The sequence below is a fragment of the Gordonia sihwensis NBRC 108236 genome, from assembly GCF_000333035.1.
Lineage (GTDB): Bacteria > Actinomycetota > Actinomycetes > Mycobacteriales > Mycobacteriaceae > Gordonia > Gordonia sihwensis.
In genome coordinates, this window is the sequence record NZ_BANU01000035.1 from 1 (window position 1) to 55,490 (window position 55,490).

Consider the following 55,490-nt stretch of genomic DNA (forward strand, 5'->3'; position numbering starts at 1 on the left):
CTCGGGGCTGCCGGGGACCGGGGCGCGGACCCGGACGGGGACCCGGCGTCGCCGGTGCCTGACCTGACTGCGCCGCCGGTGCCGAGGGCTTGCCGGCCGGCTCGGCGGACTCGGCCGCCGGTGCGGCCGGAGCCTGCGGTGCCGGAGCCGCCTTCGGTGCGGGCTTGGGGCCCGGCTTGGGGCCGCTCGCCACCGGCTGAGCCGGGGCGGATGCTCGTGCCGCCGGGGCCGCCTCGGCGGCCGGAGCGGAGTTCGCCGCTGCCGGCTTGGGTGCCGGACCGGGCTTGGGACCCGGCTTGGCGCCGGATGCCTTGGCCGCCGGCTTCGCCGAAGCGGAACCGGAGCCGGATTCGAAAGACTCACGCAGTCGACGGGCCACCGGGGCCTCGACAGTCGACGATGCGGATTTGACGAACTCGCCCTGCTCCTTGAGCCGCTCCAGCACTGCTTTGCTGGGTACGCCCAATTCCTTGGCCAGTTCGTGAACGCGGGCCTTGCCTGCCACTGCTCTCCTCACTTGGAGGTCGAGCGGGCTGCCCGCATCGACCTCGGTTTATTCAGTAAACGTGCTCATCGTGGAGACTTCACGGTGTGCTCATGTCTTCTGCTACCTGTCCTGACTCCCTGCGGAGCCCTCACTGTTGATGATCCCGCCGATGTGCTCGGCCAGATCCTCTGGTCTCACGGCGACGCCGCGATCCCGTAGCGCCGTGCCGAAGGCGTTGCGCCGCACCGCAAGCGAGAGACATCTCTCATCGCGGTGCAGCCAGGCGCCTCGTCCCGGCAGTCTCCCCCGTTCGTCGATCGCCACCTGCGATGCGCTGTCCGCGCCTCGCACAGCCACCAGCCTGACCAGGTGTGAAGCTTGATCACGCCGGCGACAGCCGATACAGGTACGCACCGGAGATGTCGACGTTCGAAGGGCCACAGGTCAGTCTAGCGTATCGGAGGACTCGACGGCGCCACCGTCGGCGTCGCGGGGACCGCCGTCGCCCGCATCCGACCGGATGTCGATCCGCCACCCGGTGAGCCGGGCCGCCAGCCGGGCGTTCTGCCCCTCCTTGCCGATCGCCAGCGACAACTGGTAGTCGGGCACGATGACGCGCGCGGCCTTGGTCTCCTTGTCGATCACGGTGACCGAGACCACCTTGGCCGGCGACAGCGCGTTGCCGACGAAGACCGCCGGATCCGCGGCGTAATCGATGATGTCGATCTTCTCGCCGGACAGTTCGCTCATCACGTTGCGCACCCGCTGTCCCATCGGACCGATGCACGCGCCCTTGGCGTTCAGTCCGGCCACGCCGGTGTGGACCGCGATCTTGGAACGGTGACCGGCCTCGCGGGCCACGGCGACGATCTCGACCGACCCGTCCGCGATCTCGGGTACCTCGAGCGAGAAGAGCTTACGGACCAGGTTGGGATGCGTGCGCGAGAGCGTGATCTGAGGTCCGCGGGCCCCGCGCGCCACCCCGACGACGTAGCACTTGATCCGCTCGCCGTGCTTGTAGCTCTCACCGGGCACCTGCTCCGCGGGCGGGATCACGCCCTCGGTGGCGTTGGAGTCGGTGCCGATCTGCACGATCACCATGCCTCGCGCATTCGCCTTGGCGTCGGCCTGCACGATGCCGCCGACCACTTCGCCCTCGTGGGCGACCAGTTCGCCGTACGTCTTCTCGTTCTCGGCGTCGCGCAGACGCTGCAGGATCACCTGGCGCGCGGTGGTCGCGGCGATGCGGCCGAATCCCTCCGGCGTGTCGTCCCACTCGTGGACCACGGTGCGGTTCTCGTCGAGTTCCTGAGCCATCACGCGGACCTGACCCGATTTGCGGTCGATGTCGATGCGGGCGTTCGGTGCGAACCCGTCGGTGTGCCGGTAGGCGGTGAGCAGAGCTGTCTCGATCGCCGAGAGCACGGTCTCGGTCGGCACGCCCTTGTCGGCCTCGATCAAACGCAGCGCGCTGATGTCTATGTGCATGGTGGCGACTCCTATTCGCTTTTCGGATTGAGTTGTCGGCGGGTGAAGTGAATGTCGTTGGCGGGCGTCACGATTCGCGACGACGCGCGATCTCGTCGTCGTCCAGGCCGCAGGCACGCAGGGCCGCTTCGCCGGGCCTGCCGAAGTCGACCTCGACCACCGCGCGCGCGATATCGGCCAGCTCGACCTCGAAGGAGCGGATCCGGCTCTTGTCGACTGTCACCAGGGTGACGCGGCCCTCGTCGCTGGGGCCCACCCGGGCTTCGACGGTGCGGTCCACACCCTCGTCGGTGTACTCGACGCGGACCTTGCGTCCCTGATTGCGGCGCCAGTGGCGCGGCAGCGTCAGCGGCCGGCCGATCCCCGGCGTCGTGACTTCGAGGTCGTACGGGGACTCGCCGAGCAGGTCGGACTCGTCGAACACCGCCTCCAGGCTCCGGCTGAGCTCGGCGACCGCGTCGAGCGACACTCCGCCGTCACGATCGACGACGATCCGGATCTCGCGGCGTCCCGGCGGGGTCAGCACCGCGACCTCCTCCAGATCGAATCCGAGCCGATCGAGGGTCGAAGCCACCAGGTCGCTGATGCCGCCGGTCAGAGCCTCCGCAGTCATCGTGCGCGTCCTCCTGGGTTTCGGTATCGGGAACCGCTGCCGCGGTTCCCGTCGGCCGCCGGGCCGGGCTTCGAGTGTAGTCGACTCGTCCGACTGGCAGAATCGTCCACCGTGACACGAGTGCCGATCCAGGATCCCCCCGCCCCCGAGCCTCCGAAAGCCGGTCGCCCCGCCACGGGGGTGCCGCGCCGCAGTGTGCTCCGCGGCGGCGTCCTCGCCGGTGCCGCCGCAGTCGCGGGATGGTCGCTGACCGCATGCGATACCGGGCCGACGCAGCGACAGCTCGACGCCGAGACGCTGCTCCCGCACGCCCAGGCGGCGCTGCGGCAGCAGCGGGCGGCCACCGCGCTCGCGCCGCGGAACACCGCGTACACCGAGGCCCTGCGGACCGTCGCCGATCAGCGCGGCGCGCACCTGAAGGCGCTGCGCGACGAGATCAGCCGGCTGCACTCCTCGACTGCCGACCGGATCGACTCGCCACCGGCCGCGCCCACGGCGTCAGTGGCGGCCCTCGGCGTCTCGATCGAACGGTCGGCCACCAGCGCAGCGGATGCGTGCGTGGGTCTGTCCGGCTTCAGCGCCGGGCTCCTCGGCTCGATCAGCGCCTCCTGCCAGACCCTCGCGAAAGTGCAACTCGCATGAGCCAGAACGCCGCTCTCGACACCGCCGCGGACGCGGAGAACACCGCCGTCTTCACCTACGGCGTGCTCACCGCCTTCACCACCGGAGAGGTGCGCGACACCGTCGCGGAGTACATCGCCGCGCACCGGGTGCGACGCGACCAGCTGAACGAGGCACTGCTCGCCGCCGGCCAGCCCGAGCGCACCCCGGCGGCCGGATACCTGCTGCCCGTCGACGTGACGGACCAGGCCACCGCCGCGAAGGCCGCGCTGGCCGCCGAGAACGACTGCGCGAAGGCCTACCGGGCGCTGTTGGAGCAGGCCGATTCGCAGGCGGTGCGCCGGACCGCCGTCGACGGGCTCACCGACTGCGCCCTGCGATCCTCGTACTGGCGCTCGATCGCGGGCGAGAAACCGCTGACGGTGGCCTTCCCCGGTCAGTAGGACCGGAGAGGGCGCCTGGCCCGCGTCACCCGCCTAGGGTCGTCACCATGGCGACAGCGCGCATCGGTTCGATCACCCTCGACTGCGACGATCCCGTCGAGCTCGCCCGCTTCTGGTCGGCGATGCTCGACGGGACCGTGACGCACACGTCCACGAGATATGCCTGTGTGCGGGCCGGCTCCATCGTGATCACCGCGCTTCGGGTGCCCGACCACCGGCCTCCGGAATGGCCCGGCGGTGCGGTGCCGAAGCAGATCCATCTCGACCTGGTGGTCGCCGATCTCGACGAGGGTGCGGCCGAGGCGGTCCGCCTCGGCGCACGGCTGTCGCCACAGCAGGCCGCGCCGGACCTGTGCCGAGTTCTCTTCGACCCCGCCGGGCATCCGTTCTGCGTCTGCCTCGACCGCGCGCCGTTCTAGCCGGCGGTCAGCCGCGCGCGGCCGTGACCACCGCGTCGACGGCTCCGTCGACCGGCGCCGCGGAGGTCTCTCCGGTGAGCCGGTCGCGGATCTCGACGGTGCCGTCGGCCCAGCCGCGGCCGACGACCACCACGACCGGCATACCGAGCAGCTCGGCGTCCTTGAACTTGACGCCGGGCGAAGCCTTGCGGTCGTCGAAGAGCACGGACAGTCCGGCGGCGTCGAGATCGGCGGCCAACTGTTGCGCACCGGCCACCGCGGCCTCGTCCTTGTTCGCGATCACCAGGTGGACGTCGAACGGCGCCACCTCGCGCGGCCAGCGCAGGCCCTTCTCGTCGTGCCACTGCTCGGCGAGCACCGCGACCATCCGCGAGACGCCGAGACCGTACGAGCCCATCGTGGGGCGCACCGGCTTGCCGTTCTCGCCGAGCACGTCGAACTCGAAGGCGTCGGTGTACTTGCGGCCGAGCTGGAAGATGTGACCGATCTCGATGCCCTTGGCGGCCTCGAGCACACCTCTGCCGTCCGGGGACGGATCACCGGCGCGCACCTCGGCGGCCTCGATGACGCCGTCGGGAGTGAAGTCGCGGCCGCACACCAGATCGACGTAGTGCTTACCGGGCGCGTCGGCCCCGGTGATCCACGCGGTGCCGCTGACCACACGCGGGTCGACCAGGTACGCCAAGCCCGCCGCCTGGACGGCCTTCGGTCCGATGTACCCCTTGACGAGCTGCGGATTGGCCGCGAAGTCCGCGTCGGTGAGCAGTTCCACCTCCGCCGGCTCCACCGAGGCCTCCAGCCTCTTGAAGTCGACCTCCCGATCACCCGGCACCGCCACCGCGGTGATCTCCCACTCACCTCCCGGCCTGCGGATCTTGACCATCACGTTCTTGAGGGTGTCGGCGGCGGTGTAGTCACCGTCGAGCTCGCGATTGGCCCAGTCGACCAGGGTCTCGATGGTCGGGGTGTCGCCGGTGTCGTGGACCACCGCCTCGGGGAGCCCGTCGAGCGGGATCGCCTCGGGAACCGGGGTCACCACGGCCTCGACGTTGGCCGCGTAGCCCGACTCGGTGCTGCGGACGAAGGTGTCCTCGCCGACCTCGCATTCGGCCAGGAACTCCTCCGAGGCGCTGCCGCCCATGGCGCCGGAGGTCGCCGCGACGATGACGTACTTGATGCCGAGACGGTCGAAGATGCGCTGGTACGCGGCACGATGAGCGTCGTACGAGGCCTGCAGACCCCGCTCGTCGAGGTCGAACGAGTACGAGTCCTTCATCACGAACTCGCGCCCACGCAACAGCCCGGCCCGCGGGCGCTCCTCATCGCGGTACTTGGTCTGGATCTGGTACAGGGTGACCGGCAGATCCTTGTACGAGCTGTACTCGCCCTTGACCAGCTGCGTGAAGATCTCCTCGTGCGTGGGCCCGAGCATCATGTCCGCGCCCTTGCGGTCCTTGACGCGGAACAACGCCGGCCCGTACTCGGTCCAGCGCCCGGTGGTCTCGTACGGGTCGCGCGGCAGCAGCGCGGGCAACAGGATCTCCTGCGCGCCCATCGCGTCCATCTCCTCGCGAACGAGGTTCTCGACCGCGCGGAACACCTTGAGCCCCAAGGGCAGCCACTCGTAGACGCCGGGGGCGGCACGCCGGATGTAGCCCGCGCGCACGAGCAGCTTGTGGCTCGGCACCTCGGCATCGGCCGGGTCGTCGCGGAGGGTGCGCAGGAACAGGTTCGACATCCGTGTGATCACGATGTACCAGCTTAATGGGATCACCGGCGGGTTCGTTAGGGTGGTCGCGTGCTCGTCATCCTGCCTCCCTCGGAGACCAAGTCGGACGGCGGCGAGGCCGCTCCGCTCGATCTCGACTCGCTGGTTCTGCCGGAGCTCAATCCGGTCCGGCGCAAGCTCGCCGAGGCGATCGTCGACCTCTCCGCCGATCTCGACGCATCCCGCACGGCGCTGGGTCTGGGCGCGACGGCCGTCGCCGAGATCGAGCGCAACGCCGATCTCTGGGAGTCGCCGACGCGCACCGCGATCACCCGGTACACCGGCGTCCTGTACGACGCCCTCGACTATCCGGGCATGACCCGCGCGGCCAAGACCAAGGCCGGCGACCGACTGATGATCGGCTCGGCGCTGTTCGGCGTGGTCCGGGCCGACGACCGCATCCCGGCCTACCGGCTCTCCGGCGGGTCCCGGCTGCCCGGTTTCGGCACCCTCGGCGCACTGTGGAAGCCGGTGCTGTCCCCCGCTCTCGACCGCATCGACGACTTCGTCGTCGATCTGCGCTCGGGCGTCTACCAGAAACTCGGTCCCGTCGACGGTGCGGTGACCGCGACCGTGGTGACCGAGGCCGCGGACGGCTCGCGGAAGGTCGTGAGCCATTTCAACAAGCACTTCAAGGGACTGGTGGCGCGCGAACTGGTCCGGACCCGGCGGAACGTCCGGGATGTGAACGCGCTCGCCGCCGTCCTGTCCGACGCCGGCCAGCGCGTCGAGATCACCTCTGAGTCGCAGATCACGGTCGTCACCGGCTGATCCGACCCCCGATCGGCGGTCCGCACCGCGACTCGCACGGCGCGAGAGCCGGTCACTTGGCCTGAGGGAAGAACCACTGGTCGTCGTCGGTCTCCGGAGTGTCGTCGGCCGGATTCACTTCGACCACCTCGTCGAGCTGTGCCTTCTGTGCCCGGAGGCGGCCGTATCCGTACGCGGCGGCCATGCCGATGACGCCGGTGACCAGGCCGATCGTCTGCAGCTCGCCGGAATCGCCTGCCTCCGCCGAGATCCGGTAGATCCAGCCGTTGAGCGCGACGACCGCCAGCGCTCCGAACGTGAGCGGGATGACGAAGGTGGTCATGGTGCTCGGCGGTGTGGGCGCGATGCCCGCGCGGCGGCGATGGATCTGCCAGGCCGACATGACGACGACGGCCAGCGCGACGAGAATCGCCGTGACCGACGGGGGCACGAACCAGGAGGCGACGGCCGCGACGAGCAGGATCAGACCGGAGAGTCCTGCGGCTGTGCGTGCGTTCATCTCGACCACCCGCTCAGAACCGCAGAGCCCGGTCGGCGTCGGTGAAACCGGCGACCGGACCGATCACCGCGATCGCCGGGGCGATCAGCTTCTCGTCGACAGCGGTCTGCGCGGCGTGCGCGAGGTCGGTGCGCAGGAGACGCTGATCCGGCCGCGAGGCGTTCTCGATGAACGCCACCGGGGTGTCGGCCGGTCGCCCGCCCTCGAGCAGGGCCGTCGCGAACTCGTCGATGCGCTTGACCGCCATCATCAGCACGATGGTGCCCCGCAGCCGCGCGAGCGCCGCCCAATCGGTGAGCGAGTCGGGGTGCCCCGGAGCCACGTGGCCCGACACGATGACCACCTCGTGCGTCACGCCGCGGTGAGTCACCGGGATTCCGGCCAGGCCGGGAGCCGCGATCGGGCTGCTGATGCCGGGGACCACGGTGACCGGCACACCCGCCGCCACGCAGGCCTGGAGTTCTTCGAATCCGCGGCCGTACACGTATGGGTCGCCGCCTTTGAGGCGGACCACGAACTTGCCCGCCCGCGCGCGGTCGACGAGGAGATCGTTGATCTGTTCCTGACGCATCGCGCGGCCGTAGGGCACCTTGGCCGCGTCGATGATCTCCACCTGCGGACCGAGCTCGTCGAGGAGTGCGATGGGCGCGAGCCGGTCGGCCACCACCACGTCCGCCTCGGCGAGCAGTTTGCGGCCGCGCACCGTGATGAGATCGGCGTCGCCGGGACCTCCGCCCACCAGGGCCACGCCCGCGGCGTGCCTGCGGTCGTCGTCGATGCGCAGCGAGGTGCCGTCCGCGAGAGCCTCGGTGATCGCGGCGCGCACGGCCGCGGAGCGACGATGGTCGCCGGCCGCCAGCACCCCGAACTGCAGATCGCGGTGGACTCCGGACGCCGGGGTGACGGCGGTTCCGCGGCGGGCGTCGTCGGCGCGCACGCAGAACACTCGCCTGCGCTCGGCCTCCGCCACCACCGCCGCGTTGACGTCGGGATCGTCGGTGCAGGCCATCGCATACCAGGCTCCCTCGAGGTCGCCGTCGGCGTACGCACGCCGATGCACGGTGATCGCGACCTCCGACTCGACGGCCGGCGTGGGGTCGAGCGCGACGACGTGGACGTCGGCGCCGGCGGCGATCAGGTTCGGCAGGCGCCGTTGCGCGACGCTCCCGCCGCCGATGACGACGACCTTGCGTCCGTGCAGATCCAGCCCCGCGAGGTAATGCGCTTGCATGAGCGATCAGCCTACCGGGACCGCACCGGCGGCTAGACGTGCAGTCCGCGCCTGCGCTCCCGCTCGATCGCGCGCTCGCGGGCGTCCTCGAACTTGGCGACCTTGATGTCCATCTCGGCGAGGAAGGCGGCGAGCTTGTCGCGGTACATCTGGCCGACCGGGCCGAAGTCGTCGCGATCGAAGATCCGCCACTTGCGCAGCACGGGCATCACGACATCGGCCATGTGCTGCGGCAGGTCGTAGATGCCGCCCTTGGCGATCAGGACCGCGTTCCTGCGGAAGTTCGGCATCGTCGCACCGGGCATCTGGAAGTTCGAGACGATCGTGTAGATCGCCACCATCGCCTCGTCGGGCACCAGATCGAGCGCCCCGGCGACGACGTTCCGGTAGAACAGCATGTGCAGGTTCTCGTCGGCAGCGACTCGCTGGAGCATCCGGTCGGCGATCGGGTCGCCGCAGGCCTTGCCGGTGTTGCGGTGGCTGACGCGCGTCGCGAGCTCCTGGAACGAGACGTAGGCCACCGCGAAGAGCATGTCGTAGCTGTGGTCGCGCTGTCCGTCGTCGTCCGGCAGCGGGTTGAACCCGCCGATCATGTGCGTCATCCGGGTCTGCTCGAGTTCCACCGGATCGACGCCCCGCGTCACGACGAGGTAGTCGCGCATCACGATCGAGTGCCGCATCTCCTCGGCCGTCCAGCGCCCCACCCAGAAGCCCCAGGCGTCGTCGAGGCTGAAGTTCTCGGCGATCACCCGGTGGTACGACGGCAGATTGTCCTCGGTCAGCAGGTTCGTGATCATCGCCGCCTTGGCGGTCTCCGACAGCTGCGACTGCTCCGGATCCCAGTCGACGCCGCCGAGCGCCGCGAAGTTCCGGCCGTCGTCCCACGGCACGTAGTCGTGCGGGTTCCAGTCCCTCGTCATCTTCATGTGGCGCTCCACCTCCGTCTCGCAGACGGGCAGGAGTTCGCGAAGCAGGTCCGAGCCGCTCATGGGCTTGCCGATCAAACTGGTCATATTCCTACGATCTCGCTCACGACCAGCGATTTCAGGGGGCGAAGGTCCCGTGGCGATTAGGCCCCGAGTCGCGCGCCGCCCTGTTGTAGCGTTGAGGCATGGTCGAGTCGCCTCGTAAGTACCGCGTGTTCCTCGTCGACGACCACGAGCTCGTCCGCCGTGGCCTTCGCGATCTGCTCAGCACCGCCGACGATCTCGAGGTCGTCGGCGAGGCGGCCACCGTCGCCGAAGCCGGAGTCGGTATCGCTGCGACGAAACCCGACGTCGCGGTGCTCGACGTGCGGCTGCCCGACGGCAACGGCGTGGAACTGTGCCGAAGCGTGCGGAGCGCGCAGCCGTCGGTGCACTGCCTGATGCTGACGAGCTACGCCGACGACGACGCCCTGCTCGCCGCCGTCCTGGCCGGGGCCTCCGGCTTCGTACTCAAGCAGATCCTCGGCCACAATCTGATCGCCGCTGTGCGGACGGTCGGCGCCGGCGGATCGCTGCTCGACGACCGCAGCACCGCCGCGCTGCTGGCTCGCCTGCGCGACGGTGAACCGTCCGATCCCCTGGCCCGGCTCACCGGCCAGGAGCGCGAGGTCTTCACCCTGATCGGCCAGGGCATGACCAACCGGCAGATCGCCGACCGGATGTTCTTGGCGGAGAAGACGATCAAGAACTACGTCTCGCGCATCCTCTCGAAGCTCGACATGCAGCGCCGCACTCAGGTGGCGGTGCTGGCCACCGAACTGCGCGAACGCGAACGGTAGTCGTCGGCGTCAGCGCAACGGCGCGGTCCACGTCAACGTGGTGCCCGACGCCGCGCTCGAGGTGATCGTGAAGCTGCCGTCGCAGTCGTCGGCGCGGCGGGTCAGGTTCGCCAGTCCCGACTGCCGGGCGGTCGGCGGAATACCGCATCCGTCGTCGGAGATCTCGACGGTCACGACGTCGTCGGCCGCGATGCGCACCCGGATGTGCTCGGCGCCCGAATGCCGGAGCGCGTTGGAGATGCCCTCCCGCAGCACTGCCTCGATGTGCGGCGCCAGGGCGTCGGGGACGAGCGTGTCGACCGGCCCCATGAACGCGACGCTCGGCACGATCGGCGCATGGGTCGCCAACTCGGCGACCACGTCGAGCGCGCGCCTGCGCAGCGTCGCCGCCTCGCCATGACCGGGAAGGCCCTGCAGATCGAAGATCGAGGTGCGGATCTGCGCGATGGTGGCGTCGAGGTCGGTGATGACCTGCTCCATCCGGGCGTCGTCGGCCGAGGCGGACCCGGCCTGCATGGTCTGCAGCGACATCCCGATCGCGAAGAGCCGCTGAATCACCAGATCGTGCAGGTCGCGGGCGATCCGGTGGCGGTCTTCGAGCAACTGCAGATCGCGCGCCAGTTCCTGCTGGTCGGCGTAGGCCAGGGCCAGCGAGGCCACGCGCGCGACACCCTGCAGGCCCGCGACCTCCTCCCCGGTCCAGACCCGTCGCTCGGGGTGGGTGAGGACGATCGCGCTCCGGCCGTTGGTCGGCTGCAGGGGCTGCATCGAGACCCACCGCGCTCCGTGCCGCAGCCACGGCACCGTGTGTGTTCGCACCTCGCGGACCAGGAGCTTGCCGTCGGCGCGCTCGTTGTCCGGGTCGACGACCTCGAACAGGTCCTCGGTGCAGGGCGCGGTACCGGTGTGTCCGGTGAGGACGCTGCCGGTCACGATGAACACGTCCACCGCCCCGGTGAGCGCGGAGACGTCGCGGCACAGTCCGTCGAGGGTGTCTTCGAGCGCCGTGCCCGCCAGCGGTTCGGATCCGCGGTCGGCGATCACCTGCATCCAGCGCAGCCGGGCCTGGGCCCGCTCGAAGGCGCGCGCGTTGTCGACTGCGATGCCCGCGGCCACCGCGAGGACCGCGACGATCTTCTCATCGAGCGGCGTGAACTCGGGGGCACCCTGCTTCTCAGTCAGGTAGATGCTGCCGAACAACTCGTCGCGGACGATGATCGGCGCGCCCAGGAAGGTGTCCATCGGCGGATGGTTGGGCGGGAACCCCACCGAGGCCGGATGATCGGACAGCTTCGGTATGCGCAGCACCTCGGGACGGTGCAGCAGTTCGCCGAGGACGCCGCGGCCCACCGGCAGCGGCCCCATCCGAGCGCGGACCTCCGGTTCGATGCCCGTGTACACGAACGCCTGGAGACCGAGCTCGGGCCCGCGGACCCCGAGCGCACAGTATCGGGCGTCGAGGACGTCGGCCGCCACCTCGACGATCCGCTGCAGCGCCTGGTCGAGTTCGAGACCGCGACCCACCAGCAGGACCGCTTCGAGCAGGTCGCGGAGCGCGGTCGGGTCCTCGACGCTGGCGTGGGCGAGCGCGTCGAGTGCCGCGTGGACCTCCGCCAGATCGCGCCTGCGAGTCATCGGACCGCCTCCTCCGGCGAAGGGCTCGGGATGTCGGCGGCCGCGGCCGCCGACACGAATCGTGCCACGGCGGCCGGCTGTCCCACCGGGTGAACGTGCAGATACGACGCGTGCACCCCGCGGTGGATCACGCCGTCGGTCGCTGGTCCGTCGCCACCGGGCCACCCCCAGGCGGGCACCACGTCAGTGGCGAGATCGACGCTGCTGCGGTGGAATTCGTGGCCGGTCACCCGTTCACCGGTGCGATAGAGAACCGAATCGGCCACGGCGACGGCGTCGCGGTAGCCGAGCGTGAGCCGCGGCCCGAAGGCCCCGGTGCCCGGCAGTGCGCCGACCATCGGGACGCCGTCGAGCGCGGACAGCAGGTACAGCAGGCCCGCGCACTCGGCCTGCACCGGCCGGCCCGCGGCCACGTGATCGCGCAGTCCGGCACGGAGGGAGTGGTTGGCGGCGAGCTCGTCCGCGTGGGCCTCGGGGAAGCCGCCGCCGATCACCACCGCCGCGGCGTGCTCCGGAAGCGGGTCGTGCAGCGGGTCGAAGCCGGCCACCTCGGCTCCCGCCGCGCGCAGGAGTTCGGCGTGCTCGGCGTACCCGAAGGTGAAGGCGGCGCCCTCCGCGACGGCCACCACCGGCCGCCGGTGTGGGCCCGTCACCGCGCTCGGGTCCGCGGCGGCGATCGCGTCGGCCGCCGACCAGGCGATCGCCGCGGGCGGTCGGGCCCGGCGTGCGATCTGGACGATCGCCGGAAGGTCGAGCGCCGCCCCCACCTTGGCGACTATCGCGGCCACCGAGTCCAGCGCGTCCCGCCGGCGCTCGGCGGCCGGGATGAGTCCTAGGTGCCGCGACGGCACGGTCAGGTCGGCGTCGCGCCGCACCGCGCCTAGCACCGGCAGTCCGACGCGGTCGCAGGCCTGTCGGAGGACCTGTTCGTGCCGCTGTGAGCCGACGCGGTTGAGGATCACGCCCGCCACGCGGACCCGGGCGTCGTACCCGAGGAAGCCGTGGAGCAGTGCGGCGAGCGACTGGCTGTGCCCGCCGGCGTCGACCACCAGGATCACCGGTGCGCCGATGAGGGTGGCGACGTGCGCGGTGGAGCCGACGCCGAGCGGGTCGGGATCGTCGGTGATGCGGCCGTCGAACAGGCCCATCACGCCCTCCACCACGGCGATGTCGGCGTCGGCGGAGCCCGCGGCCAGCAGTGGTGCGATGACGTCGGCGCCGACCAGGTTGGGGTCGAGGTTCCGGCCGACCCGGCCCGCCGCGACGGCGTGGTATCCGGGATCGATGTAGTCCGGGCCCACCTTGAAGGGCGCGACCCGGTGCCTGGCGGCGACGAGCGCGCCGATCAGGCCGGTGGTGATCGTCGTCTTTCCGCTGCCGGACGCCGGCGCGGCGATCACGACCGCCGGGACTACCACTCGATGCCCTTCTGGCCTTTGCGGCCCGCATCCATCGGATGCTTGATCTTCGTCATCTCGGTGACCAGATCGGCGGCCTCGATCAGCGCCTGGGGCGCATACCGTCCGGTGATGACGACGTGCTGCGTCCCGGGGCGGTTGCGGAGGGTCTCGACCACTTCGTCGGTGTCGATCCAGCCCCAGTGCAGCGGGTAGGTGAACTCGTCGAGGACGTAGAAGTCGTGCTCCTGCGCGGCGAGGCGCCGCGTGATCTCCGCCCATCCGGCCCGCGCCGATTCGGCGTGGTCCTCGACGGCGTCGTCACCGCGCTGAATCCACGACCATCCCTGCCCCATCTTGTGCCACTGCACAGGGCCGCCGGCGCCGGTGTCCCGATTCAGGCCGCCGAGGGCGAGCATGGAGTTCTCCTCACCGACCTTCCACTTCGCGCTCTTGACGAACTGGAAGACGGCGACGTCCAGACCGGCGTTCCAGGCGCGCATCGCCATGCCGAACGCGGCTGTCGACTTCCCCTTGCCTGCCCCGGTGTGTACGGCGAGCACCGGCAGCCGGCGTCGCTTCCGGGTGGTCAGTCCGTCGTCGGGAACGGTCTCGGGTACGCCCTTGGGCACAGTGCATCCTCCAGTTCAGCCACCGGCGTCACGCGACGCCGCGGACGTGCTCGGCCAGTCCGGACGAGGTCAGCGAATCCATCGTCGCGTACTGCGCGCCCAGCCGGCGCGCCAGGTCGGCGGCCAGACCGAGACGGACCAGGCCCTGCTCACAGTCCACCACAACGGCGCAGACTCCCCTGCGCGCGACCTCGTCCGCGGCGGCGTCGGCGCGGCGCGGCGCGTCGGCCCCGGCCGTGGCTCGGCCGTCGGTGAGCGCCACCAGCAGGGGCCTGCGCTCCGGGTCGGTGCGGCGGGCCCGCTCGATCACCTCGAGCGCCCGGTGCAGTCCCTCGGCCAGCGGCGTGCGTCCGCCGGTGCGCACCTGTGCCAGGCGCGCCACCGCCAGGTCCACCGACCGGGTCGGCGGAACCGCGACGTAGGCATCCCTTCCGCAGGCCACGACCACCGCCACCCGGTCACGCCGGGTGTACGAGTCGCGCAGGAGGTCGACGCAGGCGTTGCGCACCGCGGTGAGCCGGGCGCGGGCGGTCATCGATCCGGAGAGGTCGACGACGAAGACCACGAGATTGGCTTCGGTGCCGATGCGCTCGGCTCCGCGGAGATCGTCGGCGATGAGCGCGGGGAGCCCGTCGCCGCTGCTGCGGTGGGCGGCGGCGAGCACGGTGCCGAACAGGTGCACCCCGGTCCGCGGACCGAAGTCGACGGCCCGGGTGGTGATGCCGCGGCTGGTCCGGGCCCGCGAACGGCGGCCCACATCACCGTCACCGACGCCCTCGGCGCGGAAGGTGCGGATGCGGGCACCACCGGGTGCCGAACCGAAGTCCGGGCCGGTCGGCGCTCCTGAACCGCCGGGCGGATCGGTGTCGGGAGGATCCGTGTCGGGTCCGTCCGGATCGTCGTCCGGTTCCGGGCCACCCGAGTCTGGGCCGCCTGAGTCTGGGCCGTCTGAGTTCGGGCCGCTGTCGTCGGGTCCGTCCGGCTGCTGCGGCCCGGACTCGGACTCGTCCCGCGGGCCCGCGGCCTGCTCACCGGCGTCCAGGGCGTCGTCGAGCTGCTGGTCGGTCATGCTCGACTCGTCGAAGGGATTGCGGCGCCGTCGATGCGGCAGTGCCAGTTCCACGGCCACCCGCACGTCGTCGGCGTCGATCTCGTCGGCGCCGCGCCATGCGGCGTGTGCGGCGGCGGTCCGGGCCACGACGATGTCGCCGCGCAGACCGTCGACGTCGAGGTGAGAGCAGACGCCGGCGATCCGGCGGAGCTCCCGCTGCGGGATCCGGACGGTCGCGACGCGGTCGCGGGCCGCGACGATCCGTTGCGCGAGATCGGCCTCGGCGTCGGCGAACCGCTCCGCATAGCCCTGCGGATCGGCGTCGAAGGCCAGCCGTGAGGTGACGATCTCGACGCGCTCGTCGACGTCACGGGCACCGGCGACGTCTACCACCAGCCCGAACCGGTCGAGCAACTGCGGACGCAGTTCGCCCTCTTCCGGGTTCATCGTCCCGACCAGCACGAATGCCGCCGCCTGGGTGTGCGAGACGCCGTCACGCTCAACGGTGACTCGGCCGCTCGCGGCCGCATCGAGCAGGACGTCGACGAGATGGTCCGACAGGAGGTTGACCTCGTCGATGTACAGGACGCCGCCGTCGGCCTGCGCCAGCAGACCCGGCGTGAACCGGGCTTCACCGTCGCGCAGCACCCGAGTCAGGTCGAGCGACCCGATCACCCGGTCCTCGGTGGCGCCGATCGGCAGGTCGACCACGCGCGAATCCTCGCCGAGCAGCGGGGCGAGCCCGCGGACGATGGTCGACTTCGCGGTCCCTTTCTCACCGCGGATCAGGACACCGCCGATCCCCGGCGAGACGGCGGACAGGATCAGTGCGAGCTTGAGGCGATCCTGTCCGACCACCGCGCTGAACGGGAAGCGAACGCCGGCGTCACTCATCGAATCAGGCGTCGGGCCGCGCGGTGAGCCGGAGGCTGCGGTTGGTCCAGTCCCACAACTCGCGGTACAGGGCGGGGTTCTCGTCGAGCTTCTGGCCGAACGACGGGATCATCTCGGTCAGGGTGCTCTTCCAGCCCTCGAAACGACCGCTGAAGCACTGCTGAAGCACCGAGATCATCGCGGGAACCGCGGTCGAGGCGCCCGGCGACGCTCCGAGGAGACCGGCGAGCGTGCCGTCGCCCTCCGCGACCACCGCGGTGCCGAACTCGAGGCTGCCGCCGACACCGGTCTTGCGGATCACCTGGACGCGCTGACCGGCGGTGATCAGCTCCCAGTCCTCGCCGACGGCGCGCGGCGCGAAGTCCTGCAGCGTCTTGACGCGGTCGGCGGGGCTCGCGGCGAGCTCGGAGATCAGGTACTTGAGCAGACCGAACTCCTGCGGGGCGATCGACATCATCGGCAGCAGGTTGCCCGGCTTCACCGACTTCGGCAGGTCCATGACGCCGCCGGTCTTGAGGAACTTCGGCGACCAGCCCGCGTACGGGCCGAAGAGCAGGCCCTTGTCGTGATTGATGACGCGCGTGTCCAGGTGCGGCACCGACATCGGCGGGGCGCCCACCGCGGCCTGGCCGTACACCTTCGCCGAATGCTGTGCGATCACGTCGGGGTTGGTGCAGCGGAAGAACTCGCCGCTGACCGGGAAGCCGCCGAAGCCCTTGGCCTCGGAGATGCCCGACTTCTGCAGCAGGTGCAGTGCGCCGCCGCCTGCGCCGACGAAGACGAACTTCGCTTCGACGCGAACCTTCTCGCCGGTGCGGTTGTTGCGGATCTTCATCACCCAGCTGCCGTCCGACTGCTTGGTGAGGTTGCGGACCTCGTGCCCGAAGTAGAGGTCGGCGTCACGGCCGACGAAGTTCAGCAGCTGCTGGGTGAGCGCGCCGAAATCGACGTCGGTTCCCTGGGTGTACCAGTTCAGGGCCACCGGATCGGAGTAGTCCCGGCCGGCGCCCATCAGCGGCAGCCGCGCCGCGAACTCGGCGTCGTCGTCGATGAACTCCATGCCCTCGAAGAGGGTGTGGCTCGAGAGCGCCGCATGGCGCTTGCGCAGGTACTCGACGCCGTCGGCGCCGTGGCAGAAGCTCACGTGCGGGATCGGGTTGATGAACTCGTCGGGCGCACCGAGCAGGCCGTTGTCAACACCGTAGGCCCAGAACTGCCGCGAGACCTGGAACTGCTCGTTGATGTTCAGCGCCTTGGTGATGTCGATGTCGCCGTTGGCGTCGGCCGGCGTGTAGTTGAGCTCGCAGAGCGCCGAGTGGCCGGTGCCGGCGTTGTTCCACGGGTCGCTGCTCTCGGCGGCGGCCGCCTCCAGGCGCTCGAACAGGCTGATCGACCAGCTGGGCTCCAGTCGGCGCAGCAGCGCGCCGAGCGTGGCGCTCATGATTCCGGCACCGACGAGCGCCACGTCTGTCTTAATCACCTTGGCCACGCTGCTGAACTCCTCCACCCATAGGGCATTCACGACCTGTATCGCGGATCATTGTTCACCATCGCGTTGTCTGAGGCAGCATCGGTGCGCGCAAGTGTGGGGTGTGCGACAACGGGTGCCACGCCGACGCCCGATCCGCGCACCGACGGGTGCGGCCTAAGCTGGTCGGCGTGAGCAGCGTGAAAAGCCGGCAATGGCGTCCCGACGAACTCCTCGACCGATACGAAGTGCTGACCATCCCCCTCGGCGACGACCCGGACGGCGAGGGCGCCGTGGAGGCCACCCTGATCCGCCAGGCCGGAGCGGAACCGGCCACCGCCGGGACGGTCCTGTACGTCCACGGCTTCACCGACTACTTCTTCCAGGAGGAGCTGGCCGAGTTCTTCCACGATCGGGGCTACGGTTTCTACGCGCTCGATCTGCGCAAGTGCGGGCGGTCGCTCCTGGACGGGCAGCAACCGCACTTCACCACCGACCTCGAGTTCTACGACCAGGAGCTGAACGCGGCACTCGATGTCGTGACCGAGGAATCCGGGTCCGGCGACGAGCCGGCTCGGGTGATCGTGGTCGCCCACTCCACCGGAGGACTGATCACGCCGCTCTGGCTCGACCGACTCCGGCGCACCGATCCGGACCGGCACCGCCGCATCAAGGGGCTGGTCCTCAACAGCCCCTGGCTGGACTTGCAGGGCGATCCCCTGCTGCGCACCGACGCCGTCAATCTGCTGATCCGCGGAGTCGGCCGAGTTCGGGCCAAAGCCGTGCTGCCGCAGAAACTCTCGGCAGCGTACGGCGAGAGCCTGTCCGCCGACGCCCACGGCGAGTGGACCTACGATCTGCGGCGCAAGCCGCTCGGCGGTTTCCCGGTGACCTTCGGCTGGCTGGCCGCCGTCCGCGCGGGACAGCATCGCCTGCACCGGGGGCTCGACATCGGCGTGCCCGCCCTGGTCCTGCGATCGGACAAGACCCGCTTCACCGGGGCCTACGAGCCTGCGGTCGACACCGCTGACTGCGTGCTCGACGTGAAGCAGATCGCGCAGTGGTCCGGCGTGATCGGCCGTCGCGTGTGGGCGGTGGCCGTCCCCGACGCCCGCCACGACGTCTTCCTTTCTCTGGAGACGCCCCGGCGCATCGCCTACGACGAAGTGCAGAACTGGCTGCACACGATCTTCGGCGAGGGGGCGCGGCGATGAGCGCTCAGCAGGTCGATCTGGCGATCATCGGTTCGGGAAGCGGCAACTCCATCCCGGACGAACGCTTCGACGCGATGAGCATCGCGATCTTCGAGGAGGGCGTCTACGGCGGCACCTGCCTCAACGTCGGGTGCATTCCGACGAAGATGTTCGTCTACGCCGCGGACGTGGCCGACACCGTCCGGTCGGCGGCCCGGTACGGCGTCGAGGCGAGCGTCGAATCGGTCGACTGGCCCGCCATCGTCGACCGGGTCTTCGGCCGCATCGACCCGATCTCGGCCGGCGGCAAGGAGTACCGGGTGGAGCGTTGCGACAACGTCACCGTCTACTCCAGCCACGTCCGCTTCGACGGCCGCGACGACGAGTCGGCCCGATACCGCCTGGTGACCGACGACGGCGACCTGGTGCTGGCCCGCAAGGTCGTCGTCGCCGCGGGCTCGCGGTCGGAGATTCCTGAGGTGATCGCCGATTCGGGCGTTCATCACTACACCAACAGCGACGTGATGCGCCTGCCCGCCCTGCCGAAGCGGATGGCGATCCTCGGCAGCGGATACATCGCCGCCGAGTTCGCCCACGTCTTCTCCGCTCTCGGCGTGGACGTCACCGTCGTCGCCCGCAGCGGACGGCTGCTGCGCCGGCTCGACGACGACGTCAGCGAGCGATTCACCGCGGTGGCCCGCCGGCAGTGGGACGTCCGGCTCGACAGCACGCTCGCGGGTGCGATCGACCTCGGCGACGACGGCGTCCGGCTCTCGTTCACCGACGGCCGGCACGTCGATGCCGACGCCCTGCTCGTCGCGACCGGCCGGACACCCAACGGCGACCGCCTCGGCCTCGACACGATCGGTGTGGAGCTGCTCGCCGACGGCCGCGTGCCGGTGGACGCACACGGCCGCACACCGGCTCCCGAGGTGTGGGCGCTCGGCGATGTCAGTTCACCGTTCCAGCTCAAGCACGTCGCCAACCACGAACAGCGTGTGGTCCAGGAGAATCTGCTGCTCGGCTGGCACGCCGACGAGCTGGCCTCGTTCGACCACCGGTACGTGCCGGCCGCGGTCTTCACCCATCCGCAGATCGCCACCGTCGGACTCACCGAGGCGCAGGCCCGCGAGACCGGGCGCGACATCGCCGTCAAGGTGCAGGAGTACGGCGACGTCGCCTACGGCTGGGCGATGGAGGACACGACCGGATTCTGCAAGCTCATCGCCGATCGTCGCAGCGGTGAACTGCTCGGCGCGCATCTGATGGGTCCGCAGGCGTCCACCGTGATCCAGCCCGTCATCCAGGCGATGAGCTTCGGTCTCCGGGTGCCGGACATGGCCCGCGGCCAGTACTGGATCCATCCCGCCATGCCGGAGGTGCTCGAGAACGCACTCCTCGGCCTGGACCTGGAGTGAGGGCGGCGGCGGCCCGAGCGGGTTCTCAGAAGCGCGAGGACCGCAGGGAGATCTCGCTCGCCAGAGCGGCCGCCGCATTCTCGGGAATCCAGTGGTCGACGCCGTGGAGTTCAGAGAAGCGGAAGTCGGAGTAGACGTATCGGCCGCTGAACTCGGCCTGTTCGCGTCCCAGAGCCGCGTCGCCGTCGCTCCACACCATGGTGGTCGGGATCTCGACCGGCGGGCAGGCCAGGGTGGCCGCGACGTCGCCGGTGAAATTGGCGCGATACCAGTTCAGCGGACCGGTCAGCGCACCCGGCTCGAGGATCGGCGCGAGTTCCTCGCCGGTCACGCCGGCACGCCGGAGCAGGACGCCGTCTCGGGCGCTCAGCCTCTCCTCCGCGCCGTCGGCGATGAAATCCTTGATGTAGGCCGACCGCTCACGCTGATCGCCGCCCGCCGCGAGTGCATCGCGCATCGCGGACGGGTGTCCGGTGCTGACGGCCACCAGGCCGGTGAAGCGGTCGGGATGCTTGGCCGCCAGATGCCAGGCGACGATCCCGCCCCAATCGTGGCCGACGACCATCGAGTACGAGATGTTGAGGTGGTTGAGGATCCCGATGACGTCGCCGACGAGCGTGTCGAGACGGTAGGCGTCGACCTCCTCGGGCCGGGCACCGGGACTGTAGCCCCGCTGATCGATGCGCAGGGTGCGGAGCCCGGCCTCGTGCACGCGCGGAACCACGTCGTCGTAGCACCGCGAGTTCACCGGGAACCCGTGCAGGAGCACCACCCACGGTCCCCGAGCGGGCCCGCTCTCCTCGACGTCGAAGGTCAGTCCGTCATGCTCTACGGTCAGGTGCGCGGTGTTCACCAAGCCAGGATAGGACGGTGGGCACCGCGGGCGGGCCGCCCTCGATCAACCCGTGGATACTCGGCATGTCGAGGTGCTCGCACACCAGATCGGCCATCAGATCCAGTTGCGACCGGCGCACCTGCGCGACGCACAGCCGCGGATCGGCGGTGAAGGCAGTCCGGCCCGCCCGCCGCGCGATCTCGGCCAGGAAGACGCGGCGGAAGCCGTCGCTCTCCAGCGCGCCGTGGCAGTGGGTGCCGTAGACCGCTCCCCTGCGGGCGCCCTCGGGGCCGGTCGCCGCGGAGTCGAGCCAGGGCTGCTCCTCGCTGCGCACCACGACCCCGTGATGGATCTCGTATCCGCGCACCGGCTCACCGGCCGCGTGACCGTCGAAGGTCCGCAGGGTCTTGTCTTCGGCGAACTCGATGTCGACGTCGAGCAGCCCCAGCCCCTCGACGGGCCGGGCGACACCCGACTCCACTGTGCCGACGGACTCCACCGTGTCGACGATGCTCCGGCACAGCATCTGGAAGCCGCCGCAGACCCCGAGCACCGGCCGGCCGCGCTGCGCACGTTCGATCAGCGCATCGGCCAGACCGGTGGTCCGCAGCCACGCGAGGTCGCTGAGGGTCGCGCGGGTTCCGGGCAGCACCGCCAGATCCGCGGCCCGGACCGCCGACGGGTCGTCGACCCACGTCACGTCGACGTCGGGTTCGCACGCCAGAGCCAGGACATCGGTGCTGTTGGAGATGCGGGGCAACCGGATCGCGGCCACCGACAGCCGCTCCCGTCCGGCGCCGCCCACGCCGCGAGGTCCGCCCACGCGGGCGCCGACCGATGCGGCCAGCGAATCCTCGGCATCGAGCCGGAGACCGTCGGCGAACGGGATCACGCCGAAGGTCGGTCGCCCGGTGCGCTCGCGCACCATCTCCAGTCCGGGAGCGAGGACCGCCGGATCGCCGCGGAACTTGTTCACGATGTATCCGGCGACGAGCGCCTGGTCGTCCGCGTCGAGGACCGCCGTGGTGCCGAACAGATGGGCCAGCGATCCGCCGCGGTCGATGTCGGTGACCAGCACCACCGGCATGTTCGCCGCCCGGGCCAATCCCATGTTCGCGATGTCGGTGGCGCGGAGGTTGATCTCCGCGACCGAGCCCGCGCCCTCGCAGATCACCACGTCGAAGTCCCGTCGCAACGACGCGAGTTCGTCGGCGACCACACCCGCCAGCCGGGTACGCCAGAGCTGATAGTCGGCGGCCCCGACCTCGCCGACCGTGCGTCCGCGCACCACCACGTGCGAGCGCCGGTCACCGCCGGGCTTCAGCAGCACCGGGTTGAATCGCGTGTCCGGTTCCAGACCGCAGGCCTGCGCCTGAAGCGCCTGCGCCCGGCCGATCTCACCGCCGTCGAGGGTGACGGCGGAATTGTTCGACATGTTCTGCGCTTTGAACGGCGCCACCGTGATCCCGTCACGCGCCAGCGCCCGGCACAGTCCGGCGACGATCAGGCTCTTGCCCGCGTCGCTGCTCGTGCCACCGACCAGAAGTGCGCCGCTCACCCCCCGAAGTCAGCTCTCGTCGGGCAGCGTCAGGATCTCTGCACCGGTGTCGGTGACGACGAGGGTGTGCTCGAACTGCGCGGTCCACCTGCGGTCGGCGGTCACCACGGTCCACCCGTCGTCCCACATCTCCCAGTCGAGGCCGCCCAGATTGATCATCGGCTCGATGGTGAAGACCATCCCCGGTTCCAGGACGGTGTCGACGCTCGGCTGGTCGTAGTGCAGCACCACCAGACCGTTGTGAAAGGTCTCACCGATCCCGTGGCCGGTGAAGTCGCGCACCACCGAGTACCCGAAGCGGTTCGCGTACGCCTCGATCACCCGGCCCACCACGTTGAGCGCGCGACCGGGTTTGACGGCCTTGATCGCGCGCTCGGTCGCGATCCTGGTCCGCTCCACCAGATCCCGCGCCTCCGGTGAGACGTCGCCGGCGAGGAACGTCGCATTCGTGTCGCCGTGCACACCGTCGATGTAGGCCGTCACATCGATGTTGACGATGTCGCCGTCCTCGATCACCGTCGAATCGGGGATGCCGTGACAGATCACCTCGTTCAGCGAGGTGCAGCAGGACTTCGGGAATCCCTTGTAGCCCAGCGTCGACGGGTAGGCGCCGTGATCGACCATGTACTCGTGGGCGATCCGGTCGAGTTCGGCTGTCGTGACTCCCGGAGCGACCGCCCGACCCGCCTCGGCCAGGGCGTTGGCCGCGATCCTGCCCGCCACGCGCATCTTCTCGATCGTCTCCGGGGTCTGCACCCACGGTTCGTGGCCCTCGTTCACCGAGTCCTTCCACGCGTACTCGGGACGTTCGATCGAGTCGGGGACGGGCAGCGTCGGAGCCACGACGCCGGGAACGAGTGGTGCGCGAACTGTCATGACGGAAATTCTACGGACGCCTCCTCCGCGGACACCGCTCGGCCGGAATCGCACCGATGTGCGTCGAGGAGGTACCAACCAGTAAGGTGTGCCTAACAGAACTGTGAGCATGACAAGGCGGATTCAGGTGACGACTCCTACCCGGTCCGCGATGTCGATCGCCCCTGTCTGGGCCCTGCTGCTGGTCGTCGGACTGTTCGTATCCGGATGCACCACCGAGCCCATCGACACCGGCGCGACCGCCACCGCGGCCAGCGCGACACTGCGCTCCGGCCCCGCCACCGCGGCGCTCCCGGACGCCGACGTCGTCCCGGTCGACTCCGCCGTGGTGCCGGGCCCCCGCGCCGACCGGATCATCGCGCTCGATCGGAACGGCACGCTGGGCGACATCGTCTTCTCGCTCGGCCTGGGCCCGCACGTCGTGGGCCGCGACCGTTCCACCACCTTTCCGTCGGCCTCGCGGCTGCCGTACGTGACCGAGACCGGCCACGCGATCAACCCCGAACGCGTCCTCGCTCAGAATCCGTCCATCGTCCTGGTCTCCGACGACGCCACCCCCGCGGGTGCGGTCGACCAGATCCGTGCCGCGGGCATCCCGGTGTCGGTCTTCACCGGCCAGCGGTCGGTGGCCGGCAGCCCCGCGCTCATCCGCGATGTGGCCGCCGCGCTCGGCGTACCCGCGCAGGGCGAGAAACTGGTGGCGCGCACCGAGAAGCAGATCGCCGACGCCCGCGCCCTCCTCCCTCGCCCGACCGGCGATCCGACCATCGGCTTTCTGTACATCCGCGGCGAACATCTGATCCTGCTCGCGGGTCCGGGTTCCGGTGCGGACGATCTCATCGAAGCGCTCGGCGGTCGCGACGCCGGCACCAAGGCAGGCCTGACCGCTCCGTTCACGCAAGTCAGCGCCGAATCGATGCTCCGGGCCGATCCCGACGTACTGCTCGTGATGACCCAGGGCGCCGACTCGGTCGGCGGCCTCGACAAGGTCCTTCAGCTGCCGGCCGTGGCCGACACCTCCGCCGGGCGCAACCGGCGCATCGTCGAGATGGACGAGACGCAGATCCTCATGTTCGGTCCCGACACCGGTCTGGTCCTCAGCGCGCTGGCGAAGGCGATCTATGTCTGATCTCGCCGACCGCGCCGAGCCGCGGCACACTGACGCCGGACACGGGAACACTGCACCACGGGACCCGCGGTCCGACAGCGCTCCCGGGTTGCGGTATCGACTGACGGCCGCGCTGTCGGTCTTCCGCGGCCGCGCACTGTGGGTGATGGCGGCGACGCTCGTCCTGCTCGGCGTGGTGGTCGTCGTCTCCGCGGGCACCGGACAGGTACACATTCCGCCTCTGGAGGTGCTCGGCTCCATCGCGCACCACTGGCACCTCGACATCGGTCCCCTGCCCACGCATCCACAGGGCGAGAACGCGCTGTGGGTCTCGAGGTTCCCGCGGATCCTGCTCGGGCTGCTGGTCGGGCTCGCTCTCGGCACGGCGGGCTGCCTGCTGCAGGGAGTGCTCGCCAATCCCCTCGCCGAGCCGGGCATCATCGGCGTCTCGTCCGGAGCCGCGGTCGGCGCCTGCCTGATGATCGTGATCGGCGGCACCGGAACCAACGGCTGGGCCGTCGCCGGCGCCGCCGCGCTCTTCGGGCTCCTCACCACGGCCGGCGTCTACGTCTTGAGCATCCGTGACGGTGCGTCGTCGACGATCATGCTGGTCCTGACGGGTATCGCCGTCAATGCCTTCGCGCTCGGGATCATCGCCTATCTGACCTACGTCGCCTCCACCGCAGCCCGCGAGCAGATCGTCTTCTGGCAGCTCGGTTCGCTGGCAGGCAACGTCTCGTGGACTCAGGTGAAGATCGTCGCACCGCTCGCCCTCGCCGGCCTCGCGGGCGGAATGGTGCTGGTCAAGAAGCTCGACCTGCTCGCCCTCGGCGAAGTGCAGGCCGCCGCCCTCGGCGTCAACGTGGAGGCCGTGCGACGCCAGGTGATCGTCCTGGTCGCGATGCTCACCGCGGCGGGCGTCGCGTTCACCGGAATCATCATGTTCGTCGGCCTGATCGTCCCGCACGTGATGCGCCTACTGGTGGGCCCGCGGCACGCCCTGCTGCTTCCGGCGAGCGCCCTGGGCGGCGCACTGGTGATCGCCGCCGCCGACCTCGCCGCGCGCACACTCACCGGCGGCGAACTGCCGCTCGGCATGCTCACCTCGCTGATCGGCGGCCCGGTGTTCTTCCTCCTGCTGCGCCGGCGGAATGCGGCGGCACGATGGTGACCGGGCAGACCGCCGTGCACGGCGGAGTCGTCGCCGAGGGCGTCACCGTCCGGATCGGCCGCCGGGAGATCGTCCACGGCGTCGACCTGGCCGCGCACCCCGGCGAGATCCTGGCCCTCGTGGGCCCGAACGGATGCGGGAAGTCGACCCTGCTGTCCGCGGTCTCCGGAGTCCGCGCACCGGAGTCCGGGACCGTGCGCATCGGCGACATCGACGTCCACCGGGCCGACTCGCTCACTCTCGCCCGCGCCCGCGCGCTCGTGACGCAGCAGAACCGGGCCGACACACCGTTCACGGTGCGCGAAGTGGTCGAGATGGGCCGATTCCCGTGGACCCGCACCCCGCAGGCGGTGCAGTCGGAGGAACTGATCGACGCCGCGATCGCCGAATGCGGGCTGGAAGATCTACTGAATCGGCCGTTCCCGCAGCTCTCCGGCGGGCAGCAGGCACGAGTCTCGCTGGCCCGTGCGCTGGCGCAGGACACACCGGTCCTGCTGCTCGACGAGCCCACCGCCGCACTCGACATCGGGCACACCGAACAGGTCCTGACGATCCTGTCGCGCCGTGCGGCGGCGGGCGCCACGGTGATCCTCGTGGTGCACGATCTGACGCTCGCGGCCGCCTACGCCGACCGCGTCGCCGTGATGAAGGCCGGACGGCTGCTCGCGACCGGCGCCGTCGACGAGGTGATGACCGCCGACCTGCTGTCGGAGACCTACGATCATCCGGTCCTGATCTGGGACCACCCCGACACCGGCGAACGGATCATCACACCCGCGCGGTGAACCGCAGGCTACGGCCGGTAGCCCGCGGGGATCGCGTCGAGGAAGTCGCGCGTCACATTCACCGAATTGGTGGAGTCGCCGCCGAGCACGATGAGAGTCGCGAACGCGATGTCGCCGCGATAGCCCGCGAACCACGCGTGCGATCCGCCCGCGACCTCCGCCTCGCCCGTCTTGCCGTACACCTCGCCCGATCCGGCGATCGAGGTCGCCGTTCCCTCGGTGACCACCGCGCGCATCATCGGCCGCAGCCGCTGGTACACCTCGTCCGACAGCGCGGCCTGCGGGCCGGTCACCGTCGTCTCGCGTCCGTCGATGAGCTGCGGGACCTGAGCCCTGCCGGTGGCCGCGGCCGCGGCCACGAGCGCCATGCCGAGCGGGCTCGCCAGCACCCGGCCCTGTCCGAAACCGTCTTCGCTGCGGGCCACCAGCCCGGGTTCGACGGGCACCGAGCCGGACTTCACGTCCAGACCGGGCACCCGGTACACCTCTCCCAGCCCCATCGCGGCGGCCGCGTGGGTGAGATCGGTGGGCCCCATCCGGCTGGCCAGGTCGGCGAAGGTGGTGTTGCAGGAGTGGGCGAAGGCGGAGCGCAGCGGCACCGCCCCGAGCGAGAAGCCGTCGTAGTTCGGGATGGAACGCTCACCGATGTGGATCTCGCCGGGACACGGCACGATCGCGTCGGGATCGGTCATCTTGTCGTGGAAGGCCGCCGCGGAGGTGACCATCTTGAAGGTCGAACCCGGCGGGTACAGACCGGAGGTGGCGATGAGGCCGTCACGATCGGCATCGCGGTTCTGGGCGATCGCGAGGATCTTGCCGGTCGACGCCTGCAACGCCACGAGCATCGCCTGCTTCCCCTGGACGGCGTTCACCGCGCGCTGCGCCGCGTCCTGCACCGACCGCGACAGGGTCAGCAGGACCGCGGGCGCGGGCGTGCCCGACTCGTCGGCGACCACGTCGGCGACCAGTCCGTTGGGGTTGAGCACCGAGACCCGCCACCCGCTGGCCCCGGTGAGGCCGCCGGAGACCTCGTCCTTGACCTTCGCGAGCACCGACGGTGCGAATCCGGGGTCCCGCGGAACCAGAACGGCCTGGTCCTCGGTCACGATTCCGGGCACGGCCAGCCGGTCGCGCAGCCGGTCGAAGTCCGCGGTCTGGATCCGGCCGATCGGCAGCGGATCGCTCCGCGCCGTCGACTTCTCGGCGATCGCCTGCGGGTCGAGTCCGGGGATCAGGGGACCCAGGACGTCCACCAGACGGTGCGCCGAATCGCTGACGCTTCCCCCGGCCGCGGCCTTCGCGGCGTCGAACGACACCCCGACCACGGTGCCGTCGACCATCACCTCCGAACCGTCGGACTCGTTGACGGCCGCCCGCGGCGGACTGGTCTGCGACATCGCCAGCCGCTGGTCGGCGCCGAGCTTGGGATGGATCGCCGACGACTTCCACCGCACCGACCAGCCGGTGTCGCCGCGGCCGAGCGCGATGTTCGCCGAGTACTCCCACGATCTGCCGCCGGCCAGGGTCCAGGTGTAGGTGACGGGCACGTCCGCGACGTCCTGATCGATCCGTACCCGCCCGGCGGTCGCCGACATCGAGTCCGCCGCCAGTCCGGTCCACGTCTGCGCGAGTTGGTCGCGAGCCCGGTCCGGATCGGTGGTGACCGCCCCCGCGCCGGAGAAGTCGCGGTCGGCGAACCGGTCGAGGAAGGTCTGAACAGCCGACCGGGGACCGTCGTCCTGCGTCGCACACGCCGTCAGAGTCGCCAGCAGCGCCAGCACCACGACGAGGCACGGCACCGTCGACCGGCTGCGATGAGGGCGACGCAAGCGCGCTCGGAGTGTACTGGGCATCGGCCCGATCATAGAGGACGAGCGGGCGGTGGCCGTCAGTCGACCAGGACGGTCGCGAAGGTGCCGACCTGCTGGAATCCGACCCGTTCGTAGGTGTGCCGGGCGGCGGCGTTGAAGCTGTTCACATACAGGCTCGCGATTCGGCCCTGGCGGGCGATCGCCGCGGCCACCGCCGCGGTGCCCACCACGCCGTATCCCCTGCCGCGCCAGTCAGGATCCACCCAGACGCCCTGGATCTGGCCCACCTTGCGGGACATGGAACCGATCTCGGCCTTGAACACCACGCGGTCTCCGTCGAATCGGGCGAATACGCGCCGCGCCGAGATCAGGGCCGCGAGCCGCCTCCGGTACGACCTGCCCTCGTCCCCGGCCCGCGGATCGACGCCGACCTCGCCGATGAACATCTCGACGGCCGCCGGGAAGTAGGCGTCCAGATCGGCCATCGTCACCAGGCGGACCTGCGGATCGGGCGCGATCTCGGGGTAGCCCGTGAGCGCGAGCAGCGGCTGGTCGTCGCGGATCTCCCGCGGGGGACCCCATGCCGCCGCGACGCGGTCCCACAGTCCGAGCACCAGGTCGGCCGATCCCACCACCGACGAGCACAGACGCGGCGACGCCAGTGCGCGGTCGGCGAAGACGTCGAGATCGGTCGCGCCGCCGATCAGCGGCATCAGATTCGCACCCGAGAAGGCGAGTGACTCGCTCGGCTGCGAGGCGGTCCACATCTCGCCTCCGAGGAAGCGGGGCGAGAGCCCGTACGCCTCCACCCGTGCCGCGACCATGCACGACGCCACCGGGTCGAGGTCGAGTGCGCGGGCCACCGCGTCGGCGTCTTTGGCGCCGAGCGGCCGGTCACCGAGGATCCCCAGCACGGCCCACCTCCCTGCTCACTTCAGTTCAGCAGCATCCCGACGTGACAGCGGATCGCTACGTCACGGTCACGACCGGGGCGCCGCTTCCAGTCTCCCCCGACTCCTCGGCGATACGCAGCGCTTCGGTGATCAGAGTCTCGACGATCTGTGCCTCGGGAACGGTCTTGATGACCTCGCCCTTGACGAAGATCTGGCCCTTGCCGTTACCCGACGCGACGCCGAGATCGGCTTCGCGGGCCTCGCCCGGCCCGTTCACCACGCAGCCCATCACGGCCACGCGGAGCGGGATCTCCATGCCCTCCAGTCCGGCGCTGACCTCGTCGGCCAGTTTGTAGACGTCGACCTGCGCGCGGCCACACGACGGGCACGAGACGATCTCCAGCTTCCGCGGGCGCAGGTTCAGCGACTGCAGGATCGCGTCGCCGACCTTGATCTCCTCGGCCGGAGGCGCCGACAGTGAGACGCGGATCGTGTCGCCGATGCCCTCGCTCAGCAGCGCACCGAAGGCCACGGCCGACTTGATGGTGCCCTGGAACGCCGGTCCGGCCTCGGTGACGCCGAGGTGCAGCGGGTAGTCGCACTGCGCGGCCAGCTGACGGTAGGCCTCGACCATCACCACCGGGTCGTTGTGCTTCACAGAGATCTTGATGTCGCCGAAACCGTGCTCCTCGAACAGGCTCGCCTCCCACAGGGCCGACTCCACCAGAGCCTCCGGCGTCGCCTTCCCGTACTTCTCCAGCAGTCGCTTGTCGAGGGATCCGGCGTTGACGCCGATCCGGATCGGGATGCCCGCGTCGCCTGCCGCCTTGGCGACCTCCTTGACGCGGCCGTCGAACTCCTTGATGTTCCCCGGATTGACGCGCACGGCGGCGCAGCCGGCGTCGATCGCGGCGAAGATGTACTTCGGCTGGAAATGGATGTCGGCGATCACCGGGATCTGCGACTTGCGCGCGATCACCGGCAACGCGTCCGCGTCCTCCTGGCGGGGGCACGCCACCCGGACCATGTCGCATCCGGAGGCGGTGAGCTGCGCGATCTGCTGCAGCGTGGCGTTCACATCGTGTGTCTTGGTGGTGCACATGGACTGCACGGAGATCGGGAAGTCGCTGCCGACGCCGACGTCGCCGACGTGGATCTGCCGCGTCTTGCGTCTGGGAGCGAGCACCGGCGGCGGTCCGGCGGGAATCCCGAGACCGATCGATTGAGTCATGTTTCCTCTCCTTGGCACCGTGATCGGCGACACCGTGATCGGCGGGCGCGCCGGCGCGGTCACCCCTCGAGTCTACCGACCCCGGCGCCACCGTGCGCACCGCGTCGACCGGGCCGATGTCCAGGGATTTGGACAGTTCAGCGGCCTGCGGACGCGGCAGCATCAGTGCTGCAGATCACTGTCTGCGCCCCTGTCCGCACGTCCGAATCACCCGTCCCTGTCCGCCACCTCTGCCGAACGGAACCGCCCATGACGACCACCACCCCGAGAATCACCATCCCGACGCCCCCGCACGCACCTCCGCGAAGAACGCCGGCCGACAGGCGGCGCTCGTCGCCGGCGCCCTCGCACTGGCGATGACCGCCCAGTCGGCGACGACGCCGGCAGCGGGTGCCGATCCCGCGTCGTCGGGCAGTCCGGAGTATCTGGTCGTCGGCGCGAGCGGCACGTCCGGCGTCACCGTCCTGAAGGCCCAGGGGCCGCAGCTGACGAAGGTGAGCACCGCTCCGACGAAGACCTCGTTCTCCCTCGCCCTCCGGCCGCATCCCAACGGGAAGTGGGTCTACAGCGCGGGGGTGGCCTCGTCGAACATCCACGCGTGGCACCTCACCTCCGCAGGCCGGCTGGTCCCGTTGGCGGGCGGCGGCATCACCGACGCCGGCGGTCCCGTCACCGGCCTCGGCTTCAGTCCCGACGGCCGCTACCTGGTCGCGACCGTTGGCTCGGTGCGCACCACCCTGGTGACCTACCGGGTCTCGAGCACCGGCGGGTTGACGCCCGTCAGCCGGACCGATCAGCCGAACCCCGTCAGCGCCCTGGGCCATCCGCTCTTCACACCGGACGGCAAGCACGTCTACGTGCCGAGCTTCGTGGCCTGCACCATGGACGCGTACTCGTTCAGCGACTCGGGCAAGCTCACCCACATCGGGACCACTCAGGCCGCGGGGCTGATGCCCGCACTCGGCCAGGTCACGCCCGACGGCAAATACCTGTACATCGGCAACGAGCAGTCGCACAACATCAACGGCTGGCGCATCAACCGGAACGGCACGCTGACGCCCATCGGCGCCCCGTTCGTCGGGCTCGTGCCGCACGGCATGGCGGTGACCTCCGACAGCAGGTACGCCTACGCGTCGATGACGATGGGCATGAATGTGGCCTCGTTCCGGATCGGCCGGAACGGGACGCTCAACACGGTCGCGTCGACGCCGACCGGACTCACCAGCCCGCCGGCCCGAGTGGTCCTCAGCCAGGACCAGAAGTGGCTCTACGTCATCGACGTCGCCTCGCTGACCGGCCTCACCTCGCACGTGAGCGCCTACCGCCGACTGTCCGGCAGCCGTCTGGCGAAGTCCGGCACCTCCGCCGACACCGGTCTGGTGTTCACCGACGGCGACACCGCCTTCACCATCCGTCCCTCGGCGTGAGGGCGGGCGCCCCGGCCCGGACGCGCTCGGGGCGCCTGGCGGTGACGGCGTCAGAACACCTTGATCGGGTTGACGATGTCGGCTGTCACGGTGAGGATCATGAACCCGCCCATCACGGCCACCACCGCGTAGGTGATCGGCAGCAGCCGGTAGTAGTCGACCGGACCCGCCGCGATCTTGCCGAAGCGGCGGCGCACGGTGTTGCGGATCTTCTCGTAGAGGGCGATCGCCATGTGTCCGCCGTCCAGCGGGAGCAACGGGATCAGGTTGAAGGCGCCCAGGAAGAAGTTCACGCTGAGCAGCAGCCCGAAGAACATGTCCCAGTAACCGTGTTCCACGGCCTGTCCGCCGAGGACCGACGCGCCGACCACGCTGACCGGACTGTCGACGGCGCGCTCGCCGCCGGTGACCGCGTGCCACAGGCCGGTGACCTTGGACGGCAGCGAGATCAGCGCCTTGAAGGTCTCGCTGAAGATGTCGCCGGTGAAACGCAGCGCGCCGCCCCAGATGCTGCCCGCGCCGTAGTGCTCGACGTAGGCGGTGTCCAGGCCCACGCCGATGGCTCCGACCTGTGCGGGGCGCAGCGCGCCGCCGTCGCCTTCCACCATCCGCTGGACCGGGGTCACCGGCACCGTCAGATCCATCCGGTGGCCGTCGCGCTCCACCGTGAGGGCGACGGTGCCGGCGGACTGCTGGACGCGTTGGATCATGTCGGACCGGTCGGTGACGGTGTGGCCGTCCACCGCGAGCACCTGATCGCCGACCTGCAGTCCGGCTACCGCAGCCGGGGCCGTTCCCGTGCACGCCACGGGCACTCCCTGCGCATCGGTGGTGGTGGCCACGCACTCCAGCGACTTCACGTACACCGGTTGATCGCCGATGATCGGCAGGCCCCACCCCAGACCCAGCACCACGACGAGCGCGAAGCCGAGGATGAAGTTCTGGACGGGTCCGGCGGCGAGAACCACGAGCCGTTTCCAGGTCGGCTGCGCGTACATCGCGCGTTCGCGTTCCTCGTCGGTCAGATCCTCGTGGGGCGTCATGCCCGCGATGTCGCAGAAGCCGCCGAGGGGCACCGCTTTCACGCCGTACTCGGTCTCCCCGCGCCGGGTGGACCACACGGTGGGACCGAAGCCGACGAAATAGCGGCGCACCTTCATTCCCGTCGCCTGCGCGGCCCACATGTGACCGAGCTCGTGCCAGGCGATCGAGATCAGCAGTGCCAGCGCGAAGAGCGCGACGCCGAGCACCAGACTCACTGATCGTCTCCCTCAGACCCGTGGGAGCACCGAGCCCCGCTTGACTGTGTTCGTGCCGGCCGCGTCCGTGCCGAGTGTGTTCTTCCCGACTACGAGCGCGCCGCGACGTGCTCCGCGGCACGCCGCCGCGCCCACTGGTCGGCGGCCAGCACCTCGTCCAGGGTACCCGGCCGCGATGACCACTGATCGGCGTCGGCCAGCACGTCCGCGATGACGCCGACGATCCGCGGGAAGTCGATGGCGCCGGCGAAGAATCCCTCTGCCGCCACCTCGTTGGCGGCGTTGTACACCGCCGTGAGGCTGCCGCCTGCCTTTCCGGCGCTGCGTGCGAGACGGATCGCCGGGAACACCTCGTCGTCCACCGGCTCGAAGGTCCACGTGGACGCGGTGGTCCAGTCGCACGCCGACGACGAGCCGGGGACGCGGTGGGGCCAGCCGAGAGCCAGTGCGATCGGCAGCTTCATCGACGGCGGCGACGCCTTCGCGATGGTGGCTCCGTCGACGAAGGTCACCATCGAGTGCACGATCGACTGCGGGTGAACGGTGACGTCGATGCGGTCGTAGTCGACGCCGAACAGCAGGTGCGCCTCGATGACTTCGAGGGCCTTGTTGACCAGCGTCGCCGAGTTGAGGGTGATCATCGGACCCATCGACCAGGTGGGATGCCTGCCCGCCTGCTCGGGCGTCACACCGCGCACCTGCTCGGCGGTCCACCCGCGGAACGGCCCCCCGGACGCCGTCAGGACGAGTCGCTCCACCTCGTCCGCGGTGCCGCCGCGCAGGCACTGCGCGATCGCCGAGTGCTCGGAGTCGACCGGCACGATCTGACCCGGCGCCGCGGCGTCGAGCACCAGGGCGCCGCCGGCCACCAGCGACTCCTTGTTCGCCAGTGCGAGCCGCGCCCCCGACTCCAGGGCGGCCAGGCTCGGGCGCAGACCGATCGCCCCGACCACTCCGTTGAGGATCACGTCGGCCTCCACCGACTCGATCAGGCGGACCATGGCGTCGGGTCCGCCGAGCACCGGGCCGCCCAGCCGGTCGCCGAGCACGGCGGCGGCGTCGGCGTCGGCGACGGCCACCCGCTGCGGCGCCAGCCCCGTTTCGGCGACCTGCCGCTGGAGCAGTTCCAGGCTTCCCCCGCCCGCCCCGAGGCCGACCACCTGGAACCGGTCCGGGTGCTCGGCGACCACTTCGAGGGCCTGGGTGCCAATGGATCCCGTGGATCCGAGAATCAAAACACGCGTCGTCACACCCGACATTGTCGCGCACGCGGGTCGGGTTATGCTGTAGGCCGGACTACTACCGGTCGTCATAAGGAGTGAACGTGGCAAGCACTGAGGTCGAAACCATCGATACCGGATGGGTTCACGAGCCCGCCGACGCCCCGTCGGCTCGTTTCGGCTGGCACGGTGTGGCCCGCCGCTCGATCGCGATCGCTTCCTTCGTCACCGCGATCATCCTGCTCGGCATGCTCAAGGGTAATCACGTCGGCCACATCGAGGACATCTTCCTCATCGTCATCGCCGTGGCACTGATCGGTTACACCGTCTACGAGATGATTCCGCGCAAGGGCGTCTGGAAGCGCTGACCCGGCTGCGCAGGCACAGTCACCGGAATACCTGAAAGACCCGGACGCCACGTCGTCCGGGTCTTTCTCGTCTCTGTCCGTGTATGACGCGCCTACTTCTCTTCGGCGGCGAGCTGACCGCACGCCGCAGCGATCTCCTGCCCGCGGGTGTCGCGGACCGTGCACGACACCCCGTGTTCGCGCACCCGGCGGACGAACTCGGCCTCCACCGGTTTGGGGCTGGCGTCCCACTCGGATCCGGGCGTCGGATTCAGCGGAATGAGATTCACATGGACGAGCGAACCGAGCGCGGACCGGAGCTTGCGTCCCAGCAGGTCGGCGCGCCACGGCTGATCGTTCACATCCCGGATGAGCGCGTACTCGATCGACACGCGCCGGCCGGTCGTGTCCGCGTAGTAGCGCGCGGCCTCGAGCACCTCGGCGACCGACCACCGGTTGTTGACCGGCACCAGGGTGTCGCGCAGTTCGTCGTCGGGGGTGTGCAGCGACACCGCGAGGGTCACCGACAGCCCCTCGTCGGCCAGGCGGCGGATCGCCGGCGCGAGACCCACCGTCGACACGGTCACCGACCGCGCCGAGATGCCGAAGCCGTCGGGCGCCGGGGACGTGATCTTGCGGACCGCGTCCACCACGCGCCGGTAGTTCGCGAGCGGCTCCCCCATGCCCATGAAGACGATGTTCGACAGCCGGCCCGGCTCTCCGACCTCACCGTCGCGCAGTGCTCGGGCGGCGGCCCGGACCTGGTCGACGATCTCCGCGGTCGACAGGTTCCGGTCGAGTCCGCCCTGACCGGTCGCGCAGAACGGGCACGCCATACCGCACCCGGCCTGTGAGGAGATGCACAGAGTATTCCGCTCGGGATAGCGCATCAGGACCGATTCCAGCAGCGTGCCGTCGTGCAGGCGCCACAGCGTCTTGCGTGTGCTGTCGTCGTCGCAGGAGATGTGCCGGACGGGTGTCATGAGCGTCGGGAAGAGCGTGCGCGCGACATCCTCGCGTGCGCCCGCGGGCAGGTCGGTCATCTCCTGAACGTCGGCGGTGAGCCGGCCGTAATAGTGTTTGGCCAGCTGATTCGCCCGGAACTTGGGCAGCCCGAGCTCGGCGGCCGCCTCGATGCGGCCCTGCTCGTCGAGGTCGGCGAAATGCTTCGGCGGCAGGCCGCGCTTGGGTGCGTCGAAAACGAGGGGCAGAGAGCTCACACCGACCATTGTCTCATGCGACGATAGAGGCATGACCACACCTGATCCGAAGCACGGGGACCGATTCGACGAGACGTCCGGCGGCGCGGAGCCACACGAGGTCGCTCCGGTCGAGGGGTCGCAGCAGTACGGCACCGTCGATCCGGTGAAAGCCGAACGCCGACGGGTGGCCGCTGCGGCCTCCGCCGCATCCGGCACACGTACTCAGGCGACGTACGTCGGATGGGTGCTCGGGGTGCTGGTCACGATCCTGTTGATCGTGTTCATCGTCATGAACCCCGACTCGGTGGAGATCGACCTGATCTTCTTCAAGGCCGACCTGCCACTCGGCGTGAGCCTGCTGATCGCCGCCATCGCGGGCGCCCTGATCACCGCACTGCTCGGCGGCGCGAGGATCTTCCAGCTCAACCGGGCGCTGAAGAAGGCGCGCAAGCACGGGTAGCGCTCGCCGCCCCGCTCCTCACAGCAGCCAGGCCAGCACTGCCCAGGTGATGAACGCCGAGGGCAGCAGCGAGTCCAGACGGTCCATGATGCCGCCGTGACCGGGCAGCAGCGTGCCCATGTCTTTGATGCCGAGGTCGCGCTTGATCTGGGACTCGACGAGGTCGCCGGTGGTGGCGACCACCACCAGCAGCGGACCGAGCACGAAACCGATCCACCAGTGCGAGGTGTCGAGGATCCACACGACGCAGGCGAGTGCGCCGAGGGTGCCGACGACAACCGATCCGGCCAGTCCCTCCCACGACTTCTTGGGACTGATCGCGGGCGCCATCGGATGCTTGCCGAACAGCACGCCCGCCACATAGCCGCCGACGTCGGAGCAGACCACCACGATCATCAGGGTGAAGACGCGGAGCGCACCGTCCTCCTGGCGTACCAGGTAGGTGCCGAAGGTCGCGAGCATCGGCAGCCACGCCAGCACCAGGATCGCGACCGACAGATCGCGCATGTAGTTCACCGGAGCGTTCGACAGACCCTGTGCGAACAGCTTCCAGACCATCATCACCAGGATCGTCGCCGCCATCGCGACGAAGGTCCCGGCCAGTCCGAACGGCCACGACAGCCAGATCATCGCCTGTCCACCGGCCAGCAGCGGGATCACCGGGACCGCGAAACCGCCGTCCCGCAGCCGCTTGACGACCTCCCAGGTCGCGATCGCCAGTGCGACAGCGACGACGCCGTACCAGCCGTCCGGGGCCAGCAGCAGCACGGCGATGAGCAGACCGCCCAGGATGCAGCCGACGCCGATGGCTGCCGGGAGGTTCCGGCCGGCCCGGGAACTCCCCCCGGAGGGTTTCTCAGCCTGCTCCGGTGTACTCGTCATACCTCGAGCAGCTCAGCTTCTTTGTTCTTCACGAGCTCGTCGACCGCATCGGTGTAGGTGTGCGTGGTCTTGTCGAGTTCCTTCTCGGCGCGCGTCACCTCGTCCTCGCCCGCGTCGCCGTCCTTCTGGATCCGCTTGAGCTCGTCGACGGCCTTGCGTCGCACGTTGCGGATCGCGACCTTGGCGTCCTCGCCCTTGCCGCGCGCCTGCTTGCCGAGCTGCTTGCGGCGCTCCTCGGTGAGCTGCGGGATCGCGACGCGGATCACCGTGCCGTCGTTGGTCGGGTTGACGCCCAGGTCGGAGTTCCGGATGGCGGTCTCGATGTCGTTCATCGTCGACTGCTCGTACGGCTTGATGACGACGAGCCGCGGCTCCGGGGTGTTGATGCCCGCCACCTGGGTGATCGGAGTGGGAGCGCCGTAATAGTCGATGACGACTTTGTTGAACATCGCCGGGTTGGCACGCCCGGTGCGGATGGAGGCCATGTCGTCGCGCAGGTGGGCGACGGCCTTCTCCATCTTCTCCTCGGCGTCGAGCAGCGCTTCGTCGATCATGATGAGTCTCGTTCCTTCTTTTCGTCGCGGTGGAAGTCTGGGATCGGCAGTGGTCAGGAGGCCTGCGGGGTGCGCACCAGCGTGCCGATCGGTTCACCCGCGACCGCGCGGGCGATGTTGCCGCGCTCGAGGAGATTGAACACCAGGATCGGCATGTTGTTGTCCATGCACAGGCTGAACGCGGTCGCGTCGGCGACCTTGAGCTGCTTCTCGATCGCCTCGCGGTGGCTGATCTCGCGATACAGTTCCGCGTCCGGGTTGCTGCGCGGGTCGTCGGAGTACACGCCGTCGACGGCCTTGGCCATCAGCACCGCCTCGGCCTTGATCTCGAGCGCGCGCTGCGCAGCGGTGGTGTCGGTGGAGAAGTAGGGCATGCCCATACCCGCACCGAAGATCACCACGCGGCCCTTCTCGAGGTGACGTACGGCGCGCAGCGGCAGGTACGGCTCGGCGACCTGACCCATGGTGATGGCGGTCTGCACGCGGGTGGTGATCCCCCGCTTCTCCAAGAAGTCCTGCAACGCAAGGCAGTTCATGACGGTGCCGAGCATCCCCATGTAGTCCGAGCGCGAACGGTCCAGACCGCGCTGCTGCAGTTCGGCGCCGCGGAAGAAGTTACCGCCGCCGATCACGATGCCGATCTGGACGCCCGAGGAGACCACCTCGGCGATCTGGTCGGCCACGGTGCCCACGACGTCCGGGTCGAGCCCCACGGAACCGCCACCGAACATCTCACCGCCGAGCTTCAGAAGCACCCGGGAGAAACCTGCTCTGCCCTCTTCGGCGGTCGACTGCGATTCGCTCATCTCTTCCTTCGCTCGAGTGTCGGCACAAACTCTCTCCATCTTAGGGCGTCGATCGTCCCGCATACGCACTCCGGCCCCGGAGTCGCCCTCGCGGGTCGATTCCGGGGCCGGAGACGCATGCGGCCTAGCGGACTAGGACTGGCCGACCTCGAAGCGGGTGAACGCGACGACGGTGGCGCCGGCCTCGTCCAGGATCGCCTTCACGGTCTTCTTCGAGTCGGTGACCGACGGCTGGTCGACCAGGACGACGTCCTTGTAGAAGCCGTTGACGCGGCCCTCGACGATCTTCGGGAGCGCCTGCTCGGGCTTGCCCTCGGCCTTGGCGGTCTCCTCGGCGATACGACGCTCGTTCTCGACGACGTCCGCGGGGACCTCCTCGCGGCTGGCGTACTTGGCGCGCAGCGCGGCGACCTGCATGGCGGCGCCGCGAGCGGCCTCCGCGGCGGTGTCGCCCTCGCCGGTGTAGGAGACCAGGACGCCGACGGCGGGCGGCAGGTCCGAGGCACGCTTGTGCAGGTAGACGGCCACCGGGCCGTCGTACGACGCGACGCGGCGCAGGACCAGCTTCTCGCCGATCTTGGCCGAGAGCGCCTCGACGGCGTCGGCGACGGTGCCGTCGCCGAGCTTCGCGGCGAGCAGAGCGTCGACGTCGTTGCTGCGCAGCTCGATGGCCGCACCCAGGATGTCGTCGGCGAGCTTCTGGAACTCGTCGTTCTTGGCGACGAAGTCGGTCTCGCTGTTGAGCTCGATCATGACGCCGTCACGGGCGGCGACCAGACCCTCGGCGGTGGAGCGCTCGGCACGCTTGCCGACGTCCTTGGCGCCCTTGATGCGCAGCTCTTCGACCGCCTTGTCGAAGTCGCCGTCGTTGTTCGCGAGGGCGTTCTTGCAGTCGAGCATGCCCGAACCGGTCATTTCGCGCAGACGCTTGACGTCCGCCGCGGTGTAGTTCGCCATAGGTGGCGACCCTCCTTTGTCGATTTGTGATCGAGAGACAAGATTCTCCGGCGGGGTGATCACCCCGCCGGAGAAGGGGCCCGGCTCATCGTGCTCGGGGCCCGTTTCCTGCTTCTCGGCAGTTCTTATTCTGCGGCCGGAGCCTCGGTGGCGCCATCGGTGGCCGGTGCGGCCGCCGGAGCGGTCGCCTCAGCCAGGAGTTCCTGCTCCCACTCCGCCAGCGGCTCGCCCTCGCCGGCCTCCGGCTTGGCGTCGCCCGCGGTCTGGCCGGCACGCGCCTGAACGCCCTCGGCGACGGCCGAGGCGATCACGCGGGTCAGCAGAGCGGCGCTGCGGATCGCATCGTCGTTCGCCGGGATCGGGTAGTCGACGACGTCCGGATCGCAGTTGGTGTCCAGGATCGCGATGACCGGGATGTTCAGCTTGCGAGCCTCACCGACGGCGATGTGCTCCTTGTTGGTGTCGACGATCCACACGGCCGAGGGAACCTTGGCCATGTCGCGGATACCGCCGAGCGTGCGCTCCAGCTTGTTCTTCTCACGCGTGAGCATGAGGATTTCCTTCTTGGTGCGACCCTCGAAGCCACCGGTCTGCTCCATGGTCTCCAGCTCCTTCATCCGCTGGAGACGCTTGTGCACGGTGTTGAAGTTGGTGAGCATGCCACCGAGCCAACGCTGGTTCACGTACGGCATGCCGACGCGGGTGGCCTCGGCGGCGATCGACTCCTGAGCCTGCTTCTTGGTGCCGACGAACAGGATGGTGCCGCCGTGGGCGACGGTCTCCTTGACGAACTCGTAGGCGCGGTCGATGTACGACAGCGTCTGCTGCAGGTCGATGATGTAGATGCCGTTGCGGTCGGTGAAGATGAAACGCTTCATCTTCGGGTTCCAACGGCGGGTCTGATGCCCGAAGTGTGCGCCGCTGTCAAGCAGCTGCTTCATGGTCACGACAGCCATGAATATGTCCTCTCTCGCAGTTGTCACCGGCGCTCGGGTCGAGCTCCGGTCCTGGCGCCCGCCATCGGCGAACACACCCGGAGGTATCCGGGACCGCGTGTTCCGATGTAGCTTCTCGCGGGCGCGCGAAGTCACCCAAGACATGCCTGGGTGCGTCGCCAGACTACTCCGATGCGCGATCACCAGCCAAATCAGCGTCTCGGGCGACGACGGCCGCGCGACACGCCGATGGAGCCGAACCTCCGCGCCGTGCGTCTAAGTCCTATGAGGAGGTCCTATGAGGAGTCTCGACACCCGGCGTCGCGCCACCGCCATCGCGCTGGTGTGCGCGAGCGCGCTGCCTGCCGGCCCCGGCGCGGCGTCCGCGCAGCGTGCGTATCACTGGCCGCTGGCCCCGCGCCCGCCCGTGGTCCGCGGATTCGATCCGCCGGCTGAGCGCTGGCTCGCCGGGCACCGCGGCGTCGACCTGGGAGCACCCGCCGAGTCCGCGGTGGTCGCGGCCCGCGCCGGAACGGTCACCTTCGCCGGACCCGTCGCCGGCCGTTCCACCGTCACGGTGCTGCACCCCGACGGGATCAGCACCACGTATGAGCCGGTGGTGCCCCGCGTGCGTCGCGGCGAGCACATCCGAACCGGTCAGCTGGTCGGTGTGCTGCAAACCGGTCACGAGGGGTGCTCCGCGACGGCCTGCCTTCATTGGGGCGCTCGTCGCGGCAGCGGGCGGAGCGTCCGCTACCTCAACCCGCTGAGCCTGCTCGGGTTGTCGACCGTGCGGCTCAAACCACCCCGCTGACGCTGCCGGGTCGGTGATGCAGCCGGTCTCATTCACGACCGCGGGTGCGCCTGTTTGTGGACCGCGCGCAGTCGTTCCACGCTGACGTGCGTGTACAGCTGCGTGGTCGACAACGACGAGTGCCCCAGCAGTTCCTGCACCACCCGCAGATCGGCGCCTCCCTCCAGCAAGTGGGTGGCCGCACTGTGACGCAGTGCGTGCGGGCCCACCGACCGTCCCGCAGCCTCGGTGGCCCGATGCACCACCGTGCGCGCCATCCGCTGATCGAGCCGTCCTCCCCTGACGCCGACGAACAGGGCCTCCCCCGAGGCGGCGGTCGCGAGCGCCGGGCGCCCACGGCGGCGCCAGGCGTCCAGCGCCGATGCGGCAGGCGCACCGTACGGCACCACCCGCTGCTTGTCGCCCTTGCCGATCACCCGGATCGCGCGGCGATCGTCGTCGACATCGCCGACGTCGAGCCCGCACAGTTCTCCGACACGGATGCCGCAGCCGTAGAGCAGTTCGAGAACCGCACGGTCGCGCAGCGATACCGGGTCGTCGGACGAGGGTCCGTCCGGCGCGGCGGAGTCGACCCGTCGCACCGTCGCCTCGATCGCGTCCGCGGCTTCCTCGGGAGCAAGCACCGCCGGCAGCACCCGGCGCGCCTTGGGCGCCTGGAGGCGCACCGCGGGGTCGACGGACATCTCGCCTTCGCGCGTGGCCCATTCGCAGAACGTCTTGACCGACGACACCCGGCGCGCGACGGTGGTCCGCGCGGCGCCGCGGCGCGAGATCTCCGCCAGCCAGGCGCGGAGCAGGTCGAGATCGACGTCGGTGAGCCGAACTCCGCGCGCACCGGCGAACGCCGTGAGGCCGCGGATGTCGGCGAGATAGGCACGAACGGTGTGCTCACTGCGCCCGGACTCGTATCGCAGGTGCGCTGCGAAGCGATCGAGGAGGTCGGCCATGACTCGATCCTAAAGTCTCACCACATGCACCACATAGACCTCAGCAGCATCAGCGGGCGGATCACGGCAGCGGGGTCGCCCGTGCGGCGGAGCCCCGCGCGGCGATGTCCGCGACTCCCACCGCCGCGGCCAGGAGCGCGACGAGTCCCGCGAACACCAGGCCCGATTCCCGCAGTCCGATGGCGAGCGACAGTGCGCCGACACCGATGGCCGGCACGGCGAGCATGAGGTACAGGCCCGCGAAGAAGGCCGAGGACACCGCACCGCGCTGGGCGGGATCGACGCGCTCCACGGTCGCCGCGAGCCCGGCGTTGACGCACAGACCGGCGGATACGCCGAGGACGATCGGCGCGATCAGCAGCGCGGCGAGCGATTCGGCGGAGAGCGCCACCGCGAGAACGGCGGCCGCGACCACCAGTCCGCCGCATCCGGCCTGCATGGCTGCGCGCGACGAGATCCGGCGCGCGACGAACTGACCGACGACCATGAACGCGAATGCGAGGAAGACCACCAGCCCCGCCACAGTGTGCGAACCGATGCCGAGGTAGCGCACCAGGAACAGGGCCGACACCGCGGTGAGGACACCGCACACGGCGAACCCCGCGCCCGCGGCGAGGACGCCCCGGACGAACGCTCCGCGGATCGGTGCGGGAACGGTCAGTCGCGGCGCCTGCAGTCGCAGCGGCGCGGGGTCGGCCGGGGCCGGCGTGAACGCACGGAGTGTGACGAACGCCAGTACCGACAGCCCCAGGTGCACCGCGTACGGCAGCGTCAGCGGAGCCGACGAGAGATCGGCGACGACCCCGGCGAAGAGGGTGCCGACACCGAGGCCGCCGGTGTTGACGGCGATCGCGAGCATTCCTGCGCGCGCCTTGTCTGCGGGACCGAACAGATCGATCACCGCGGCCGTGCCGGTGCCGCTCATCAGTCCGGCACTCAGTCCCGACACGATCCGGGCCGCGATCAGCAGCGGAAGCGACAGCGGCAGCAAGAACATGACCGCACTGATCACGGCGAGGACCAGGGCGGTCAGCAGGATCGGGCGGCGGCCGATCTGATCGGACAGCCGTCCGAAGACGATGAGCGCGAACATCACGCCGAAGGCGTAGACGGCGAACAGGATCGTCACCGTGAACTCGGTGAAGTCGAGCCGCTGCGAATAGAGCGAGTACAGCGGGGTGGGAAGGGTGGTCCCCATCATCGTGACCAGGAAGGCGAAGGCCGTCGCCAGGACGGCTCCCCGCCGCGCGGGCGCGGAAATCATGAACACTCCACCATTCGCTGAGAACATGCGTTGACTATTCAGAACATGCGTTGACTGGGCGACCGTCGACGAGACAAAGCGGTTCGTAAAGGAAGCTAGCAGCGGATGCCGGTGTGGTATCCCCCACTCGTGCGAAAAGTACTTAACCTCGGTTACCTATTTCGCGCTAAGTTTCCTGATGCCTCGCGTTCCCCGGCCTGGCGTCATCCTTCTTTCGAAAGCTCCACCGCCCCGTGACATCCCCCAGTACCTCCGCCGACCACCACGACACGGCCGAACACCCGCGCCTGGCCGTCGCAATCCTCTGCGCCGCCGGAATCGTGGTGGCGCTGATGCAGACGATCATCGTGCCGCTGATCCCCGACCTGCCGGCCATCCTCGGCACCTCACCGACCAATGCGTCCTGGGCGCTGACGATCACGCTGCTCGTCGGTGCGGTGGTGACGCCCATCTCGGGCCGCCTCGGCGACATGATCGGCAAGCGGCTGGTCCTCATCGCCAGTCTCGGCGCGGTAGCGGCGGGATCGGTCGTCTGCGCGCTCTCGTCGGGGCTGGCACTGTTCCTCATCGGACGCGGAGTTCAGGGTCTGGGCATCGGCACCATCGCGGTCGGCATCAGCCTGATGCGCGACATCGTGCCCCCGGCGCGCCTCGGCTCGTCCATCGGCGCGATGTCGGCCTCGCTCGGCGTCGGCGGATCACTCGGCCTCCCGTTCGCCGCGGTGATCGCCCAGCAGGTGAGCTGGCACGCACTGTTCTGGGTGAGCGCGGCGGTCGGCGTGATCGCCGCGTCGGCCGTCGCGGCGGCCGTCCCGCGCAGTTCGATCGCCACGGGCGGGCGCTTCGACCTGGTGGGCGCGATCGGGCTCACCGTCCTGCTGAGCTGCATTCTGCTCGCTCTCTCCAAGGGCGACGCCTGGGGCTGGTCGAGCCCGGCCGTGCTCGGCCTGTTCGCCGCGTTCGTCGTCTCCTCGGCGCTGTGGTGGCGATGGGAGAAGCGCGTGGACAATCCGCTGATCGACCTCGCCACCAGCATTCGACGTCCCATCCTGCTGACCAACATCGCCTCCGTCGCCACCGGTTTCGCGTTCTACGCCATGCAGATCATGCCGATCCAGGTGCTCGAGGCCCCGACCTCCACCCAGACCGGCGTCGGACTGACCATCGTGGAGGCCAGCCTCGTGCTGATGCCCTCCGGGCTGGTGATGTTCGCGTTCTCCTACGTCAGCGCGTGGATGACGCGGCGCTTCGGCGCACGGGTCTCACTGGCCTCCGGCGGCGTGGTGATCGGCGTCGGTTACCTGGGCTTCCTGCTGATGATCGCGGGACCCTGGCATCCGACGTGGGGATTCATGGTCATCGTGAACTGCTTCGTCGGTGCCGGCCTGGGCGTCGCGTATTCGGCGATGCCCGCCCTCATCATGGACTGGGTCCCGGTGACGCAGACCGGGGAGGCCAACGGCGTCAACGCACTGATGCGATCGGTCGGCACGTCCACTGCGACGGCCGTGATCGGCATGATCCTGGCCGCGTCCGTCGAGACCGTCTCGACGACCGGCGGGGCCGTCGCCGTACCCTCCACGGACGCCTATGTGTGGGCGTCGATCGTCGCGCTCGTCACGTGTGCCCTGGCGACTGTCGCCGCGCTGGGCGTGCCCGCGAGCCGGCTCCGCGACGAACGCGTCGTCTGAGCCGCCCGCCCGTCACACGTGCGATTCGGCCTTGCGCAGTTCGGCCTTCCACTGGCGGAAGCCCTCTTCGGTGCGGCCTCGGCGCCAGTAGCCGGAGATCGACGCCGCGCGCTTGGCGCTCACGCCACGTTCCTTCCGCACGTAGCCGCGCAGATTCTTCATCACCGCCTGTGCCTCGCCGTGGATGAACACCTGCGGTTCACCGTCGAGCCACTGCGCGGCGCGCACCGCGGCGATGACCGGCGCGTTGTCGCCCGACCGGTCGTCGGGGGCCTCGTTGGACGGCGCCCCGCGATGCACCCAGGTGATCTCGGCACCGGCGGGAGCGGTCAGCTCCACCTCGTCCTCGGGGCCGGCGACCTCGATGAACACCTTGGCCACCGCGTCCTGCGGCATCGCTTCGAGCGCCGCGGCCAGCGCGGGCAGGCCGGCTTCGTCCGACACCAGCAGGTGCCAGGGCGCGTCGGCTATGGGCCGGTAGCCGCTGCCCGGTCCCAGGAGGGTCACCGATTCGCCCGGCCGCACGCCTGCGGCCCACGGTCCGGCGACGCCCTCGTCACCGTGGACCACGAAGTCGATCGCCAATTCCGCGGCGTCCGGCCGGTAGTGACGGACCGTGTACGTGCGCAGGATCGGCTGCTGTTCGGCGGGATACGTGTCCCGGATCGCGTCCATGTCGACCGGCCGCGGGTAATCGACGCCCTCGGGTGCGAAGACGATCTTCACGTACATGTCGGTGTCGTGGTGACCGTCCTGTCCGCCCGCGGGGCGGAAGGCGGCGAACTCGTCACCGCCCAGCCACACGCGCACCATGTGCGGGGTCAGCCGCTCTGTCCGCAGGACCGTCAACGTGGTCACCGGCTTCGCCATCTGGTCTCCTCTTTCGGCACAACAAGATTAGGGCATCCTAAGATGCTCGCTCCATCGTAGGCGTCCCCCGACGTTCCCACCACCGGCGGTGTCCCACTCATCGAGCTCCTAACCGCCACGTGCCGTCGGAGCCGGCGACATGACCGGACAGATCGAGCGCCGCGAGGGCCCGAAGGACGTCGTCGATCGGCAGCCCCGCGGCGAACGCGATCTCGTCAACGGTCAGACCGCCGCGCGCGGGCAGCGCCTCCACCACGCGCAGCTGATCCGGACGCAGATCGTCGGTGCGGCGGCGCGGTGCCGCCTCCCGCGTGTCGCATCCGTCCGGGCTCGCGAGCGAGATCGCGGCGCCCGAATCGGCGACCAGCACGGCGTCGCCGTCGGCGATCATGGCGTTGGCACCCACCGAGGTGGCGCTGGTGACCGACCCGGGCACCGCCCCGAGCGGCCGGCCCAGCCGTTTGGCCCACGCCGCGGTGTTGGCCGCGCCCGACCGCCGTCCGGCCTCCACCACGATCACCGCGGACGAGAACGCCGCGACCAGACGATTCCGGGTGAGGAATCGATGTTTGGCCGCGGATGTGCCCGGCGGATACTCGCTGACGACGAGCCCGGTCTCGGCGATCCGGTGCAGCAACTGCGCGTGCCCGGACGGATACGTGCGGTCGATGCCGCACGCGAGGACGGCCACGGTGGTGCCTCCCGCACCGAGCGCTCCGCGATGCGCTGCCCCGTCGATCCCGTACGCCCCACCCGACACCACCGACCAGCCCTCGTCCGCCAGCGCGGCCGCCATCGCTCCGGCGACGTGATCGCCGTACGACGATGAGGCGCGCGAACCGACCAGCGCCATCGACCTGCCCACCGCGTCACCGCACGAGGCCGGCCCCCGCACCCAGAGTGCGAGCGGAGCTCCGCCCCGCGCGGCACTGTCCGCCTGATCGAGCGCCAGCAGCTGCCATCCGGGCCAGTCCGGATCGTCTCTGGTGAGCAGGCGCGCACCGATGCGCTCACACCTGGCCAGGTCCTCCGCCGCGGTGTCGGTCGCGGCGCGCGCCTGGGTGGGTGCCAGAACGCCGCGGTGCGCGGCGGGAACCTTCCGCGAACGAACCGCCGCGGCGGCGCCCAGCGGGCCGAGTTCGGCCACCAACGCGATCAGTGCCGCACACGGCGGCTCGGCCACCGCCGCGAGGTATGCCCACGCGCGGGCCGCCTGGTCGTCGGTCACGGTCGCCCTCCCCGGTCGCGGTACAGCAGCGCCGACACGATGTCGTCCTCCCCCGGCGCGTCGCCGCCCCGCAGATCGGTCAACGTCCAGGCCAGACGCAGCGCCCGATCGGCTCCGCGCGCCGTGATCCGTCCGGTGCGCAACGCCGCCTCCAGCGGCCGGCGCACCTGCGGCCCCGGCCGGAATCGGTGCCGCAGCGCGCTGCCCGGCACCTCCGCGTTGGTGCGCCAGCCGAATTCGGACCACCTCTCCCGCGCCGCCTCGCGCGCCCGCAGCACCCGCTCGGCGATCGCCGCGCTCGGCTCACCGCGTTCGGTCAGCAGTGTGACGTCGCCGGGCGGGTCCATGGCCACGCGGATGTCGATCCGGTCCATCAGCGGGCCCGACAGCCGGCCCAGGTAGCGGCGGCGCTGGATGGACGTGCAGATGCAGTCGACGTCCTTCGCGGGCGCGCACGGACACGGGTTGGCCGCGAGGATCAACTGGAAGCGCGCCGGATAGCGGGCGGTCCCGTCGCGACGCGAGATCCGGACCTCCCCCTCCTCCAGCGGCTGCCTCAGCGAATCGAGGACTTTCGGTCCCATCTCCGCGCATTCGTCGAGGAAGAGGATTCCGCGGTGCGCCCGCGACACCGATCCCGGCCGCGCGATCCCGGTCCCGCCGCCCAGCAGCGCGGTGATGCTCGTGCTGTGGTGCGGTGCCACGAACGGCGGCAGGGTGATCAACGGCCGATGCTCGGGCAGCGTTCCCGCGATCGAATGGATCGCGGTCACCTCGAGCGACTCCTCCTCGGTGAGGCTCGGCAGAATACCCGGCAACCGGCACGCCAGCATCGTCTTGCCGATGCCGGGCGGACCGGTCATCAGCAGGTGATGCGATCCGGCCGCGGCGATCTCGAGCGCGCGCCGTGCCGTCGCCTGGCCGGCCACGTCGGCCATGTCGGGGATCGCCGGCGGCGCCGGCTCCGCGGTCTCGCCGTCGACGGTGTCGAGCGCGCGATCTCCGCTCAACCACGACAGCACGTCCGACAGCGACCGCGCCCCGCCGATGTCGAGCCCCGACACCAGAGCCGCCTCGGCGACGTTCTCGGCCGGCACCACCGCCCGCTCGAACCCGGCCTCCCGCGCTGCCAGCAGCAGTGGCAGCACCCCGCGCACCGGACGCACCCGGCCGTCGAGCGCCAGTTCGCCGAGCATCACCGTCCCCGGCAGCCTCGTGGTGGGCACCTTCTGCGCCGCGATCAGCACACTGACCGCCATCGGCAGATCGAAGCCCGGCCCGCTCTTGGGCAGTCGGGCCGGTGCCAGCGCGATCGTGACCTTGGTGGTCGGGAACTGTATCGCGCTGTTCGCGATCGCGGCCCGCACGCGCTCCTTCGCCTCACGCAGCGAGGTGTCCACACTCCCGCTGATGGTCAGCCCGGGCAGCCCCGCGCTGATGTTGGCCTGAATCTCGATCACATCAGCGGCGAAGGCGTTGAGCCCCACCGAATGTACTCTCCCCAGTCCGGACATCGGGCGCTACTCGCACACACCGACGTGGTGCCACCACATCGCGCGCTCGAGGTCCTCCGGATCGGTCATGTCCAACTGCACCGAGACCACGTCGAAACGGACGACCTCCCAGAACGCGTCCTGCTGAGCCAGCCACTGCTGTGCCAGCCGCCGCATTCGGCGCAGCTTGTCGGGGGTCACCGCACCGAGCGGATCGGTGAACGTCCGGCTGGCCCGCGTCTTCACTTCCACGATCACCAGAGTCCGACCGTCGGCGGCGACGATGTCGAGCTCGCCGTACCTCGTCCGCCAGTTCCGGTCGAGGATCCGCCAGCCGAGATCCGCCACGCGCGCCGCGGCCAGATCCTCGCCGACCCGCCCGATCAGACCGCGGCGGTCCACGCCCCGCTTCTCCCGCTTTCGCTGCTCCTGTTGTTCCCCCATGCGGGACAGGATGCGCCAATGCGGCGACCCGTGACAGGTCCCGATCGCCCGTTCCTCGGCGAGTGTGCATACCGCGGATGTTCTGCACAGTCCGCGACCACCCGCCCGGGGCTCAGGGCTCGTCGGGCAGCCGCAGTTCCGGCTTCTCCAGTTCCTCGATGTTGACGTCCTTGAACGTCACCACGCGAACCTGCTTGACGAAGCGAGCGGGCCGGTACATGTCCCACACCCACGCATCGGTCATGTGAATCTCGAAATAGACTTCGCCGTCCGCATTGCGCGGAACCAGATTCACACCGTTCGCGAGGTAGAAGCGGCGCTCGGTCTCCACGACGTAGGTGAACTGACCGACGATGTCCTTGTACTCCTTGTACAGGGACAGCTCCATCTCGGCTTCGTACTTCTCGAGATCCTCAGCGCTCATCAGGCCAGCCTATCGCGGACGTTCCGGTACGACATACGGTGCTCCGCCGAGGGACCGCGCGCGTCCAGACACTCCATGTGCAGCGCCGTGCTGTAGCCCTTGTGCACCGCGAACTGATAGCCCGGCACCTCGTCGTCGAGTGCCACCATCATCCGGTCGCGGGTCACTTTCGCGAGGATCGAGGCGGCGGCGATGCACGCCGCGTTCGCGTCGCCCCCGATCACCGGGAGCGACGGCGCGGGCAGCCCCGGCACGTGGAATCCGTCGGACAGGACGTACCCGGGCCGCACCGACAGTCCGGCCACCGCGCGCCGCTTGCCTTCGATGTTGGCGACGTGGACCCCGAGGCGGTCCACCTCGGCCGCCGGGATCGCCACCACCTTCCAGCTGACCGCATGCCGCACGACCGCCGAGTAGAGCTTCTCGCGCACCGGCTCCGAGAGCTTCTTCGAGTCGTCCAGCGCAGCGAGAGACTTCAGTTGCGAAGTGCTCAGCACGCATGCCGCCACCACGAGCGGGCCGGCGCACGCACCCCGGCCCGCCTCGTCGACGCCGGCCACCGGGCCGAGCCCCTGGCGGGCCAGGGTGAACTCCAGTGTCCGCAATCCCGCTGCCTTCCGAACCGGCGACCGCGGGGGCCATCGAGTCGATCCGGGCATCAGCTCTGCGGGTCGACCGAGCCCACGCCCCCGATCCGGGAGAACGGGTAGATGATGAACCGGACCTTGCCGCGGACGTCGGAGACCGGCACCGTGCCGTGGAACTCGTCGTCGATGTGGGCCCGTGAGTCGGCGGAGTTGCTGCGGTTGTCGCCCATCACCCAGAGATTGCCCTCGGGCACCTTGATCGGGCCGAAGTCGCTGCCGTAGCACGAGCCCTGACCGAGCACCCCGCCCGACTGCTGGTAGGTCTGCGCCTGCAACTGCTTGTCGATGTACGGCTCGTGGAGGGGCTTGCCGTCCACCGTGACACCCTTGCCGTCGGCCTCGCGGCACTGGACGGTCTGCCCGCCGACCGCGATCACCCGCTTGACGAGGTTGTTCTCGTCCGGCGGCGCGAGAGCGAACAGCGACAGCACGTCCTGGATCTTGTGCACCACCGGGTTCGACGAGCGAGGCGACGACCACCCTTCGTCCCACGAACTGGTCGGGGCCTTGAAGACCACCACGTCACCTGGCTTCGGGTCACTGAACCGGTACACCATCTTGTCGACCACGATGTGGTCGTTGGTGCACCCGTAGCAGCCGTGCAGGGTCGGTTCCATGGACTCCGACGGCACCACGTACTGCCGGAAGAAGAACTGGGTGAACACGAACATGAGCACCAGCACGATGCCGACGATGATCAGCAGTTCGCGGAGCCAGCGGCTCTTGCCCTTCTGCTCGTCCTCGGGGGCGTCGTCCCGGAAGGTGAATCCGGAATCGGACTCGGCGCCCCCACTGCTGCCGCGCTCGTCGTTAGCCTGCGACGGGTCGTCCCCGCGGGTGTTGTCGTCCACGTAGAACAGGGTACTGATGTCCGTCACCGCTCCCGACCACCCGGTTCACTTTCGACGCGCCGCCGGGCCGACACGAACAGACCCCGCCCCGCGGGCCGAAGTGGTCGGCGCCGTGCGGGACGGGGTCTGGATGTTCGTTTCTCGCCGGGGCGAGCAGAAGCTCAGCGCTTCTCCTTGATCTTCGCAGCCTTGCCGCGCAGATCGCGCAGGTAGTACAGCTTCGCGCGACGGACGTCACCGCGGGTCAGGACGTCGATCTTGGCGATGTTCGGGCTGTGCACGGGGAAGGTGCGCTCCACACCGACACCGAACGAGACCTTGCGGACCGTGAAGGTCTCGCGGATGCCGCCGCCCTGGCGGCGGATCACGACGCCCTTGAAGACCTGCACGCGCTCCTTCGATCCCTCGATGACCTTGACGTGCACGTCGAGGGTGTCGCCGGGGCCGAACTCGGGGATGTCGTCGCGAAGGGACTGCTTGTCGATGAGGTCCAGGGTGTTCATTTCTCGTCCAATCTGGGCGGGGACAGAGGAACCTGGCGGCCCCGACGCGAATTCGGCGGGGTTCGACCGGTTCATGCCCGTGGCATGGGGTCCGTGCGCTGCAGCGGTCGACGCGAGGTCTCCGGCAGGCAACCTGAAACATTGTGCCACCTCCACCCGGCATGAGGGAAATCCGCGATCACAGCGTCAGGTCGAGTTCCTGGTCGTCATCGTCGCGGGGCGGTTGCACGTCGGTGCCGGGCCCGGCCTCGGGAACGCCTTCCTCGAGATCGCCGATGACCGCCGGCGCGACGAGCGGCTGCGGGCCCAGCACGAGGATCCCCTCCGTCGCCGAGCGCAGATAGTCGGCGGGCCTGTGGCCGTCCTCGTCCTCGGAGCGTCGCGCCGACGGTGCGGCTCCGTACGGCCCGCCGCCCGGCCGGGAGGCGGAGGCATTGCCTGCCGTCGCCGGGCGCCCTGCCGGCACCGACGCCGCTCGCGACGCGGACGAGGTCGTCTCAGACACGACCGACCTCGGCGCGGCCGGCACCGACGGGGCGGCCCGCACCGGCGGCGGGACGGTGGCGAGGACGCCAGGCGCGGCTGAGAGCTCCGCCGACCGAGCCGAAGACGTGTGACGAGACGGGCCAGGGCGGGCGGTGCTGCCCGGCGGGCCGGTACCGCCGTCGTCCGCGGACGGGCCGGTCGGGCCTCTCGCAGCGGCCGGAGCCGCTCCCGGTGAGGGTCCGGGACCCGCCGACGACTGCTTCGGGCCCGCATCCGCGGCGACACCGGGTCGCGGAGGGCCGGCCGCGGGCGCGGCGCCGGCGCCCTGATCGGGTGCGGCGGCGACCGGACCGTCCCCGACCGGCGGTCCGTCGCCGGACGGGACGTCCACGGCCATCGGTCCGGCCACTGCCGGAACTGCCGCTCGGTCGGCCGTGTCGGCGGCCGCGGGCGCTCCGTGCGAGGCAGGCGACGCGTCCGGACCGCCGGAGAGGAGGCCGCGGGCCGAGGAGTCCATCGGAGCGTTGTACACCCCGGCCAGTTCGGTACCGACGCCGAGCAGCGCCGACAGCACTGCGGGCTGGGTGGTGCCGACGACGCTCAGTGCGACGACCCTGGGCCGATACGCCACCGCTCCGGCCAGCACGCCCGAGGCGGAGGCCAGCGAGCTACGGCCGCTCGCGAGACGATCCGAGGTGGAAGTGATCCGCTCCGCGAGATCGACACCGGCCCTCGCCCCGCCGTCCGCGGCCGCACCGACGAGCGAACCGGTGCCGAACACGGCGGCCATCCGCTCCCCGATCGCCCGCGCGGCGTCGACGATGCGGGCGATCTCCGCGGCGTCGGCCGCGGCCGCGCCGGGATCCATCGAATCGAGCCGGGCGAGGAGTTCCTCGGCGGCCACCGTCCACGTGGTGCTCATACTCGTTGGACGCAGCGGCGGCCGCACCGGTTCCGCGACACGCCGCAGCACACGGCGTCCGCCCGCCCGGATCAGTCCTGCAGCAGGTCCGGGCGCCGCTCACGCGTGCGTTCGCGCGACTGCTCGTGCCGCCACTGCGCGACTCGGCCGTGGTCTCCGGACAGGAGCACCGCGGGCACCTCCAGTCCGCGCCACACTCTGGGACGGGTGTAACTCGGACCTTCGAGCAACCCGTCGGAGAACGAATCCTCCTGGTGCGACTGCGGATTGCCGAGCACACCCGGCATCAGACGGGTGGTGGCCTCGACCATGGCGAGGACGGCCACCTCGCCGCCGATCAGCACGAAGTCGCCGAGCGAGACCTCCTCCACACGCACCCGGCGGGCGGCGTCGTCGAAGACCCGCTGATCGATCCCCTCGTAACGGCCGCACGCGAAGACCAGATGCCGCTCGGAACTCCAGCGCTGGGCCGTGGCCTGTGTGAAGGGCACGCCCGCCGGCGTCGGCACCACCAGCAGCGCGTCGTCCGGGCAGACGGCGTCGAGCGCCTCGCCCCACACCTGTGGCTTCATCACCATCCCTGGACCGCCGCCGTAGGGCGCGTCGTCGACGCTGTGGTGGACGTCGTACGTCCACTGCCGCAGATCGTGGACGCCGACCTCGATCAGTCCGGCGTCGATCGCCTTTCCGAGGAGTGCCGCCCGCATCGGTTCGAGGTACTCCGGGAAGATCGTCACGACATCAATGCGCATGTCAGTCCTCGACGGGGTCGATCAGGCCGTCGGGCGGATCGATCTCGATGCCCTCGCGGGTCACGGTGGGGACGATCTCGCGCACGAACGGCACTAGCACCTCGCGACCGTCACCGGTGGTCACCGACAGCAGTTCGCCACCGGGCAGGTGCAGCACCTCTCTGACCGTGCCGACGCTCTCACCGCCGACCGTCGCGACGGGCAGTCCCTCGAGCTCGTGGTCGTAGAACTCGTCCGGGTCGTCGCCGGAGTCGACGTCGGCGGCGTCGATGACGAACAGGGTGCCGCGCAGCCGGTCCGCCTCGTCGCGACCGCCTACGCCGGCAAGCGACAGCAACAGCCGCCCGGCATGCATCCGGGCGGCTGTCACTTCGTACTCGGTCTCCCCGCCGCCGGCAGTCCGCGGGGCACGGCCGCGCAGGCGCGTGCCGACCGCGAAACGTCCGGCGGGATCGTCCGTGCGGATGTCGACGACGACTTCACCGCGGACTCCGTGCGTCTTGACGACACGACCGATCACCAGATCCATCAGATCCGAGTCCTGCTTTCGATCAGCGATCGGTGTCGACGATGTCCACGCGCACACCGCGGCCGCCGATGCCGGAGACCAGGGTGCGCAGCGCGGTGGCGGTGCGGCCGTTGCGGCCGATCACCTTGCCGAGATCGTCGGGGTTGACATGAACCTCGACCATCCGGCCGCGACGGCCGGTGATGAGGTCGACCCGGACGTCGTCCGGGTTGGCGACGATGCCGCGAACGAGGTGTTCGACGGCGTCGGCGACGACGGCGCTCACGCGTCCGCCTTGGCGTCACCGGCCTCCTCGGCGGGAGCCTCGGCAGCGGCGTCGTCGGCCTTCTCGTCAGCCTTCTTCGCCTTCTTCTTGGCGGTGGTCGCGGCGGCGGCCGGCTCGTTCTCGGCAGCGGCGAGGGCGGCGTTGAACAGATCCTGCTTGGAGGTCTTCGGCTCGGCGACCTTCAGGGTGCCCTCGGCGCCCGGCAGGCCCTTGAACTTCTGCCAGTCACCGGTGATCTTCAGGATGGCGGCGACCGGCTCGGTCGGCTGCGCGCCGACGCCCAGCCAGTACTGAGCGCGCTCCGAGTCGACCTCGATCAGCGACGGCTCTTCCTTCGGGTGGTACTTGCCGATGGTCTCGATGACGCGGCCGTCGCGGCGAGTGCGGGCGTCGGCGACGACGATGCGGTACTGCGGGTTGCGGATCTTGCCGAGCCGGGTGAGCTTGATCTTGACAGCCATGTGGGCGTCTCCTTGTGTCACAGCGCAATTCAGCGGCCCGCCGATCGGCGACGAGCCCGGTTTTGCGTTCTCTATCGGGGTGACCGCCGGTCGGCCGTGGCCGGCTCCGGCGAACCAGCGACTCATTCTGCCAGAGGTACGAGCCGCCACCCAAACCGGAGCGCCGGCTCACTGGGTCCCGACCACCGGAAATCGGTCCCGGCGCGTGCAGCCGGTAGCGTGACATCGGACATCGGCGGCCGCACCGGCCGCCGCACGACGCCCCGGAGACCTGAGAATCCATGCTGCACGCCCTGTCGCTCGCATTCGTCGACTCGGTGAACGTGCTCCTGATCGGGGTTCTCGTCACGCTGGCGCTCATACTGGGCCCCGGCCAGTACCGGCGGATCGCGCCGCTGGTGCTGATCGGCGACTGGCTCGGGGTTCTCGTTCTGGCGATCGCCGTGATGCTGGTGTTCGACGGCCTCCAATCGGTGGTCGACGCCGTGATCTCCTCGCCGCTGTTCGGGATCCTGCTGATCCTGACCGGTCTGCTCACCGCATTCCTCACCTGGCGCGGCGGTGACTCGTCGGACCTCGTCGACAAGATCCTCACGCCGCTGCGGGCGCCGTCCCCTCTGACCCTGCTGGTCGGATTCGTGCTCGGCGTGGTCCAGTCGGCCACGTCCGTGCCGTTCTACGCGGGCCTGGCGGTCCTGTCGGCGACCGACATCCCGCTCACCGAGCGGTATCTCGGTGTGGTCCTGTACGCCACGGTGGCCCTGAGCCTGCCCCTGCTCGCCGGCCTGG

The 55,490-nt window shown here is 70.0% G+C and carries 58 protein-coding genes (1 of these 58 running past the window's edge); 16 read left to right on the forward strand and 42 right to left on the reverse strand.

The window, feature by feature from the left end; all coding sequences use genetic code 11:
• From GSI01S_RS16945 to rimP, 4 genes are all read right to left on the reverse strand, one after another.
• Positions 1-505 (reverse strand): translation initiation factor IF-2 N-terminal domain-containing protein (locus GSI01S_RS16945; protein WP_006897855.1); only part of this gene is annotated, 505 nt, incomplete at its 3' end.
• Between the two features lie 102 nt (positions 506-607).
• Positions 608-928, reverse strand: coding sequence for a YlxR family protein (locus tag GSI01S_RS19915; RefSeq protein ID WP_101841585.1), 321 nt, complete (start codon positions 926-928; stop codon positions 608-610).
• Positions 929-931: 3 nt separating this feature from the next.
• Positions 932-1,975, reverse strand: coding sequence for a transcription termination factor NusA (gene nusA, locus GSI01S_RS16950; RefSeq protein ID WP_006897857.1), 1,044 nt, complete (start codon positions 1,973-1,975; stop codon positions 932-934).
• A gap of 67 nt (positions 1,976-2,042) precedes the next feature.
• Positions 2,043-2,588, reverse strand: a complete 546-nt coding sequence (gene rimP, locus GSI01S_RS16955; protein ID WP_006897858.1) for a ribosome maturation factor RimP — start codon at positions 2,586-2,588, stop codon at positions 2,043-2,045.
• A gap of 111 nt (positions 2,589-2,699) precedes the next feature.
• On the opposite strand from rimP, the gene GSI01S_RS16960 reads away from it, so the two are divergent.
• The 3 genes from GSI01S_RS16960 to GSI01S_RS16970 are packed head-to-tail and all read left to right on the forward strand — an operon-like array spanning position 2,700 to position 4,071.
• Positions 2,700-3,230, forward strand: a complete 531-nt coding sequence (locus tag GSI01S_RS16960; protein ID WP_006897859.1) for a hypothetical protein — start codon at positions 2,700-2,702, stop codon at positions 3,228-3,230.
• The gene (locus tag GSI01S_RS16965; protein WP_006897860.1) at positions 3,227-3,652 is read left to right on the forward strand and encodes a ferritin-like domain-containing protein; all 426 of its coding nucleotides are present in this window, start codon (positions 3,227-3,229) and stop codon (positions 3,650-3,652) included. The genes GSI01S_RS16960 and GSI01S_RS16965 overlap by 4 nt, the downstream gene beginning before the upstream one ends.
• A gap of 47 nt (positions 3,653-3,699) precedes the next feature.
• Positions 3,700-4,071, forward strand: a complete 372-nt coding sequence (locus GSI01S_RS16970; protein WP_006897861.1) for a VOC family protein — start codon at positions 3,700-3,702, stop codon at positions 4,069-4,071.
• 7 nt (positions 4,072-4,078) lie between these two features.
• On the opposite strand, the gene GSI01S_RS16975 is transcribed toward GSI01S_RS16970, so the two are convergent.
• Positions 4,079-5,809, reverse strand: coding sequence for a proline--tRNA ligase (locus tag GSI01S_RS16975; RefSeq protein ID WP_039868026.1), 1,731 nt, complete (start codon positions 5,807-5,809; stop codon positions 4,079-4,081).
• Between the two features lie 60 nt (positions 5,810-5,869).
• Between GSI01S_RS16975 and yaaA the strand changes: the two genes are divergently transcribed.
• The gene (gene yaaA, locus GSI01S_RS16980; RefSeq protein WP_006897863.1) at positions 5,870-6,610 is read left to right on the forward strand and encodes a peroxide stress protein YaaA; all 741 of its coding nucleotides are present in this window, start codon (positions 5,870-5,872) and stop codon (positions 6,608-6,610) included.
• A gap of 52 nt (positions 6,611-6,662) precedes the next feature.
• Here the strand turns inward: yaaA and GSI01S_RS16985 are convergent, their stop codons facing one another.
• From GSI01S_RS16985 to GSI01S_RS16995, 3 genes are read right to left on the reverse strand one after another with little or no spacing between them, the layout of a single operon-like run.
• Entirely contained in the window at positions 6,663-7,109 is a 447-nt protein-coding gene (locus tag GSI01S_RS16985; protein ID WP_006897864.1) for a hypothetical protein, read from the reverse strand.
• Positions 7,110-7,122: 13 nt separating this feature from the next.
• A complete protein-coding gene (cobA, locus tag GSI01S_RS16990) occupies positions 7,123-8,340 on the reverse strand; it encodes a uroporphyrinogen-III C-methyltransferase (RefSeq protein ID WP_006897865.1) in 1,218 nt (405 codons plus the stop codon).
• Positions 8,341-8,372: 32 nt separating this feature from the next.
• Positions 8,373-9,353: an acyl-ACP desaturase gene (locus GSI01S_RS16995; RefSeq protein WP_039868014.1), complete on the reverse strand. Its 981-nt coding sequence runs from the start codon at positions 9,351-9,353 to the stop codon at positions 8,373-8,375.
• A 98-nt stretch (positions 9,354-9,451) separates the two neighbouring features.
• On the opposite strand from GSI01S_RS16995, the gene GSI01S_RS17000 reads away from it, so the two are divergent.
• Entirely contained in the window at positions 9,452-10,105 is a 654-nt protein-coding gene (locus GSI01S_RS17000) for a response regulator (protein WP_006897867.1), read from the forward strand.
• Between the two features lie 9 nt (positions 10,106-10,114).
• On the opposite strand, the gene GSI01S_RS17005 is transcribed toward GSI01S_RS17000, so the two are convergent.
• The 5 genes from GSI01S_RS17005 to mqo are packed head-to-tail and all read right to left on the reverse strand — an operon-like array spanning position 10,115 to position 17,155.
• Complete coding sequence (locus tag GSI01S_RS17005) at positions 10,115-11,740, reverse strand: GAF domain-containing sensor histidine kinase (protein ID WP_006897868.1); 1,626 nt, start codon at positions 11,738-11,740, stop codon at positions 10,115-10,117.
• Positions 11,737-13,158: a cobyrinic acid a,c-diamide synthase CobB gene (locus GSI01S_RS17010; RefSeq protein ID WP_006897869.1), complete on the reverse strand. Its 1,422-nt coding sequence runs from the start codon at positions 13,156-13,158 to the stop codon at positions 11,737-11,739. The genes GSI01S_RS17005 and GSI01S_RS17010 overlap by 4 nt, the downstream gene beginning before the upstream one ends.
• On the reverse strand, positions 13,152-13,769 hold the full coding sequence (gene cobO / locus GSI01S_RS20595; RefSeq protein ID WP_006897870.1) for a cob(I)yrinic acid a,c-diamide adenosyltransferase: 618 nt from the start codon (positions 13,767-13,769) through the stop codon (positions 13,152-13,154). The genes GSI01S_RS17010 and cobO overlap by 7 nt, the downstream gene beginning before the upstream one ends.
• A gap of 28 nt (positions 13,770-13,797) precedes the next feature.
• Complete coding sequence (locus tag GSI01S_RS17020) at positions 13,798-15,714, reverse strand: AAA family ATPase (RefSeq protein WP_006897871.1); 1,917 nt, start codon at positions 15,712-15,714, stop codon at positions 13,798-13,800.
• Between the two features lie 4 nt (positions 15,715-15,718).
• Positions 15,719-17,155, reverse strand: coding sequence for a malate dehydrogenase (quinone) (gene mqo / locus GSI01S_RS17025; protein WP_372452493.1), 1,437 nt, complete (start codon positions 17,153-17,155; stop codon positions 15,719-15,721).
• Positions 17,156-17,364: 209 nt separating this feature from the next.
• Here mqo and GSI01S_RS17030 point away from each other — a divergent pair, with 209 nt between their 5' ends.
• Complete coding sequence (locus tag GSI01S_RS17030) at positions 17,365-18,396, forward strand: alpha/beta hydrolase (protein ID WP_039868030.1); 1,032 nt, start codon at positions 17,365-17,367, stop codon at positions 18,394-18,396.
• Positions 18,393-19,793 (forward strand): mycothione reductase, encoded by a 1,401-nt coding sequence (locus GSI01S_RS17035; protein WP_006897874.1) that lies wholly within the window; start codon positions 18,393-18,395, stop codon positions 19,791-19,793. The genes GSI01S_RS17030 and GSI01S_RS17035 overlap by 4 nt, the downstream gene beginning before the upstream one ends.
• A gap of 25 nt (positions 19,794-19,818) precedes the next feature.
• On the opposite strand, the gene GSI01S_RS17040 is transcribed toward GSI01S_RS17035, so the two are convergent.
• Genes GSI01S_RS17040 through map form a run of 3 tightly spaced genes read right to left on the reverse strand, consistent with a single transcriptional unit; the run spans position 19,819 to position 23,062 of the window.
• On the reverse strand, positions 19,819-20,646 hold the full coding sequence (locus tag GSI01S_RS17040; RefSeq protein ID WP_006897875.1) for an alpha/beta fold hydrolase: 828 nt from the start codon (positions 20,644-20,646) through the stop codon (positions 19,819-19,821).
• A complete protein-coding gene (locus GSI01S_RS17045; RefSeq protein ID WP_006897876.1) occupies positions 20,615-22,186 on the reverse strand; it encodes a cobyric acid synthase in 1,572 nt (523 codons plus the stop codon). Before GSI01S_RS17045 ends, GSI01S_RS17040 begins: the two co-directional genes overlap by 32 nt.
• Positions 22,187-22,195: 9 nt before the next feature.
• On the reverse strand, positions 22,196-23,062 hold the full coding sequence (gene map, locus GSI01S_RS17050) for a type I methionyl aminopeptidase (RefSeq protein ID WP_006897877.1): 867 nt from the start codon (positions 23,060-23,062) through the stop codon (positions 22,196-22,198).
• A gap of 127 nt (positions 23,063-23,189) precedes the next feature.
• Here map and GSI01S_RS17055 point away from each other — a divergent pair, with 127 nt between their 5' ends.
• From GSI01S_RS17055 to GSI01S_RS17065, 3 genes are read left to right on the forward strand one after another with little or no spacing between them, the layout of a single operon-like run.
• Positions 23,190-24,191, forward strand: a complete 1,002-nt coding sequence (locus GSI01S_RS17055; RefSeq protein WP_006897878.1) for a heme/hemin ABC transporter substrate-binding protein — start codon at positions 23,190-23,192, stop codon at positions 24,189-24,191.
• A complete protein-coding gene (locus tag GSI01S_RS17060) occupies positions 24,184-25,341 on the forward strand; it encodes a FecCD family ABC transporter permease (protein ID WP_006897879.1) in 1,158 nt (385 codons plus the stop codon). The genes GSI01S_RS17055 and GSI01S_RS17060 overlap by 8 nt, the downstream gene beginning before the upstream one ends.
• Positions 25,335-26,126 (forward strand): heme ABC transporter ATP-binding protein, encoded by a 792-nt coding sequence (locus GSI01S_RS17065; protein ID WP_006897880.1) that lies wholly within the window; start codon positions 25,335-25,337, stop codon positions 26,124-26,126. The genes GSI01S_RS17060 and GSI01S_RS17065 overlap by 7 nt, the downstream gene beginning before the upstream one ends.
• Before the next feature lie 8 nt (positions 26,127-26,134).
• On the opposite strand, the gene GSI01S_RS17070 is transcribed toward GSI01S_RS17065, so the two are convergent.
• The 3 genes from GSI01S_RS17070 to ispG are packed head-to-tail and all read right to left on the reverse strand — an operon-like array spanning position 26,135 to position 30,061.
• The gene (locus GSI01S_RS17070) at positions 26,135-27,979 is read right to left on the reverse strand and encodes a penicillin-binding transpeptidase domain-containing protein (RefSeq protein WP_081598153.1); all 1,845 of its coding nucleotides are present in this window, start codon (positions 27,977-27,979) and stop codon (positions 26,135-26,137) included.
• A gap of 35 nt (positions 27,980-28,014) precedes the next feature.
• Complete coding sequence (locus GSI01S_RS17075) at positions 28,015-28,851, reverse strand: GNAT family N-acetyltransferase (protein WP_006897882.1); 837 nt, start codon at positions 28,849-28,851, stop codon at positions 28,015-28,017.
• 55 nt (positions 28,852-28,906) lie between these two features.
• The gene (gene ispG, locus GSI01S_RS17080) at positions 28,907-30,061 is read right to left on the reverse strand and encodes a flavodoxin-dependent (E)-4-hydroxy-3-methylbut-2-enyl-diphosphate synthase (protein ID WP_006897883.1); all 1,155 of its coding nucleotides are present in this window, start codon (positions 30,059-30,061) and stop codon (positions 28,907-28,909) included.
• Between the two features lie 116 nt (positions 30,062-30,177).
• Between ispG and GSI01S_RS17085 the strand changes: the two genes are divergently transcribed.
• Positions 30,178-31,488, forward strand: a complete 1,311-nt coding sequence (locus tag GSI01S_RS17085; RefSeq protein ID WP_233500083.1) for a lactonase family protein — start codon at positions 30,178-30,180, stop codon at positions 31,486-31,488.
• Between the two features lie 50 nt (positions 31,489-31,538).
• On the opposite strand, the gene GSI01S_RS17090 is transcribed toward GSI01S_RS17085, so the two are convergent.
• On the reverse strand, positions 31,539-32,747 hold the full coding sequence (locus tag GSI01S_RS17090; protein WP_006897885.1) for a M50 family metallopeptidase: 1,209 nt from the start codon (positions 32,745-32,747) through the stop codon (positions 31,539-31,541).
• Positions 32,748-32,836: 89 nt separating this feature from the next.
• Positions 32,837-34,006 carry a 1-deoxy-D-xylulose-5-phosphate reductoisomerase gene (dxr, locus tag GSI01S_RS17095; RefSeq protein ID WP_039868018.1) on the reverse strand — a complete coding sequence of 390 codons (1,170 nt, stop codon included), beginning with the start codon at positions 34,004-34,006 and terminating at the stop codon, positions 32,837-32,839.
• Positions 34,007-34,071: 65 nt separating this feature from the next.
• Between dxr and GSI01S_RS17100 the strand changes: the two genes are divergently transcribed.
• Positions 34,072-34,335 carry a DUF2631 domain-containing protein gene (locus GSI01S_RS17100; protein ID WP_006897887.1) on the forward strand — a complete coding sequence of 88 codons (264 nt, stop codon included), beginning with the start codon at positions 34,072-34,074 and terminating at the stop codon, positions 34,333-34,335.
• 92 nt (positions 34,336-34,427) lie between these two features.
• Here GSI01S_RS17100 and rlmN read toward each other — a convergent pair whose 3' ends face one another.
• Positions 34,428-35,534 (reverse strand): dual-specificity RNA methyltransferase RlmN, encoded by a 1,107-nt coding sequence (rlmN, locus tag GSI01S_RS17105; RefSeq protein WP_039868035.1) that lies wholly within the window; start codon positions 35,532-35,534, stop codon positions 34,428-34,430.
• 31 nt (positions 35,535-35,565) lie between these two features.
• On the opposite strand from rlmN, the gene GSI01S_RS17110 reads away from it, so the two are divergent.
• Complete coding sequence (locus GSI01S_RS17110; protein ID WP_006897889.1) at positions 35,566-35,976, forward strand: LapA family protein; 411 nt, start codon at positions 35,566-35,568, stop codon at positions 35,974-35,976.
• A gap of 18 nt (positions 35,977-35,994) precedes the next feature.
• Here the strand turns inward: GSI01S_RS17110 and GSI01S_RS17115 are convergent, their stop codons facing one another.
• The 5 genes from GSI01S_RS17115 to rpsB form a co-directional block, all read right to left on the reverse strand.
• Positions 35,995-36,858 carry a phosphatidate cytidylyltransferase gene (locus GSI01S_RS17115; RefSeq protein WP_006897890.1) on the reverse strand — a complete coding sequence of 288 codons (864 nt, stop codon included), beginning with the start codon at positions 36,856-36,858 and terminating at the stop codon, positions 35,995-35,997.
• Complete coding sequence (gene frr / locus GSI01S_RS17120) at positions 36,855-37,412, reverse strand: ribosome recycling factor (protein ID WP_006897891.1); 558 nt, start codon at positions 37,410-37,412, stop codon at positions 36,855-36,857. The genes GSI01S_RS17115 and frr overlap by 4 nt, the downstream gene beginning before the upstream one ends.
• Before the next feature lie 53 nt (positions 37,413-37,465).
• On the reverse strand, positions 37,466-38,218 hold the full coding sequence (pyrH, locus tag GSI01S_RS17125; protein WP_006897892.1) for a UMP kinase: 753 nt from the start codon (positions 38,216-38,218) through the stop codon (positions 37,466-37,468).
• 132 nt (positions 38,219-38,350) lie between these two features.
• Positions 38,351-39,175 carry a translation elongation factor Ts gene (gene tsf / locus GSI01S_RS17130; RefSeq protein WP_006897893.1) on the reverse strand — a complete coding sequence of 275 codons (825 nt, stop codon included), beginning with the start codon at positions 39,173-39,175 and terminating at the stop codon, positions 38,351-38,353.
• Positions 39,176-39,300: 125 nt separating this feature from the next.
• Entirely contained in the window at positions 39,301-40,131 is an 831-nt protein-coding gene (gene rpsB / locus GSI01S_RS17135; RefSeq protein WP_006897894.1) for a 30S ribosomal protein S2, read from the reverse strand.
• A 277-nt stretch (positions 40,132-40,408) separates the two neighbouring features.
• Between rpsB and GSI01S_RS17140 the strand changes: the two genes are divergently transcribed.
• Positions 40,409-40,924: a M23 family metallopeptidase gene (locus tag GSI01S_RS17140; protein ID WP_006897895.1), complete on the forward strand. Its 516-nt coding sequence runs from the start codon at positions 40,409-40,411 to the stop codon at positions 40,922-40,924.
• Positions 40,925-40,956: 32 nt separating this feature from the next.
• Here GSI01S_RS17140 and GSI01S_RS17145 read toward each other — a convergent pair whose 3' ends face one another.
• Positions 40,957-41,871: a tyrosine recombinase XerC gene (locus GSI01S_RS17145; protein WP_006897896.1), complete on the reverse strand. Its 915-nt coding sequence runs from the start codon at positions 41,869-41,871 to the stop codon at positions 40,957-40,959.
• A 61-nt stretch (positions 41,872-41,932) separates the two neighbouring features.
• Entirely contained in the window at positions 41,933-43,135 is a 1,203-nt protein-coding gene (locus tag GSI01S_RS17150) for an MFS transporter (protein WP_006897897.1), read from the reverse strand.
• A gap of 233 nt (positions 43,136-43,368) precedes the next feature.
• Here GSI01S_RS17150 and GSI01S_RS17155 point away from each other — a divergent pair, with 233 nt between their 5' ends.
• Positions 43,369-44,826, forward strand: coding sequence for an MFS transporter (locus GSI01S_RS17155; protein WP_006897898.1), 1,458 nt, complete (start codon positions 43,369-43,371; stop codon positions 44,824-44,826).
• A gap of 12 nt (positions 44,827-44,838) precedes the next feature.
• Here the strand turns inward: GSI01S_RS17155 and GSI01S_RS17160 are convergent, their stop codons facing one another.
• The 13 genes from GSI01S_RS17160 to rpsP form a co-directional block, all read right to left on the reverse strand.
• Positions 44,839-45,696, reverse strand: a complete 858-nt coding sequence (locus GSI01S_RS17160; protein ID WP_006897899.1) for a siderophore-interacting protein — start codon at positions 45,694-45,696, stop codon at positions 44,839-44,841.
• Positions 45,697-45,793: 97 nt separating this feature from the next.
• On the reverse strand, positions 45,794-46,924 hold the full coding sequence (gene dprA / locus GSI01S_RS17165; RefSeq protein WP_006897900.1) for a DNA-processing protein DprA: 1,131 nt from the start codon (positions 46,922-46,924) through the stop codon (positions 45,794-45,796).
• The gene (locus GSI01S_RS17170; RefSeq protein ID WP_039868021.1) at positions 46,921-48,438 is read right to left on the reverse strand and encodes a YifB family Mg chelatase-like AAA ATPase; all 1,518 of its coding nucleotides are present in this window, start codon (positions 48,436-48,438) and stop codon (positions 46,921-46,923) included. The genes dprA and GSI01S_RS17170 overlap by 4 nt, the downstream gene beginning before the upstream one ends.
• Positions 48,439-48,444: 6 nt before the next feature.
• Positions 48,445-48,861: a YraN family protein gene (locus tag GSI01S_RS17175; protein ID WP_006897902.1), complete on the reverse strand. Its 417-nt coding sequence runs from the start codon at positions 48,859-48,861 to the stop codon at positions 48,445-48,447.
• Positions 48,862-48,973: 112 nt separating this feature from the next.
• Entirely contained in the window at positions 48,974-49,285 is a 312-nt protein-coding gene (locus GSI01S_RS17180; protein WP_006897903.1) for a DUF2469 domain-containing protein, read from the reverse strand.
• The gene (locus GSI01S_RS17185) at positions 49,285-49,944 is read right to left on the reverse strand and encodes a ribonuclease HII (RefSeq protein ID WP_006897904.1); all 660 of its coding nucleotides are present in this window, start codon (positions 49,942-49,944) and stop codon (positions 49,285-49,287) included. The genes GSI01S_RS17180 and GSI01S_RS17185 overlap by 1 nt, the downstream gene beginning before the upstream one ends.
• Positions 49,944-50,810, reverse strand: coding sequence for a signal peptidase I (gene lepB, locus GSI01S_RS17190; RefSeq protein ID WP_006897905.1), 867 nt, complete (start codon positions 50,808-50,810; stop codon positions 49,944-49,946). Before lepB ends, GSI01S_RS17185 begins: the two co-directional genes overlap by 1 nt.
• Before the next feature lie 134 nt (positions 50,811-50,944).
• Positions 50,945-51,286 carry a 50S ribosomal protein L19 gene (gene rplS / locus GSI01S_RS17195; protein WP_006897906.1) on the reverse strand — a complete coding sequence of 114 codons (342 nt, stop codon included), beginning with the start codon at positions 51,284-51,286 and terminating at the stop codon, positions 50,945-50,947.
• Positions 51,287-51,464: 178 nt separating this feature from the next.
• Entirely contained in the window at positions 51,465-52,694 is a 1,230-nt protein-coding gene (locus GSI01S_RS17200; RefSeq protein WP_039868023.1) for a hypothetical protein, read from the reverse strand.
• 71 nt (positions 52,695-52,765) lie between these two features.
• Entirely contained in the window at positions 52,766-53,446 is a 681-nt protein-coding gene (trmD, locus tag GSI01S_RS17205; RefSeq protein ID WP_006897908.1) for a tRNA (guanosine(37)-N1)-methyltransferase TrmD, read from the reverse strand.
• A 1-nt stretch (position 53,447) separates the two neighbouring features.
• Positions 53,448-53,975, reverse strand: a complete 528-nt coding sequence (gene rimM / locus GSI01S_RS17210) for a ribosome maturation factor RimM (RefSeq protein WP_006897909.1) — start codon at positions 53,973-53,975, stop codon at positions 53,448-53,450.
• A gap of 22 nt (positions 53,976-53,997) precedes the next feature.
• Positions 53,998-54,240 carry an RNA-binding protein gene (locus GSI01S_RS17215; protein WP_006897911.1) on the reverse strand — a complete coding sequence of 81 codons (243 nt, stop codon included), beginning with the start codon at positions 54,238-54,240 and terminating at the stop codon, positions 53,998-54,000.
• Positions 54,237-54,701, reverse strand: a complete 465-nt coding sequence (gene rpsP, locus GSI01S_RS17220) for a 30S ribosomal protein S16 (RefSeq protein WP_006897912.1) — start codon at positions 54,699-54,701, stop codon at positions 54,237-54,239. The genes GSI01S_RS17215 and rpsP overlap by 4 nt, the downstream gene beginning before the upstream one ends.
• Positions 54,702-54,982: 281 nt before the next feature.
• Between rpsP and GSI01S_RS17225 the strand changes: the two genes are divergently transcribed.
• A protein-coding gene (locus tag GSI01S_RS17225) for a hypothetical protein (RefSeq protein WP_006897913.1) crosses the window boundary here: on the forward strand, positions 54,983-55,490 show its 5' portion. The gene runs 149 nt beyond the window's last position; the window shows 508 of its 657 coding nt (coding positions 1-508); its start codon is at positions 54,983-54,985; the stop codon falls past the right edge of the window.

What these genes read in the sequence shown, in the direction of transcription:
- trmD (WP_006897908.1), bottom strand. Translation starts at nt 53,446, where the DNA reads ATGCGCATTGATGTCGTGACGATCTTCCCGGAGTACCTCGAACCGATG.
- pyrH (WP_006897892.1), bottom strand. Translation starts at nt 38,218, where the DNA reads ATGAGCGAATCGCAGTCGACCGCCGAAGAGGGCAGAGCAGGTTTCTCC.
- cobA (WP_006897865.1), bottom strand. Translation starts at nt 8,340, where the DNA reads ATGCAAGCGCATTACCTCGCGGGGCTGGATCTGCACGGACGCAAGGTC.
- rimM (WP_006897909.1), bottom strand. Translation starts at nt 53,975, where the DNA reads ATGGATCTGGTGATCGGTCGTGTCGTCAAGACGCACGGAGTCCGCGGT.
- GSI01S_RS17060 (WP_006897879.1), top strand. Translation starts at nt 24,184, where the DNA reads ATGTCTGATCTCGCCGACCGCGCCGAGCCGCGGCACACTGACGCCGGA.
- ispG (WP_006897883.1), bottom strand. Translation starts at nt 30,061, where the DNA reads ATGACTCAATCGATCGGTCTCGGGATTCCCGCCGGACCGCCGCCGGTG.
- GSI01S_RS16965 (WP_006897860.1), top strand. Translation starts at nt 3,227, where the DNA reads ATGAGCCAGAACGCCGCTCTCGACACCGCCGCGGACGCGGAGAACACC.
- GSI01S_RS17005 (WP_006897868.1), bottom strand. Translation starts at nt 11,740, where the DNA reads ATGACTCGCAGGCGCGATCTGGCGGAGGTCCACGCGGCACTCGACGCG.
- rpsP (WP_006897912.1), bottom strand. Translation starts at nt 54,701, where the DNA reads ATGGCTGTCAAGATCAAGCTCACCCGGCTCGGCAAGATCCGCAACCCG.
- GSI01S_RS17175 (WP_006897902.1), bottom strand. Translation starts at nt 48,861, where the DNA reads ATGGGGGAACAACAGGAGCAGCGAAAGCGGGAGAAGCGGGGCGTGGAC.
- mqo (WP_372452493.1), bottom strand. Translation starts at nt 17,155, where the DNA reads ATGAGCGCCACGCTCGGCGCGCTGCTGCGCCGACTGGAGCCCAGCTGG.
- GSI01S_RS17200 (WP_039868023.1), bottom strand. Translation starts at nt 52,694, where the DNA reads ATGAGCACCACGTGGACGGTGGCCGCCGAGGAACTCCTCGCCCGGCTC.
- GSI01S_RS17000 (WP_006897867.1), top strand. Translation starts at nt 9,452, where the DNA reads ATGGTCGAGTCGCCTCGTAAGTACCGCGTGTTCCTCGTCGACGACCAC.
- GSI01S_RS17140 (WP_006897895.1), top strand. Translation starts at nt 40,409, where the DNA reads ATGAGGAGTCTCGACACCCGGCGTCGCGCCACCGCCATCGCGCTGGTG.
- rimP (WP_006897858.1), bottom strand. Translation starts at nt 2,588, where the DNA reads ATGACTGCGGAGGCTCTGACCGGCGGCATCAGCGACCTGGTGGCTTCG.
- GSI01S_RS17085 (WP_233500083.1), top strand. Translation starts at nt 30,178, where the DNA reads ATGTCCAGGGATTTGGACAGTTCAGCGGCCTGCGGACGCGGCAGCATC.
- frr (WP_006897891.1), bottom strand. Translation starts at nt 37,412, where the DNA reads ATGATCGACGAAGCGCTGCTCGACGCCGAGGAGAAGATGGAGAAGGCC.
- GSI01S_RS17070 (WP_081598153.1), bottom strand. Translation starts at nt 27,979, where the DNA reads ATGCCCAGTACACTCCGAGCGCGCTTGCGTCGCCCTCATCGCAGCCGG.
- GSI01S_RS17145 (WP_006897896.1), bottom strand. Translation starts at nt 41,871, where the DNA reads ATGGCCGACCTCCTCGATCGCTTCGCAGCGCACCTGCGATACGAGTCC.
- GSI01S_RS17020 (WP_006897871.1), bottom strand. Translation starts at nt 15,714, where the DNA reads ATGAGTGACGCCGGCGTTCGCTTCCCGTTCAGCGCGGTGGTCGGACAG.
- GSI01S_RS17115 (WP_006897890.1), bottom strand. Translation starts at nt 36,858, where the DNA reads ATGACGAGTACACCGGAGCAGGCTGAGAAACCCTCCGGGGGGAGTTCC.
- dxr (WP_039868018.1), bottom strand. Translation starts at nt 34,006, where the DNA reads ATGTCGGGTGTGACGACGCGTGTTTTGATTCTCGGATCCACGGGATCC.
- GSI01S_RS16970 (WP_006897861.1), top strand. Translation starts at nt 3,700, where the DNA reads ATGGCGACAGCGCGCATCGGTTCGATCACCCTCGACTGCGACGATCCC.
- GSI01S_RS17035 (WP_006897874.1), top strand. Translation starts at nt 18,393, where the DNA reads ATGAGCGCTCAGCAGGTCGATCTGGCGATCATCGGTTCGGGAAGCGGC.
- GSI01S_RS17150 (WP_006897897.1), bottom strand. Translation starts at nt 43,135, where the DNA reads ATGATTTCCGCGCCCGCGCGGCGGGGAGCCGTCCTGGCGACGGCCTTC.
- GSI01S_RS17110 (WP_006897889.1), top strand. Translation starts at nt 35,566, where the DNA reads ATGACCACACCTGATCCGAAGCACGGGGACCGATTCGACGAGACGTCC.
- GSI01S_RS17180 (WP_006897903.1), bottom strand. Translation starts at nt 49,285, where the DNA reads ATGAGCGCTGAGGATCTCGAGAAGTACGAAGCCGAGATGGAGCTGTCC.
- GSI01S_RS17065 (WP_006897880.1), top strand. Translation starts at nt 25,335, where the DNA reads ATGGTGACCGGGCAGACCGCCGTGCACGGCGGAGTCGTCGCCGAGGGC.
- GSI01S_RS16975 (WP_039868026.1), bottom strand. Translation starts at nt 5,809, where the DNA reads ATGTCGAACCTGTTCCTGCGCACCCTCCGCGACGACCCGGCCGATGCC.
- nusA (WP_006897857.1), bottom strand. Translation starts at nt 1,975, where the DNA reads ATGCACATAGACATCAGCGCGCTGCGTTTGATCGAGGCCGACAAGGGC.
- rpsB (WP_006897894.1), bottom strand. Translation starts at nt 40,131, where the DNA reads ATGGCTGTCGTGACCATGAAGCAGCTGCTTGACAGCGGCGCACACTTC.
- map (WP_006897877.1), bottom strand. Translation starts at nt 23,062, where the DNA reads ATGACAGTTCGCGCACCACTCGTTCCCGGCGTCGTGGCTCCGACGCTG.
- rplS (WP_006897906.1), bottom strand. Translation starts at nt 51,286, where the DNA reads ATGAACACCCTGGACCTCATCGACAAGCAGTCCCTTCGCGACGACATC.
- GSI01S_RS17160 (WP_006897899.1), bottom strand. Translation starts at nt 45,696, where the DNA reads ATGGCGAAGCCGGTGACCACGTTGACGGTCCTGCGGACAGAGCGGCTG.
- GSI01S_RS16985 (WP_006897864.1), bottom strand. Translation starts at nt 7,109, where the DNA reads ATGAACGCACGCACAGCCGCAGGACTCTCCGGTCTGATCCTGCTCGTC.
- GSI01S_RS16995 (WP_039868014.1), bottom strand. Translation starts at nt 9,353, where the DNA reads ATGACCAGTTTGATCGGCAAGCCCATGAGCGGCTCGGACCTGCTTCGC.
- GSI01S_RS17170 (WP_039868021.1), bottom strand. Translation starts at nt 48,438, where the DNA reads ATGTCCGGACTGGGGAGAGTACATTCGGTGGGGCTCAACGCCTTCGCC.
- GSI01S_RS17185 (WP_006897904.1), bottom strand. Translation starts at nt 49,944, where the DNA reads ATGCCCGGATCGACTCGATGGCCCCCGCGGTCGCCGGTTCGGAAGGCA.
- tsf (WP_006897893.1), bottom strand. Translation starts at nt 39,175, where the DNA reads ATGGCGAACTACACCGCGGCGGACGTCAAGCGTCTGCGCGAAATGACC.